The 57,671-nt window shown below is 63.0% G+C and carries 49 protein-coding genes and 2 riboswitches (2 of these 51 cut by a window edge); of the genes, 32 read left to right on the forward strand and 17 right to left on the reverse strand.

Annotation, left to right across the window (positions count from 1 at the left end; translation table 11 throughout):
- Positions 1-1,872 carry the 3' portion of a CocE/NonD family hydrolase gene (locus GCN75_RS15175; protein WP_152283236.1) on the forward strand. Its footprint begins 72 nt before the window's first position, so 1,872 of the gene's 1,944 nt are visible here — the last part of the coding sequence; its start codon lies beyond the left edge, outside the window; the stop codon is at positions 1,870-1,872.
- Here GCN75_RS15175 and GCN75_RS15180 read toward each other — a convergent pair.
- From GCN75_RS15180 to GCN75_RS15195, 4 genes are all read right to left on the reverse strand, one after another.
- Entirely contained in the window at positions 1,869-2,726 is an 858-nt protein-coding gene (locus GCN75_RS15180) for a DMT family transporter (protein ID WP_152283237.1), read from the reverse strand. The two genes, GCN75_RS15175 and GCN75_RS15180, sit on opposite strands and share 4 nt — an antisense overlap.
- A gap of 7 nt (positions 2,727-2,733) precedes the next feature.
- A complete protein-coding gene (locus GCN75_RS15185; RefSeq protein WP_152283238.1) occupies positions 2,734-3,555 on the reverse strand; it encodes a substrate-binding periplasmic protein in 822 nt (273 codons plus the stop codon).
- A 100-nt stretch (positions 3,556-3,655) separates the two neighbouring features.
- Entirely contained in the window at positions 3,656-4,939 is a 1,284-nt protein-coding gene (locus GCN75_RS15190; protein ID WP_152283239.1) for a TCR/Tet family MFS transporter, read from the reverse strand.
- Positions 4,940-5,096: 157 nt separating this feature from the next.
- Positions 5,097-5,747: an HD domain-containing protein gene (locus GCN75_RS15195; RefSeq protein ID WP_152283240.1), complete on the reverse strand. Its 651-nt coding sequence runs from the start codon at positions 5,745-5,747 to the stop codon at positions 5,097-5,099.
- Positions 5,748-5,924: 177 nt separating this feature from the next.
- Between GCN75_RS15195 and GCN75_RS15200 the strand changes: the two genes are divergently transcribed.
- The 4 genes from GCN75_RS15200 (at position 5,925) to GCN75_RS15215 (ending at position 10,785) form a co-directional block, all read left to right on the forward strand.
- The gene (locus GCN75_RS15200) at positions 5,925-6,461 is read left to right on the forward strand and encodes a hypothetical protein (protein WP_152283241.1); all 537 of its coding nucleotides are present in this window, start codon (positions 5,925-5,927) and stop codon (positions 6,459-6,461) included.
- A 216-nt stretch (positions 6,462-6,677) separates the two neighbouring features.
- Positions 6,678-7,169 (forward strand): chemotaxis protein CheW, encoded by a 492-nt coding sequence (locus tag GCN75_RS15205; RefSeq protein ID WP_152283242.1) that lies wholly within the window; start codon positions 6,678-6,680, stop codon positions 7,167-7,169.
- 242 nt (positions 7,170-7,411) lie between these two features.
- Positions 7,412-9,052 (forward strand): methyl-accepting chemotaxis protein, encoded by a 1,641-nt coding sequence (locus GCN75_RS15210; protein ID WP_152283243.1) that lies wholly within the window; start codon positions 7,412-7,414, stop codon positions 9,050-9,052.
- 86 nt (positions 9,053-9,138) lie between these two features.
- Entirely contained in the window at positions 9,139-10,785 is a 1,647-nt protein-coding gene (locus tag GCN75_RS15215) for a methyl-accepting chemotaxis protein (protein ID WP_152283244.1), read from the forward strand.
- Here GCN75_RS15215 and GCN75_RS15220 read toward each other — a convergent pair.
- Positions 10,782-11,474, reverse strand: coding sequence for a ribonuclease HI family protein (locus GCN75_RS15220; protein ID WP_226941410.1), 693 nt, complete (start codon positions 11,472-11,474; stop codon positions 10,782-10,784). The genes GCN75_RS15215 and GCN75_RS15220 overlap by 4 nt on opposite strands.
- A gap of 142 nt (positions 11,475-11,616) precedes the next feature.
- Between GCN75_RS15220 and GCN75_RS15225 the strand changes: the two genes are divergently transcribed.
- Positions 11,617-12,825, forward strand: a complete 1,209-nt coding sequence (locus tag GCN75_RS15225) for an NAD(P)/FAD-dependent oxidoreductase (RefSeq protein ID WP_152283246.1) — start codon at positions 11,617-11,619, stop codon at positions 12,823-12,825.
- Between the two features lie 59 nt (positions 12,826-12,884).
- The gene (locus GCN75_RS15230; protein WP_152283247.1) at positions 12,885-13,451 is read left to right on the forward strand and encodes an RrF2 family transcriptional regulator; all 567 of its coding nucleotides are present in this window, start codon (positions 12,885-12,887) and stop codon (positions 13,449-13,451) included.
- Between the two features lie 33 nt (positions 13,452-13,484).
- On the opposite strand, the gene GCN75_RS15235 is transcribed toward GCN75_RS15230, so the two are convergent.
- The 4 genes from GCN75_RS15235 to GCN75_RS15250 form a co-directional block, all read right to left on the reverse strand.
- Entirely contained in the window at positions 13,485-13,826 is a 342-nt protein-coding gene (locus GCN75_RS15235; RefSeq protein ID WP_152283248.1) for a DUF6677 family protein, read from the reverse strand.
- A 36-nt stretch (positions 13,827-13,862) separates the two neighbouring features.
- Positions 13,863-16,547 carry a magnesium-translocating P-type ATPase gene (gene mgtA / locus GCN75_RS15240; protein ID WP_152283249.1) on the reverse strand — a complete coding sequence of 895 codons (2,685 nt, stop codon included), beginning with the start codon at positions 16,545-16,547 and terminating at the stop codon, positions 13,863-13,865.
- A 394-nt stretch (positions 16,548-16,941) separates the two neighbouring features.
- Positions 16,942-17,550: a TetR/AcrR family transcriptional regulator gene (locus GCN75_RS15245; protein ID WP_226941411.1), complete on the reverse strand. Its 609-nt coding sequence runs from the start codon at positions 17,548-17,550 to the stop codon at positions 16,942-16,944.
- A gap of 25 nt (positions 17,551-17,575) precedes the next feature.
- Entirely contained in the window at positions 17,576-18,793 is a 1,218-nt protein-coding gene (locus GCN75_RS15250) for a Bcr/CflA family efflux MFS transporter (protein ID WP_152283251.1), read from the reverse strand.
- Between the two features lie 174 nt (positions 18,794-18,967).
- Here GCN75_RS15250 and GCN75_RS29195 point away from each other — a divergent pair, with 174 nt between their 5' ends.
- Positions 18,968-19,126 carry a hypothetical protein gene (locus tag GCN75_RS29195; RefSeq protein WP_171985004.1) on the forward strand — a complete coding sequence of 53 codons (159 nt, stop codon included), beginning with the start codon at positions 18,968-18,970 and terminating at the stop codon, positions 19,124-19,126.
- Between the two features lie 232 nt (positions 19,127-19,358).
- Here GCN75_RS29195 and gcvP read toward each other — a convergent pair whose 3' ends face one another.
- The 3 genes from gcvP to gcvT all read right to left on the reverse strand — a co-directional run bounded on the left by gcvP (position 19,359) and on the right by gcvT (position 23,933).
- Complete coding sequence (gene gcvP, locus GCN75_RS15255) at positions 19,359-22,259, reverse strand: aminomethyl-transferring glycine dehydrogenase (RefSeq protein WP_152283252.1); 2,901 nt, start codon at positions 22,257-22,259, stop codon at positions 19,359-19,361.
- Positions 22,260-22,360: 101 nt separating this feature from the next.
- On the reverse strand, positions 22,361-22,741 hold the full coding sequence (gene gcvH / locus GCN75_RS15260; RefSeq protein WP_035818129.1) for a glycine cleavage system protein GcvH: 381 nt from the start codon (positions 22,739-22,741) through the stop codon (positions 22,361-22,363).
- Between the two features lie 70 nt (positions 22,742-22,811).
- A complete protein-coding gene (gene gcvT / locus GCN75_RS15265) occupies positions 22,812-23,933 on the reverse strand; it encodes a glycine cleavage system aminomethyltransferase GcvT (protein ID WP_152283253.1) in 1,122 nt (373 codons plus the stop codon).
- Positions 23,934-24,007: 74 nt separating this feature from the next.
- Positions 24,008-24,113: riboswitch (glycine riboswitch) on the reverse strand.
- 28 nt (positions 24,114-24,141) lie between these two features.
- Positions 24,142-24,228: riboswitch (glycine riboswitch) on the reverse strand.
- 169 nt (positions 24,229-24,397) lie between these two features.
- Here gcvT and GCN75_RS15270 point away from each other — a divergent pair.
- The 7 genes from GCN75_RS15270 (at position 24,398) to def (ending at position 34,476) form a co-directional block, all read left to right on the forward strand.
- Positions 24,398-24,970 (forward strand): ATP-dependent Clp protease proteolytic subunit, encoded by a 573-nt coding sequence (locus GCN75_RS15270; protein ID WP_226941412.1) that lies wholly within the window; start codon positions 24,398-24,400, stop codon positions 24,968-24,970.
- 155 nt (positions 24,971-25,125) lie between these two features.
- On the forward strand, positions 25,126-25,761 hold the full coding sequence (locus GCN75_RS15275; protein ID WP_226941413.1) for a phosphatase PAP2 family protein: 636 nt from the start codon (positions 25,126-25,128) through the stop codon (positions 25,759-25,761).
- A gap of 200 nt (positions 25,762-25,961) precedes the next feature.
- Positions 25,962-29,489, forward strand: coding sequence for a chromosome segregation protein SMC (gene smc, locus GCN75_RS15280; RefSeq protein WP_152283255.1), 3,528 nt, complete (start codon positions 25,962-25,964; stop codon positions 29,487-29,489).
- The gene (locus tag GCN75_RS15285) at positions 29,486-30,658 is read left to right on the forward strand and encodes a cell division protein ZipA C-terminal FtsZ-binding domain-containing protein (RefSeq protein ID WP_152283256.1); all 1,173 of its coding nucleotides are present in this window, start codon (positions 29,486-29,488) and stop codon (positions 30,656-30,658) included. The genes smc and GCN75_RS15285 overlap by 4 nt, the downstream gene beginning before the upstream one ends.
- Positions 30,659-30,672: 14 nt before the next feature.
- Complete coding sequence (gene ligA / locus GCN75_RS15290) at positions 30,673-33,024, forward strand: NAD-dependent DNA ligase LigA (RefSeq protein WP_152283257.1); 2,352 nt, start codon at positions 30,673-30,675, stop codon at positions 33,022-33,024.
- A gap of 25 nt (positions 33,025-33,049) precedes the next feature.
- Positions 33,050-33,943 carry a UTP--glucose-1-phosphate uridylyltransferase GalU gene (gene galU, locus GCN75_RS15295; protein WP_152283258.1) on the forward strand — a complete coding sequence of 298 codons (894 nt, stop codon included), beginning with the start codon at positions 33,050-33,052 and terminating at the stop codon, positions 33,941-33,943.
- Positions 33,940-34,476 (forward strand): peptide deformylase, encoded by a 537-nt coding sequence (def, locus tag GCN75_RS15300; protein WP_152255325.1) that lies wholly within the window; start codon positions 33,940-33,942, stop codon positions 34,474-34,476. The genes galU and def overlap by 4 nt, the downstream gene beginning before the upstream one ends.
- Positions 34,477-34,605: 129 nt before the next feature.
- On the opposite strand, the gene GCN75_RS15305 is transcribed toward def, so the two are convergent.
- The 4 genes from GCN75_RS15305 to map all read right to left on the reverse strand — a co-directional run bounded on the left by GCN75_RS15305 (position 34,606) and on the right by map (position 39,728).
- A complete protein-coding gene (locus tag GCN75_RS15305) occupies positions 34,606-35,370 on the reverse strand; it encodes a flagellar brake protein (RefSeq protein ID WP_152283259.1) in 765 nt (254 codons plus the stop codon).
- Positions 35,371-35,522: 152 nt separating this feature from the next.
- Positions 35,523-36,272: a pseudouridine synthase gene (locus GCN75_RS15310; RefSeq protein ID WP_034752263.1), complete on the reverse strand. Its 750-nt coding sequence runs from the start codon at positions 36,270-36,272 to the stop codon at positions 35,523-35,525.
- 41 nt (positions 36,273-36,313) lie between these two features.
- A complete protein-coding gene (locus GCN75_RS15315; protein WP_152283260.1) occupies positions 36,314-38,881 on the reverse strand; it encodes a [protein-PII] uridylyltransferase in 2,568 nt (855 codons plus the stop codon).
- A gap of 34 nt (positions 38,882-38,915) precedes the next feature.
- Complete coding sequence (gene map, locus GCN75_RS15320; RefSeq protein WP_152283261.1) at positions 38,916-39,728, reverse strand: type I methionyl aminopeptidase; 813 nt, start codon at positions 39,726-39,728, stop codon at positions 38,916-38,918.
- A 402-nt stretch (positions 39,729-40,130) separates the two neighbouring features.
- Here map and rpsB point away from each other — a divergent pair, with 402 nt between their 5' ends.
- The 17 genes from rpsB (at position 40,131) to GCN75_RS15405 (ending at position 57,072) form a co-directional block, all read left to right on the forward strand.
- On the forward strand, positions 40,131-40,883 hold the full coding sequence (gene rpsB / locus GCN75_RS15325) for a 30S ribosomal protein S2 (RefSeq protein ID WP_152283262.1): 753 nt from the start codon (positions 40,131-40,133) through the stop codon (positions 40,881-40,883).
- A 158-nt stretch (positions 40,884-41,041) separates the two neighbouring features.
- Complete coding sequence (tsf, locus tag GCN75_RS15330; RefSeq protein WP_086145235.1) at positions 41,042-41,953, forward strand: translation elongation factor Ts; 912 nt, start codon at positions 41,042-41,044, stop codon at positions 41,951-41,953.
- 147 nt (positions 41,954-42,100) lie between these two features.
- Entirely contained in the window at positions 42,101-42,817 is a 717-nt protein-coding gene (gene pyrH, locus GCN75_RS15335) for a UMP kinase (RefSeq protein ID WP_092715775.1), read from the forward strand.
- Positions 42,818-43,001: 184 nt separating this feature from the next.
- A complete protein-coding gene (frr, locus tag GCN75_RS15340; RefSeq protein WP_092802600.1) occupies positions 43,002-43,562 on the forward strand; it encodes a ribosome recycling factor in 561 nt (186 codons plus the stop codon).
- A gap of 99 nt (positions 43,563-43,661) precedes the next feature.
- Positions 43,662-44,429 carry a polyprenyl diphosphate synthase gene (uppS, locus tag GCN75_RS15345; RefSeq protein ID WP_152255329.1) on the forward strand — a complete coding sequence of 256 codons (768 nt, stop codon included), beginning with the start codon at positions 43,662-43,664 and terminating at the stop codon, positions 44,427-44,429.
- Positions 44,429-45,262, forward strand: coding sequence for a phosphatidate cytidylyltransferase (locus GCN75_RS15350; RefSeq protein ID WP_152252664.1), 834 nt, complete (start codon positions 44,429-44,431; stop codon positions 45,260-45,262). The genes uppS and GCN75_RS15350 overlap by 1 nt, the downstream gene beginning before the upstream one ends.
- An 8-nt stretch (positions 45,263-45,270) precedes the next feature.
- The gene (gene ispC / locus GCN75_RS15355; RefSeq protein WP_152283263.1) at positions 45,271-46,455 is read left to right on the forward strand and encodes a 1-deoxy-D-xylulose-5-phosphate reductoisomerase; all 1,185 of its coding nucleotides are present in this window, start codon (positions 45,271-45,273) and stop codon (positions 46,453-46,455) included.
- Positions 46,452-47,813 carry an RIP metalloprotease RseP gene (gene rseP, locus GCN75_RS15360; protein WP_152283264.1) on the forward strand — a complete coding sequence of 454 codons (1,362 nt, stop codon included), beginning with the start codon at positions 46,452-46,454 and terminating at the stop codon, positions 47,811-47,813. Before ispC ends, rseP begins: the two co-directional genes overlap by 4 nt.
- An 83-nt stretch (positions 47,814-47,896) precedes the next feature.
- A complete protein-coding gene (bamA, locus tag GCN75_RS15365) occupies positions 47,897-50,233 on the forward strand; it encodes an outer membrane protein assembly factor BamA (RefSeq protein ID WP_152283265.1) in 2,337 nt (778 codons plus the stop codon).
- Positions 50,234-50,284: 51 nt separating this feature from the next.
- Positions 50,285-50,803, forward strand: a complete 519-nt coding sequence (locus tag GCN75_RS15370; protein ID WP_071324020.1) for an OmpH family outer membrane protein — start codon at positions 50,285-50,287, stop codon at positions 50,801-50,803.
- 70 nt (positions 50,804-50,873) lie between these two features.
- Entirely contained in the window at positions 50,874-51,929 is a 1,056-nt protein-coding gene (gene lpxD, locus GCN75_RS15375) for a UDP-3-O-(3-hydroxymyristoyl)glucosamine N-acyltransferase (RefSeq protein ID WP_152283266.1), read from the forward strand.
- Entirely contained in the window at positions 51,926-52,420 is a 495-nt protein-coding gene (gene fabZ, locus GCN75_RS15380; protein WP_071077748.1) for a 3-hydroxyacyl-ACP dehydratase FabZ, read from the forward strand. Before lpxD ends, fabZ begins: the two co-directional genes overlap by 4 nt.
- Positions 52,420-53,211, forward strand: a complete 792-nt coding sequence (gene lpxA, locus GCN75_RS15385; protein WP_152283267.1) for an acyl-ACP--UDP-N-acetylglucosamine O-acyltransferase — start codon at positions 52,420-52,422, stop codon at positions 53,209-53,211. The genes fabZ and lpxA overlap by 1 nt, the downstream gene beginning before the upstream one ends.
- Positions 53,195-54,370, forward strand: a complete 1,176-nt coding sequence (gene lpxB / locus GCN75_RS15390; RefSeq protein WP_152283268.1) for a lipid-A-disaccharide synthase — start codon at positions 53,195-53,197, stop codon at positions 54,368-54,370. The genes lpxA and lpxB overlap by 17 nt, the downstream gene beginning before the upstream one ends.
- A 44-nt stretch (positions 54,371-54,414) precedes the next feature.
- Positions 54,415-55,053: a ribonuclease HII gene (gene rnhB, locus GCN75_RS15395; RefSeq protein ID WP_152283269.1), complete on the forward strand. Its 639-nt coding sequence runs from the start codon at positions 54,415-54,417 to the stop codon at positions 55,051-55,053.
- A complete protein-coding gene (locus GCN75_RS15400; RefSeq protein ID WP_152283270.1) occupies positions 55,050-55,835 on the forward strand; it encodes a TrmH family RNA methyltransferase in 786 nt (261 codons plus the stop codon). Before rnhB ends, GCN75_RS15400 begins: the two co-directional genes overlap by 4 nt.
- 22 nt (positions 55,836-55,857) lie before the next feature.
- A complete protein-coding gene (locus GCN75_RS15405; RefSeq protein ID WP_152283271.1) occupies positions 55,858-57,072 on the forward strand; it encodes an aminotransferase class V-fold PLP-dependent enzyme in 1,215 nt (404 codons plus the stop codon).
- Between the two features lie 112 nt (positions 57,073-57,184).
- Here GCN75_RS15405 and ppsR read toward each other — a convergent pair whose 3' ends face one another.
- Positions 57,185-57,671, reverse strand: the 3' portion of a protein-coding gene (gene ppsR / locus GCN75_RS15410; RefSeq protein ID WP_010397654.1) for a posphoenolpyruvate synthetase regulatory kinase/phosphorylase PpsR. The gene runs 362 nt beyond the window's last position; only the last 487 of its 849 coding nucleotides appear in the window; its start codon lies off the right edge, out of view — the gene reads right to left on this strand; its stop codon occupies positions 57,185-57,187.

Genomic DNA, 57,671 nt, shown 5'->3' on the forward strand with positions numbered 1-57,671 from the left:
CTGGCGCAAACACCGCCCATGACGCCCGATATCGGCGCCAAGCTGGTGATGCCCGACTTGAACGATTACGTCAAGCGCGTGGTGATGATCCCCATGCGCGACGGTGTCAAGCTGTACACGGTGATCGTCGTGCCGAAAGGCGCCCAGAAAGCGCCCATCATGCTCACGCGCACGCCGTACAATGCGGCCCGCCGCGCCCAGCGCGCAGCCAGCCCCAGCATGCTGGCGACCCTGCCGCAGGGCGACGACACCCTGGTCGAGAACGGCTACATCCGCGTATTCCAGGACGTGCGGGGCAAGCATGGCTCGGAAGGCGATTATGTGATGACGCGCCCCGTGCGCGGCCCCTTGAACCATACCAAGGTGGACAACGTCACCGATGCGTGGGACACGATCGACTGGCTGGTGAAAAACGTGCCGGAAACGAATGGCAAGGTGGGCATGCTGGGTTCCTCGTATGAAGGCCATACGGTGCTGATGGCCCTGGTCGACCCGCATCCGGCCCTGAAGGTGGCCATCCCCATGAGCGCCATGGTCGATGGCTGGCGCGGCGACGACTGGTTCCACAACGGCGCCTTCCGCATGCCCAGCCTGTCCTACCTGGCCTGGCAGACGAGCGCCCGCGGCAGCGCCGAGGCGCCCGCGCTGGGCGTGTATGACGAGTACGACGCGTACCTGCGCATCGGCTCGGCCGGCGATTTCGCGAAGAAATTCGGCATCGACAAGCTGACCTACACGAAAAAACTGTTCGAGCACCCGGCCTACGACAGTTACTGGCAAGAACAGGCACTCGACAAGATCCTGGCCAAGCGCCCGCTGATCGTGCCCACCATGCATGTGGTGGGGCAGTGGGACCAGGAAGACATCTATGGCCCCTACGCCACCTACGCGGCGATGGAAGGGCGCGACAAGCGCAATAACCTCAATTACCTGGCCATCGGCCCGTGGCGCCATAGTGGCGTCAACTATGACGGTTCCAGCCTGGGCGCCCTGAAGTTTGACGGCGACACGGCGCGCCAGTTCCGCGAAAAGGTCATGCAGCCATTCCTCAATCAATACCTGAAGGATGGCGCGCCGGATGCGAACACGGCCCCCGTGGTGTCGTACCAGAGCGGCACCAACCAGTGGCAGCGCCTGCAGCAGTGGCCGCTGGCCTGCGAGACGTGCGACACGAAGCTGACGCCGATCTACCTGCAGGACGGTTCCAGGCTGGGCTTTGCGGCGCCATCGGGCGCTGCGGATGCGGCTGAAGGGGCGTTCGATGAGTACGTGGCCGATCCGGCGAAACCCGTGCCTTTCGTGGCCCGTCCCGTGCGCCTCACCGACGCCGACGTGTGGAAGCCATGGCTGGTCAGCGACCAGCGCGGCTATGCGGACCGCACGGACGTGCTCAGCTACGTTTCCGAACCGTTGAAGACGGCCGTGCGCATCGCCGGCGCGCCGATGGTCAACCTGTTTGCCGCCACCAGCGGCACGGACGCCGACTGGGTCGTGAAACTGATCGACGTGTATCCGGACGAAGTGCCGTCGCAGCCGGCCATGGGCGGCTACCAGTTGGGCGTGGCGATGGATATCTTCCGCGGCCGCTACCGCGACAGCTTCGAACACCCGACGCCGATACCGGCGGGCAAGGTGGAGCGCTACCGCTTCGCTTTGCCGAACGCAAATCACGTCTTCCTGCCCGGCCACCGCATTGCCGTGCAAGTGCAGTCGAGCTGGTTCCCCCTGTACGACCGCAATCCGCAAATTTACGTGCCGAACATCTTCCTGGCCGACCCCGGCCATTATAGAAAGGCGACGCAGCGCGTGTACCACGCGGCAGGGGCTGCCAGCGCGATCGAGTTGCCGATAGCGCCGCTCGACGCGCGCTAAGCGATTCGCATCAGGATGGCTCCCGCCGCGATCAGGCCGATGGCCAGGTAGCGGCGGGGGCTGATTTTTTCGCGCAGGAACAGGGCCGCGATGGCGATGGCGAACAGGATCGAGGTCTCGCGCAGGGCCGCGATGGCGGCCACGGGCGCCTGTGTCATGGCCCACAGGGCCAGGCCATACGAAGCCAGGGTGCCGAAGCCGCCAACGGCGGCCAGGCGCCATTGCGTTTGCGCATAGGCAAGCAAGTCGGCGGGGCGGCGCAATGCCGTCCACAGCAGCAGTCCCGCGCCGTTCAAGACAAAAATCCACATCGTGTAGGCGGCCGGCGCGCCGGACAGGCGCACGCCGATGCCGTCGATCAGGGTATAGCTGGCAATGACGCAGGCGTTGCCCAGTGCAAAGGCGGTGGCGCGTCCCGTGTTTCTCGGCATGCTGCCGATGGCGGGCGTACGCGCGGCAACATACAGGCCGAAGATGCCCCCGCAGATGCAGGCGACGGCGCCCATCTGCATGGAAGACAGCCGTTCGCCGATCAGCGGCCAGCTGGCCAGCGCCACGAGCAGCGGCGCGCTGCCGCGCATCAGGGGATAGGCGTGGCTCATGTCGCCCGCCTTGTAGGCGGCCGCCAGCAGCGAGTAATAGGCCAGCTGCGCCACGGCCGAGGCGGCCAGGTAGGGCCAGCTGGCGGGCGCCGGCGCAGGCACGAAGGGCAGCACGGCCAGCGAGATCAGGGCGGCGCCCACGGACACCAGCACCGTGCTGAGAAAGGTATCCTTGCCCGACTTGACGATGGCATTCCAGCTGGCGTGCAGGAGGGCGGCAAACAGGACGACGGCGACGACAAGACCGGACATGCTAGCCTTAGCGGGGGCGTATGCTGAGCGACAGCAGTTCCTGGCGGTGATGGCGCTGGAAGGCGTCCATCAGGGAGCCCGAGCGGCCCGTCTTTTCCAGCAGGTCGCGCAAGGTCGCCTGGTCTTCCGCCGTCAGCGACTTGCGCGACAGGTAGATGCCGCTCATGCCCCACGGTAATTCCGGCAGCGCTTCCAGGCGCAGGCGGTCGGCCAGGCCATACACGCGCGCATCGTTTTGCGCCACGCCGGCCAGGATGGTGGGTGCCATGATGGTGGCGTCGATGAAGCCGCTTTGCATCAGGCGCGCCACGGACAGCGCGTCGACTTCGTAGAACAGGCGTCCCTGGCTGCTCAGCTCTTTTGCCAGCGCCTGGTACGGTGCGCCATAGTCGTAGCCGCGCACCAGCGCCACGCGCAGTTCGCGCCGCTCGATCAGTTCCTGCATGGTGTTGATGGGCGCGCGCGCGCCCTGCAGCGAGATCAGCAGGGGGCGGCTGCCCAGCATGGGGATGAACAGGCCATGCTGGTCGCGCCGCAAGGTGCTGCTGGCCGGCATCAGCAAGTCGGCCTTGCCCGCCTCGAACATCGCTTCCAGGCGGGCGCGCGGCACGGCCGTGAAGATGAAATTGCAGCCCAGGCGCGTGCCCATGCTGCGCAGCAGGTCGGGATAGATGCCGCCGATGCTGGCGCCATTGACCACCACGCTGGCGCCGATGGCCGAGACGGGCACCTGGATGTCGCGCGAGCATTGCGCACCGGCCAGCGACGGCAGCGCCAGCGCCAGCACGGCCACGGTTCGGCGCCAGGCGCTGAAATAAAAGTCAGTCATACCCATCCTTGCTCACCATCGAATGCCGGGCGTCGGTAACGCGCGGTTGATTATCCCATTCTCGCCTATTTATTTCCCAAATGCAATATTATCCTGCTGACTACTTTGTGGTGGAAACCACAAGTCTTGCCTGACGTTGTGCCTTGAAGTAGCGCCAGGCCACCACGATGCCCAGGGTTTGCATGATGGCGCACAGATAGAAGGTGCTGCCGATGCGCCAGTCCTGGGGCGGCAAATGGCTCACTTCACCGAGGATCATGCTGCCCAGCAAGGGCATGATGATGATGCCCAGGCTGCTGATCGATTGCAGCGAGCCCATCAGCTCCCCCTGTTCGCCGGCGCCGGACGCCTTCGAGATGATGCCTTGCAGGGCCGGGCCCGCGGCAAAGGCCAGCAGGTTGCACAGGATCAGCGCATACATCATCCAGCCCTGCGTGGCCAGGCCGTACAGCAGGTAGGTGAGGGCGCCCGAGGCCATGCCCAGCAGCGACAGGCGCACTTCGCCAAAGCGCTTGATGAGGATGCCCAGCAAGCCCGCCTGCACCACGGCCGCGCACAGGCCCACGCAGAACAGGGCGATGCCGTTCTGGCGCGGCGTCCAGTCGAAGCGGAAATGCGTGTACAGCACCCAGGTGGTGTTGAGCATCATTTGCGCAAACGTCATCAGGCCGAAGGCCAGTACGAGGCCGCGGATGTCCACGCGGCGCACCAGCTTGAGCAGGGCGGCAAACGGATTGATGCGGGCCAGGGTGAACGGCGCGCGCGGACCCGGCTGCAGCGACTCGGGCACGAAGAAATAGCCATAGATGAAATTGGCCGCCGACAGGCCCGCCGCCACGTAAAACGGCAGGTGCAGATTGACCTCGCCCAGCAGGCCGCCCAGCATGGGGCCGCAAATGAAGCCCAGGCCGAAGGCGGCGCCGATCTTGCCGAAACTCTTGGCGCGGTTGTCGGGCGTGGAAATGTCGGAAGCATAGGCGGACGCCACCGACATGCTGGCCGACGAGACGCCGCCGATGATGCGGCCGATGAACAGGCAGGCCAGGTTGGGCGCCCAGCCCGTGGCGAGAAAGTTGATGCCCATGCCGGCCATCGAGTACAGCAGTACGGGACGGCGTCCCACGCGGTCGCTGATGGCGCCCAGCATGGGCATGAAAATGAATTGCAGCAAGCCGAAGACGGCCGCCATGATGCCGTACCAGAACGCTTGCTGATCCTTGCCGCTGACAAAGTCGCCGATCAGGATGGGCAGCACGGGCACCACGAGGCCGATGCCCAGCATGTCGATGAAGACGCAGACGAGGATGAAATTGAGGTTGCCGGCACGCGCGGGCGCGGCGGCGGAAGACGGTGATTGGCTGTCGGGGCTGGTTTTATCGGACATGCATGCTTTCGGCGCGCACTCCGCGCCGCCGTGCGGCGTGCGGAGTTCAATTGTTGGCGTTGCGCCGGCGCGTTGCAGGTTCCTGCCGACGCCACGGCGTGATAGCTGAGCCTTGTATTATAGACAGCATGGGCGGTGCTGGCTATCGCCACCCATGCTAGTCGGCAATTCCCCATTCCTGGGCAAAGGCGGCGCGGAAATCCGTCAGTACGGCCAGCCGCTGTTCGGCCAGCCTGCGGCCCGCCGCCGTCTGCATCTTGCCGGGCAGTTTGTCCAGCTTGGTAACGATATGGTCGAGCGCGTACGCCTTGTCATTCAGTTCGCGATGCCGGGCCAGCGGGTCCGTGCCATGGGCCAGCGCGCTGTCCATGCGCGCCGCCGTATAGAACAGCCGCGCCAGTCCCACGGCGCCCAGCGCGTCGATGCGGTCGGCATCCTGCACGATCTGCGCTTCGAGCGTATGCGGCGGCAGGTCGGCGGAAAAACTGTGCGTCTCGATGGCGTGGGCCACGCCGGCCAGTTTTTCTGCCGGGAAATCCAGCTCGGCCAGCTGGCGGCACGCCAGCACTGCCGCCTGGCGCGAGGCCAGGTGACGTTCGGGATGGTTTTTCGGCAAGTTCACCAAGTCGTGCAGATAGCAGGCGGCCATCACGGTGAGGGCGTCGGCCTGCGCATGTTCTTGCAGCAGGACACTGGCATTGCGCCAGACGCGCTGCAGGTGGTTGATGTCGTGGGCGCTGTCGTCGCCCAGGCCGGCCGTGGCCAGCGCCAGCAGGCGTGGTTGCCATTGGGAAAGCAAAGAATGCATGTTCACAGTCGTAAAAAGCAGGGGCCGCCAGTGTGGCATAAAACGCCGCCGCGCATGCATCCATTGCTTTAAGCACTTGCTTTTTTATTTACTTCTAAGCAGAATGCGCGCCTTGGTATTTTATTGCCTATCAGATATTTTTGAAAAATAATAATTCCACATTGCAAAGGATAACCAATGTCCCGTTATTGGCTGATAGCCGGTTTGTTTCTTGCCTGCGGCCACGCAGCTTCCTGGGCCCAGGAGGCTCCCCGCTATACCTTGAGCGAGGATATGGCGGAGACCGGCACCATCATCAAGCGCAAGGGTGTCAAGGGCAGCATTCCCGTGAATTACAGCTATGCGCAACTGAGCGAGGAACAGAAGCTGAGCGTGCGAGATCAGTACGAGGGTTTGCCGGCCGCGGACGAGCCTCCCTATCCGATCAAGGGCCCGGAGCCGTTCCTGCGCGAAGTGTATGCGGCACAGCGCATCTTGCAAGTACGGGGCAAGCTGGTGCTGGCGGTGCAGGTCAATAGCAGGGGGGAGGGCAAGGAAGTGGCCATCTTCGAATCACCGGACGACAAGATGGCGAACTTTGCCGCAGCTGCCGCGATCAAGCAGCGCTACAAGCCGGGACTGTGCAGCGGCGTGCCTTGCACCATGGATTTTGTCTATACAGTGTCGTTCAATCTGCCGTCGGAAGAGGATGGCGGGGCGAAGGCGGCACAATAGCGACACAATAACGGCGGGTATCCAGGCGTGATGCTTTTGCGACAAAGTCAGGTAATCGTGATCTCGCGGAAAGAACGATGCTCTTTTTTAGTGCACTGAAAATTTACATGCGGTAACATTGCCGCATTGCAATTTCAGTGCATTATTTAATAAATTCCATCTGGGCGCCCAAAGGCCGGTGAGAGGCGCGTCCTGCGACATTCCTAAAGGATTATCATGAACACCATTTCCAGCGACGCTGGCGCAACCGTTGCCAAGGCTGCCGAATACCTGGCTTTTACCCTGGGCCAGGAAGAGTATGGCATCGACATCCAGAAAGTCAGCGAAATCCGCAGCTATGAAACGCCGACCCGCATCGCCAACGCGCCCGAGTTCGTCAAGGGCGTGGTCAACCTGCGCGGCATCATCGTGCCGATCGTCGACATGCGCATCAAGTTCAACCTGGGCACGCCAAGCTACGACCAGTTTACCGTCGTCATCATCCTCAATATCGGCAACCGCGTGGTGGGCATGGTCGTCGACCGCGTCTCCGACGTCACCACCTTGCTGCCGGAACAGATCAAGCCGGCGCCGGACATGGGCCGCTCGATCAACACGGAATACGTGATCGGCCTGGGCACCATCGACGAGCGCATGCTGATCCTCGTCGATATCGACCAGCTGATGTCCAGCGCCGACATGGGTTTGATTGAAAAACTGGCTGCCTAAATTCTTGCTGAAGGTCAGTTAGGTCATGTTTGTAGGGAACAATTGACCCCAAGCATTGTTTGCTTTTTCTGCAAGGCGCACGCTAGCGCATTTCCTGGCGCACGGTTCAGCCGAACCGTGCGCCAGTTTCACTTGAGTTTCACTTTTTACGCCCGTTTCGCCACGTCAGCCAGCCAGCGCCCGCCCAGAGCGGGAGCGCCGGCCGGCCGCCACGCCGGCATCCGGGTTTTTAGGATAGTCACATGAATGTATTACGCAACGTCAGCATCGGTGTCCGCCTGGGACTCGGTTTTGCCGTGATTTTGCTGTTTTCCATGCTCATTACGGGCATCAGCGTCTGGCGCCTGCACGACGTGGCCAGCGCCACGCGCGTCATGATGGAGCAGCCGCTGGCCAAGGAACGCTATATTTCCGACTGGTATGGCCGCATCGACAGTGCCGTGCGCCGCACCATCGCGATTGCCCGCAGCAGCGATACCTCGCTCAGCGGTTATTTCGCCGAAGAATCGAAAGTCTCGTCGGCCAGCTCGGCCGAGCTGCAAAAGAAGATCGAGGCCTTGATCGACAAGCCCGAGGAAAAAGCCATGTTCGCGGGCTTGCTGGAACAGCGCAAGGTCTACATCGGTTCGCGCGACCAGGTCTACAAGCTGAAGGGCGAATCGCAGGCCGACGCGGCCAACGAGGTGTTTGAAAAGACCTTCGTGCCGGCCGCCGCCAAGTACCAGAAGATGGTCTCGGACTTGCTGGAGCACCAGCGCGCCACGATCGACACGACGGCGCGCGAGATCGACGCCGTCGCCAATACCAGCCGCAACCTGATGCTGGTGCTGGCGGCGCTGGCGCTGGCCTTTGGCGTCGTCTGCGCCTGGGTCTTGACGACGGGCATCGTGCGCCCCCTGCGCACGGCCGTCGATATCGCCCGCAAGGTGGCCGATGGCGACCTGACGGCGCAGATCGACGCCAGCGCCAGGGATGAAACGGGGCAACTGCTGCTGGCCCTGAAGGACATGAACACGAGCCTGCTCAACATCGTCGGCGAAGTGCGCAGCGGCACGGACAGCATCGCCACGTCCTCGACGCAGATTGCCGCCGGCAACCAGGACCTGTCTTCCCGCACGGAAGAGCAGGCCGGTTCGCTGGAAGAGACGGCGTCGTCGATGGAAGAGCTGACCAGCACCGTGAAACAGAATGCGGACAATGCGCGCCAGGCGAACCAGTTGGCAGCTTCGGCGGCGCAAGTGGCCGTCAAGGGCGGCGAAGTGGTGGCGCAGGTGGTGGGTACGATGGAATCGATCAATGCCTCGTCGAACAAGATCGTCGACATCATCAGTGTGATCGACGGCATCGCCTTCCAGACGAATATCCTGGCCCTGAACGCAGCCGTGGAAGCGGCGCGCGCGGGCGAGCAGGGCCGTGGCTTTGCCGTGGTGGCATCGGAAGTGCGCAACCTGGCCCAGCGTTCCGCTTCGGCGGCGAAAGAGATCAAGACCCTGATCGGCGCCTCGGTCGAACAGGTCAACGCGGGCAGCATGCTGGTGGCGCAAGCCGGTTCGACCATGAACGACATCGTCGACAGCGTGCAGCGCGTGAGCGACATCATCACGGAAATTACGGCGGCCAGCAGCGAGCAAAGCGTGGGCATCGACGAGATCAACCGGGCCATCGGCCAGATGGATGCCGTCACGCAGCAAAATGCGGCACTGGTGGAAGAGTCGGCGGCCGCGGCCGAATCGATGCAGCACCAGGCGCACAACCTGGCGCAAGTGGTCAGCGTCTTCAAACTCAATGGCTTACAGGCCGGCGCCGGCGGCGTGCCTGGCATAAAGCCGGCGCAGAAACGCCCGGCAGCGCCGCAGACTGCCTTGCGCATCGGCACCCGCTGATGCCGCCGCGGCTGCCGCGGGCAGCCGCTGTCCCCTTCGCTGTTCCCTTTTTATATAGTCTGGTTCCGCTTTTTTAGGATATTCACATGAATTTGTTAAGAAACGTCAGTATTGGTGTGCGCCTCGGCCTGGGTTTTGCCGTGATTTTGCTGTTTTCCATGCTGATCACGGGCATCAGCGTGTGGCGTCTGCATGACGTGGCCATGGCCACGCGCAGCATGATGGAACTGCCGCTGGCCAAGGAGCGCTATATTTCCGACTGGTATGCGAAGATCGACAGTGGCGTGCGCCGCACCACGGCCATTGCGCGCAGCAGCGACACGACCCTGGGCGCGTATTTCGCGGAAGAGGCGAAACAGTCGTCCGTGGTATCGGGCGAGCTGCAAAAGAAAATCGAAGCGCTGATTTCCAGTCCGGAAGAAAAGGAACTGTTCCGCCTGGTGAGCGAGCAGCGCAAGGTCTACCTCGATTCGCGCGCGCAAGTGTCGAAGCTGAAGGCGGATGGGCAGGAAGCGGAGGCGGAAAAGGCGTTCCAGGGTGTCTTCGTGCTCGGTTCGACCAAATACCTGAAAGTGGTCAACGACATGCTGCAGCACCAGCGCGCCAGCATCGACGCCACGGCGCGCGAAATCGATGAAGTCGCCAAGACCAGCCGCAACCTGCTGCTGACCCTGGCCACCCTGGCGCTGGGCTTTGGCGTCGTCTGCGCCTGGCTGCTGACGACAGGCATCGTGCGTCCCCTGCGCACGGCCGTGGAGATCGCCCGCAAGGTGGCCGATGGCGACTTGACGGCGCAGATCGACGCCAGCGCCAAGGATGAAACGGGGCAACTGCTGCTGGCACTGAAGGACATGAACACGAGCCTGCTCAACATCGTCAGCGAAGTGCGCACGGGTACGGACAGCATCGCCACGTCCTCGACGGAAATTGCAGCCGGTAATCAGGACCTGTCTTCCCGCACGGAAGAGCAGGCCGGTTCCCTGGAAGAGACGGCATCGTCGATGGAAGAGCTGACCAGCACCGTGAAACAGAATGCGGACAATGCGCGCCAGGCGAACCAGTTGGCGGCTTCGGCGGCACAGGTGGCCGTCAAGGGTGGCGAAGTGGTGGCGCAGGTGGTGGGCACGATGGAATCGATCAATGCCTCGTCGAACAAGATCGTCGACATCATCAGCGTCATCGACGGCATCGCCTTCCAGACGAATATCCTGGCCCTGAATGCGGCCGTGGAAGCGGCGCGCGCGGGCGAGCAGGGCCGCGGCTTTGCCGTCGTGGCATCCGAAGTGCGCAACTTGGCCCAGCGCTCCGCTTCGGCGGCGAAAGAGATCAAGACCCTGATCGGCGCCTCGGTCGAGCAAGTCAACGCGGGCAGCATGCTGGTGGCGCAAGCCGGTTCGACCATGAACGACATCGTCGACAGCGTGCAGCGCGTGAGCGACATCATCACGGAAATTACGGCGGCCAGCAGCGAGCAAAGCGTGGGCATCGACGAGATCAACCGGGCCATCGGCCAGATGGATGCCGTCACGCAGCAAAATGCGGCGCTGGTGGAAGAGTCGGCGGCCGCGGCCGAATCGATGCAGCACCAGGCGCACAACCTGGCGCAAGTGGTCAGCGTGTTCAAATTGACTGGCCAGCAGGCCGGTGCCGGCGGCTTGAAGGCGGTGAGCGGCGGCAAGCGCCCGGCGGCCAAGGCGCCGCAAGAGCCATTGCAGATCGGCCGCGCCGCCTAAACGGCAAGGGGTGGAGGATCGTCCTCCACCCAGCCGGCGATCGCCAGCTGCGACAGCCGGTCCGCCTCGCCATTGCGGTGGCGCGGCAGCCAGCACAGCGTTACATCGTGTAATTGTTCCAGCAGGGCCACTACGGTGGCCCTCTGCGTTTCCAGTCCCCTGGCGCCTGCCGCCGTCGTTCCCAATACATCGTTGATTACCACCTGGCTGTCGCCGTACAGCAGCAGCTGCATGGGTGGCGGACGCACGCCGAGTGCCGCCTGCAGCACGGCCGTCAGGGCCGCATATTCCGCTTCGCTGCTGTTGCCATAGCCGACCGCCTCGCTCACTTCAATGCGTTCGCCATTCGGCCCCAGCAGCAGGGCGCCGATGCCCAGCTTGCCCGGATTCGGGTGGGCGGAACCGTCGAACCAGCCGCGCCACGCCGAAGCGGGGCCCGCCGGCTGGCGCCGGGCCGCTTGCGCTTGCTGGCGGTCGCTGATCTTTTGCGCCTTGCGCTGCGCTTCGGCCGCGCGCGCCTGCGCCCGCGACGCCAGCAGGGCGGCAAGGCCTTGCTGGCCGGCCGCCTGTTCCAGTGTGCGCTGCAGCGCCACGTCGTTGCTGATGCCTTCCTGCGCCGCCAGCCGGCGCGCCCGGGTCCGCTCGCTCTTGAACGCGGCTGCCTCCAATGTTGCCGACTCCTCTTGCATGGTGCTTTCCATAATCGTTGTGCCGCGAATCTACGCGAGTGCGGCGCGGACCGCAAGGCGGCCTGTGCCATTTTACGTTGTCCGCTTGCACGATATAACACGGAGTGATATAGTCTGCGTTATTAAATCAAGGAGAAAAAACATGACACAGCGCATATTGATCATTGGTGCCGGCTTTGCCGGATTGTGGAGTGCCCTGGCTGCCGTGCGCCGCCTGAAGCTGGAAAACGTTGCGGCAGGCGATATTGAAGTGGCGCTGGTGGCGCCCGAGGCGGTACTGACGATGCGCCCGCGCCTGTACGAGCCGGCGCCGGCCAGCATGGTGGCGCCGCTGCAGCAACTGTTCGACGACACGGGCGTGCGCTTCATCGCGGGCAAGGTCGAAGCCATCCGCAGTGCCAGCGACGAGGTCGACATCGTGGCCGCCGACGGCAGCCGTTCCACCCTGGCCTATGACCGCCTGGTGCTGGCGGCAGGCAGCAGCCTGTTCCGCCCGGAGATTCCGGGCCTGCAAGAATTTGCCTTCAGCGCCGACCAGCGCGACGACGCGGTGGCGCTCGATGCGCACCTGCACGGGCTGGCCGCGCGTCCCGCATCAGCCGCGCGCAATACGGTCATCGTGGCTGGTGGCGGCTTCACGGGCATCGAGCTGGCGGCCGAGCTGCCGGCCCGCCTGCGCGCCATCCTGGGGCAGGATGCCGAGATCAAGGTGATCATCGTCGAGCGGGCGCCCGACATCGGTCCCGACCTGGGGCCGGGACCGCGTCCCGTGATCGAACAGGCGCTGGCGGAGCTGGGCGTGGAATGCCGGCTCGGTTCAGCCGTGGCCGCCATCGACGCGGAAGGCTTGACGACGGCCAATGGCGAGCGCATCGAGGCGGCCACCGTGGTGTGGACGGCGGGCGTGCGGGCCAGCGCGCTGACGGCGCAGATTCCCGGCGACAAGGATGCGGCGGGCCGGCTGCGGGTGGCGAACGACTTGCGCGTGCCAGCTGCAGGCAAGGTCTTTGCCACGGGCGACGCGGCCGTCGCGGCCACGGACGACGATGGCAATCACACGCTGATGAGCTGCCAGCACGCCATGTTCCTCGGACGTTCCTCGGGCGACAATGCCGTGGCCGATCTGCTGGGGCTGGCCACGCGGCCCTACCGCCAGCCGTATTATGTGACGTGCCTGGACCTGGGCGCGTGGGGAGCCGTCGTCACGCAGGGCTGGGGGCGCAAGGTGTGGATGACGGGCAGCGAAGGCAAGGCCTTGAAGGTGGCCATCAATGGCCGCGTGATCTATCCGCCAGCCGACAGCGCGGCGGCGCTGGCCGCGGCCGATCCCGCGTTCGAGCTGTCGCTGTAGCCTTGCGGCTGCAAACGGGGAGTGCTAAAGTCCCCGTTTTGCAACGGAGGAATGGCATCATGGCACATTATGGAAGCGGCACCGAGTATGGCTTGCATTGCCTGCTGTATCTGGCGCAGCCGCTTGCCGAGCCTGCCAGCAGCCGCGATCTGGCGGAATTGCAGGGCATTTCCGTCTCGTTCCTGGCAAAAATCTTCCCCAAGCTGGAGAAGGCGGGCATCGTGACGGCGTCGGAAGGCATACGCGGCGGCTACCAGCTGGCGCGCCCGGCGGGCGACATCAGCGTGCTTGACGTGGTGGATGCCATCGAAGGTCCGAAACCGCTGTTCGATTGCCAGCAGATCCGCAGCCGCTGCACCCTGTACGAAGGCGAGCCGCCCGGCTGGATGACCAGCGGCGTGTGCGGCATCCACGCCTTGATGCTGCGCGCCGAGAAAAGCATGCGCGCCGAGCTGGCCAAGACCACCCTGGCGGACCTGGCGCAAGGCGTGGGCAGCATGGCGCCGGCCGGCTTTGGCGAGGATTTGCAGGGCTGGTTCAGCGGCCGCGTGCAGGTGCGCAGCGAGGCGCGCATTGCCGCTGTGCGCGGACCAAAGCCGCGCCGCGTCAAGGACGATGCGGGCTGAGACGCCTTTGCCAGGCGCCAAGTCAACATAATCTCAGGGTTTCAGCAGCACGGTATCGACCAGGCTGCCGATCCAGCACGCCACCAGCACGCAAACGGCCACCGTCATGGCGGGGCCGTCATGGGCGGACAGGGCGTCGACTTTTTCCACGATCAGCTGCACATCGAGGGGCAGGGCGCCGCTGTCGATCTGTGCCATGATTTGATCCAATCGTGCCATGATCTGGCGCAACACCAGCACCAATGCGATCAGCGCAGGCACGGCAAACAGGCAGCCGCGCGCCTTGCGTTTCAATAGGAAATGCCCGCTGCCGGGAAAGACCAACGCGGACAGCAGCAGGGCCTGCGTGCGTTTGGAAAGGGGGGAGCCGCTCATGCGTGCCTTTGTGAGAAGGAAGAGCGGCCCATCATACTATTGCCAGCCGAATTTGCGCAGGTACACGCGTTTCATGAACGTCGTCAGCAGGGTGTAGCACACGAGGATGCCCAGCAGCCAGGGGAAGTAGCCCAACGGCAAGGCTTGCAGCTTGAAGTAGGTCGCCAGCGGTCCCATGGGCAGGAATACGCCCACGGCCATGATGGCGGTGGTGGCCACCAGCAGGGGCACGGAAGCGATGCTGTCGATGAAGGGCAGCTTGGGCGTGCGGATCAGGTGCACGATCAGGGTTTGCGTCAGCAAGCCCACGACAAACCAGCCGGACTGGAACAGGGTTTGCTGTTCTGGCGTATTCGCGCCGAACACATGCCACATCAGGATGAACGTGCTGATGTCGAAGATCGAGCTGATGGGGCCGAAGAACACCATGAAGCGGCCGATGTCGCGCGGGTTCCAGCTCAGCGGCTTCTGGATCAGTTCAGCGTCGACATTGTCGAACGGAATGGCGATCTGCGACACGTCATACAGCAGGTTTTGCACCAGCAAGTGCAGCGGCAGCATGGGCAGGAACGGCAGGAAGGCGCTGGCCACCAGCACGGAAAACACATTGCCGAAGTTCGAGCTGGCCGTCATGCGGATGTATTTGAGCATGTTGCTGAAGGTCCGGCGGCCTTCCAGCACGCCTTCTTCCAGCACCATCAGGCTCTTTTCCAGCAGGATGATGTCGGCCGCTTCCTTGGCGATATCGACGGCCGAATCGACGGAAATGCCGATGTCGGCCGCGCGCAGGGCGGGCGCGTCGTTGATGCCGTCGCCCATGAAGCCGACGATATGGCCGTTGCCGCGCAGGGCGCGCACGAGGCGCTCCTTGTGCAGCGGGCTGAGCTTGGCAAACACGGTGTTGTCCTCGGCCGCCTTGGCCAGGGTGGCGTCATCCATGTCGTCCAGCTGCGGACCTTGCAGCACGCCATGCACGGCCAGGCCCACTTCGCGGCAAATCTTCGCCGTCACCAGGTGATTATCTCCCGTCAATACTTTCACGGTCACGCCATGTTCGGCCAGCGCGCGCAGGGCGGGCGCCGTCGATTCCTTCGGCGGATCGAGGAAGGCGACATAGCCGATCAGGGTCAGCGCCGTTTCATCGGCCACGCCGTACACGGTCTTGTGCGGCGGCACTTCCTTGACGGCCACGGCCACCACGCGCAAACCTTCCGCATTCAGGCCGTGCGTGGTTTCCAGCACCTTGGCCAGCAGGGCGGCATCGAGCGGAATGCTCACGCCGCCGAGGCGCAGGTGGCTGCAGGCGGCGAGGATTTCCTCGACGGCGCCCTTGCAGATCAGTTCATGGTGGTCGTCGCGTTCGGAGACGACGACGGACATGCGGCGGCGCACGAAGTCGAACGGGATTTCATCGACTTTCACGTAGTCGCGCGCCAGCTGCATTTCCGTCTGCAGTTCTACATGGTCGAGCACGGCGCGGTCCAGCAGGTTTTTCAAGCCCGTCTGGTAGTGGCTGTTCAGGTAGGCGAATTGCAGCACTTCATCGGATTGCTGGCCGAACACGTCGGTATGGCGCTCCAGCACGATCTTGTCTTGCGTCAAGGTACCCGTCTTGTCCGTGCACAGCACGTCCATGGCGCCGAAGTTCTGGATGGCATCCAGGCGTTTCACGACGACTTTCTTTTTCGACAGTTTCACGGCGCCCTTGGCCAGGGTGCTGGTGACGATCATGGGCAGCATTTCCGGCGTCAGGCCCACGGCCACGGACAGGGCGAACAGGAACGCTTCCATCCAGTCGCCCTTGGTCCAGCCATTGATCAGGAAGACGAGCGGCGCCATCACGAGGGCAAAGCGGATCAAGAGCCAGCTGACGCTGTTCACGCCCGCCTCGAAGGCCGTGGGCGTGCGCTCGGTGGCCGTCACGCGCGTGGCGATGGTGCCGAAATAGGTGCGGTTGCCCGTGGCCAGGACCAGCGCCGTGGCGGCGCCCGAGATCACGTTTGTGCCCATGAACAGCAAATTGGCCAGTTCCATCGGGTCCTTGCCATGGGCGTCGGCCAGTTCGGCCATCTTTTCCACCGGCAAGGATTCGCCCGTCATGGCGGCCTGGCTGACGAACAGGTCTTTTGCGGACAGCAAGCGGCAATCGGCGGGGATCATGTCGCCGGCGGACAGCACGATGATGTCGCCCTGCACCAGCTGGCGGATGGGCAGCTCGATGCGCTGGCCATTGCGCAGCACGGTGGCCGTATTGCTGACCATGGCTTTCAGGCGCTCGGCGGCGCGGTTCGAGCGGCCTTCCTGCACGAAGCGCAGCAGGGTCGACAAGATCACCATGGTGCCGATGACGATGGTTGCCTTCGGGTCTTCTGTCAGGTAGGAAACAATCGCCAGTACGGTGAGCAGCAGGTTGAACGGATTCTTGTAGCACAGCCACAGGTGCTGGTACCAGGCCAGCGGTTTTTCGTGCTCGACTTCGTTCGGACCCGTCTGTGCGCCGATGACTTGCGCCTCGGCATCGCGCAAGCCTTCGATGCGCGTGTGCAGGCGGTTCAGGGCGCTTTCCAGGTCTTCATGGGCGGCCGTTAGCAGCTGGCGCGCCAGGTGGTCGGGCACGGGGCGCGCCGTGCTGTTTTCCAGCGGCATGGCACGGCGGCGGAAATGGCTGGCCGTATGGCGCTTGCGCAGGAACGATTCGAACAAACGGGTGAAGAGATTCATGCTCTTCCTTTCACGACGAGGTGTTGACGGGCGGCGCAGCCGCAGGCAAGACTTGCGTGCCGCAAGCGTACCATGGGCGACCATGGTGCTTGAGGGCAATCCGGGTCAGTAGCCGGTCGCGGTCGGAAAGAGGGGGAGAGGCACGCAGCCAGACTGGCCGCGCGAGACACCGCACCTTGCTTGGCAAGGCACGGAGGAAACGGAGTTCCGTGTTGCTTGCTGTTTAGCTGCCGAGGCAATCACCGATACAAGATCGGCTACTGTCACTAGAACAAGTACCCACGTGGGACTCCGTAAATGAATAATGGGGGCATCTTATGCACGTGCTGCAAGAGTGTCAACTGAAGAAATCTTAGGTTTCCAAAGTGTAATGTGGCTGTGGCAGACCGCATGCTCAGCCATGTTGCGTGGCCATCGCCAGCGAATCGGACAATATCTGCCACAGCGCCGCATGGCGCTGCTGCAGGGCGGCGCCGCCCGCGTAGATCAGCTCCACGTGCAGGCTGTCGACGATGCCCAGGTAGGCTTGCGCATACAGTGCGATGCGCTGCAGCGGCAGGGCGGGCGCCAGTCGGCCCAGGCTGTCCACGTAATGGCGCTGCAATTGCGCCAGCAAGGCTTCGTAGCCCGTGCCCACTTCCACGCGCAGGGGGGCGGGCGGCAAATAGGCCGTGCGCAGCAAGAAGCGCAGATGGGCCGAATCCGCATAGCGCTGCGCCATGCGGTCGCAATACAGGGCGCCGGCCAGCTGGCCGCCGGGCGCGGGCAGCGCCGCCTCGTCGGCAAAGCAGCCATCCATGAATGCTTGCTCTTCGGCGAGGGCGTCGGCAAACACGTCGAGGAACAGGGCGTCCTTACCGGCAAAGTGCGAATACAGCGACGCCTTGCGCATGCCGGCCTGTTCGGCGATGTCGCTGAGGGACGAGGCATCGTAGCCATGTTCCGAAAAGTGCACGACGGCGACGGCACAGATGTTATCGGCCGAAGCCGAGCGTTTTTTCATCATTGGGGTGATAGTGAGTGAAGCGTCAGTGCGCCCCCAGGCTGGTGGCGGGTGCCGGATGGACGCGCGCAGTTGCCAGGGTCAGCCATGATACCAGCAGGCCGGCCACGGTCAAGAACAGCAGCCAGGGCAGCGGCCCCCGTTCGGACAGGCTGGCCGCCAGCGGCGTGGCCAGCGACGACAAGGTCATCTGGAAGGCGCCCAGCAGCGCGGCCGTGGAACCGAGTGCGCGTTGTTGCGAGCCCATGGCCATGGCCATCAGCGCCGCTTCCGCGATGCCCAGGCCGAACAGAGCCACGAACATGCCCGGCACGACGGCGGCGATGCCGGCTCCCGCCCATGCGCCCAGCAGGGCCAGCACGGCGCCGCCCAGCATGGCCATGCTGCCCGCCACGCAGAGGCGCGCCACGCCGTACTGCGCCACCAGGCGGCCGCTGGCCATGGCGCCCAGCAGCACGGCCACGCCCGTGGCGCCGAACACGAGGCCGAAGCTGCCTGCCGACAGGCCGAAATCGCGCTGGTACACGAGCGATGCGCCGCCGATGTACGCAAACAGGAAGAAGAAGCTGGCCGACAGGGCCAGCGCGGGCAGCAGGAAGGCGCGGTCCAGCGCGATGCGCGCATACGTGCGGTGCATGCCGCGCGGCGAGACCCGCTTGGCTCTGGGCAAGGTCTCCGGCAGGAACAGCGCGCTGTTGAGCAAGGTCACGGCGCCCAGCGCGGCCAGGGCCAGCATCACGGCGCGCCAGCCGTAATGGGCGTCGAGCAGGCCGCCCACGGCGGGCGCCAGCACGGGCGCCAGGCCCACGATGGTCATCAGGAGGGCAAACAGCTGCGCCGCTTTGACGCCGTCGGCCACGTCGCGCACCATGCTCATCACGACCACCAGGGTCAGCGCCGCGCCCAGGCCCTGCAAGGTCCGCGCCAGCAGCAGCATGCTCAGCTGATCCGCCTGCGACGCCCATGCGGCGGCAAGAATGTAGACGGCGATGCCGGCTAGCAGCGGACGGCGCCGACCCAGCATGTCCGTCAGGGGACCGCACAGCAATTGCCCGCCGCCCAGCGCCAGCAGGAAGACGGTCAGGCTCAGCTGCACGTTCGCATACGAGGTGTGCAGCTCGCGCGCCATGGCCGGCATCGAAGCGAGGTACATGTCGATGCCGGCCGGACCGAGCACGGCCACCAGGGCCAGGGAAGCGGCCAGCCCGAGACTGGCGGCGGGGAGAGGGGGTTGCTGCTGCATTGCGATTCCTTCGTGTCGTCAAAAAACCGGCATGGACACTGCCGTCTTTTTTATTGTACACTGGCTACCTACCGATAGGTAGGTGAGTGGATAAGTTGCTAGCTAACTGAAAAGGATGAGGACGATGAGAAAAGAAATAGTGACGGGTGCGCCGCATCCGCGGGGAGAGCCGGCATGACGGAAGTGGGTATTTCGCTCAGCGGCGTGGCCGTAGCCCTGCTGTTTGCCGCCTGGAGTTCGCACCGCGCCCGTTGCGAGCGGCGCGATGTCGTGTTGCTGACGATGCTGGGCACCGCCCTGGGATTGCCGGGTGCGGCCTTGCTGGCGTTATAGCGCGGCGCATAAAAAAACGGCAGACCTTGCGGCCTGCCGTTCTGTTTTAACTTAATACTCCCGGTTTCTGCCGGAATTTTATTTCTTGATTGCTGAGTTTTGACGCCTGACAAAACCGTAGCGAGCATCAGTGAGGCTCGGCGCCCCCTTGCGGCCGAGAGGCGCAACCGTACTCTAGTACGGTGAGCATCGCCGGCCGCAAAGCGCGACGCGCAGTAGGTTTGGTCTGGCGTTATTCCTCTTCGTATGAACTGATCGGCGCGCAGCCGCAGAACAGGTTGCGGTCGCCGTACACGTTGTCGGCGCGGCCGACCGGCGGCCAGTATTTGCGCTGGCGCAGGGAAGCGACGGGGTAGGCCGCGATTTCACGGCTGTACTTGCGTTCCCAGTTGTCCGACATCAATACCTGTGCCGTGTGCGGCGCGTTCTTCAAAGGGTTGTCGTCGTGGTCGAATTCACCGCTGGCGACCTTGGCGATTTCCGCGCGGATGGCGATCATGGCGTCGATGAAGCGGTCGATCTCCACTTTCGATTCGCTTTCCGTCGGCTCGATCATCAGGGTGCCCGGCACGGGGAAGCTCATGGTCGGCGCATGGAAGCCGAAGTCCATCAAGCGCTTGGCCACGTCTTCGTTGCTGATGCCGGTGGCGTCCGTGATCGGGCGCAGGTCCAGGATGCACTCGTGCGCGACCAGGCCGTCGTGGCCCGAGTACAGCACGGGGTAGTGCGGCGCCAGACGGCGCGCGATGTAGTTCGCCGCCAGGATCGCCGTCTCGGTGGCGGCCGTCAAGCCTTCCGCGCCCATCATGGCGATGTACATCCACGAAATCGGCAGGATGCTGGCCGAGCCGAATGGCGCGGCGCTGACGGCGCCGATGCCGGCGGCGTCGCGCTGGTAGCCCGACGAACGCTGGTTCGGCAGGAATTTCGCCAGGTGGGCGCCCACGCCGATCGGGCCCACGCCTGGTCCGCCGCCGCCGTGCGGGATGCAGAAGGTCTTGTGCAGGTTCAGGTGCGACACGTCGCCCCCAAAACTGCCGGGAGCGGCCACGCCGACCAGCGCGTTCATGTTGGCGCCGTCGATGTAGACCTGGCCGCCGTGCGAGTGGATGATCTCGCACAGTTCCTGGATGCCTTCTTCAAACACGCCGTGGGTGGACGGGTAGGTGACCATCACGCAGGCCAGGTTGGCGCTGTGCTTTTCCGCTTTCGCCTTCAGGTCGGCCAGGTCCACGTTGCCGTTGGCGTCGCAGCTGGTGACGACCACCTGCATGCCGACCATATTGGCCGAGGCAGGGTTGGTGCCGTGCGCCGACGACGGAATCAGGCAGATGTTGCGGTGGCCTTCGCCGCGCGACTCGTGGTACGCCTTGATCACCAGCAGGCCCGCATATTCACCCTGCGAGCCAGCGTTCGGCTGCAGCGAGACGGCCGCGTAGCCCGTCAAGGCGCACAGCATTTCTTCCAGCTGCGCGATCATTTCGCGGTAGCCCACGGTTTGCGCATCGGGCGCGAACGGGTGGATGTTCGAGAATTCCGGCCAGGTGACGGGAATCATTTCGCTCGTCGCGTTCAGCTTCATGGTGCACGAGCCCAGCGGGATCATGGTGCGGTCCAGCGCCAGGTCCTTGTCGGCCAGGCTGCGCAGGTAGCGCAGCATTTCGTGTTCCGAGTGGTAGCTGTTGAAGACGGGGTGGGTCAGGTAGGCGCTTTCGCGCGCCAGCTGCGCCGGCAGGGCGCTGGTGACGCCCGCTTCCACTGCGTCCAGGTCAGGCGCGGCAGGCGCGTTGGCCAGGCCGTGCGCGAACACCTTCCACAGCAGCGCGATATCGTCGCGCGTGGTGGTTTCGTCCAGCGACACGCCCACATGGGTATTGTCGATCTTGCGCAGGTTGACGCCGTGGTGCGTGGCCGTCGCGTGCAGTTGCGCCGCATCGGCCACGTTGATGGTCAGGGTGTCGAAGTAGCTCGCGTTGACGACGCCATAGCCCAGGGTCTTCAGGTTGGCGGCCAGCACGCCCGTAAAGCGGTGCACGCGCTGGGCGATCTGCAGCAGGCCGGCCGGGCCGTGGTAGACGGCGTACATCGAGGCCATCACGGCCAGCAGCACTTGCGCCGTGCAGATGTTCGACGTCGCTTTTTCGCGGCGGATATGCTGTTCGCGCGTTTGCAGGGCCAGGCGATACGCCTTGTTGCCTTGCGCATCGACGGTCACGCCCACCAGGCGGCCCGACATATTGCGCTTGAATTCATCGCGCGTGGACAGATAGCCCGCGTGCGGGCCGCCGAAACCGAGCGGCACGCCGAAGCGCTGGCTGTTGCCGACGACGACGTCGGCGCCCCATTCGCCCGGAGGCGTGAGCATGGTCAGGGCCAGCAGGTCGGCCGCGACGATGACCATGGCGCCATTCGCGTGCAGCTTTTCCACGCCGGCGCGGTAGTCGCGCACGACGCCGTTCACGCCAGGGTATTGCAGCAGCACGCCGAAGCAGGCGTCCAGCGATTCGATTTCAGCCGGGTCGAAGGTGCGTACTTCGATGCCGATCGGCTGGGCGCGCGTCTGCACCACTTCCAGGGTTTGCGGCAGCACGTCGTTGGCGACATACAGCACGCTCGACTTGGACTTGCCCACGCGCTGGATCAGGGTCATCGCTTCGGCGGCGGCCGTGCCTTCGTCCAGCATCGAGGCGTTCGAGATGCCCATGCCGGTGAGGTCCGTGATCACTTGCTGGAAGTTCAGGATCGCTTCCAGGCGGCCTTGCGAAATCTCGGGCTGGTAAGGCGTGTACGCCGTGTACCAGGCCGGGTTTTCAAAGATGTTGCGCAGTACGACGCCTGGCGTGAAGGTGTTGTAATAGCCCTGGCCGATCAGGGACTTGAGCACCTGGTTCTTGCCGGCGATGGCTTTCAGGCGCGACAGGGCTTCCTGTTCCGGCATCGGCTGCGAGTAGGCGCCCAGGGGCAGGGCGCCCTTGTTGCGGATGTTGGCCGGGACCAGGGCGTCGATCAGCGCGGCGCGCGATGGATAGCCGAGGGTCGCCAGCATGGCTTGCTGTTCGGTGGAGGAGGGGCCGATGTGGCGGGCGATGAAGGCATCGCGTGCTTCGAGTTGGGTCAGGCTGGTGCGGGTCATGATATAGAGGCCAAAAAAGACTGAAAAACCGGGAGGCGGCGCGCGGGCGCTGCTGGAAAAAAGCAAACGGGCCGCAAACGCGGCCCGTGAGTCAAACGCGATCAGGCGCTGGTGGTGGCGCCATAGGCGGCAGCGTCGAGCAAGCCGTCCAGGGCCGACACGTCGGCTGGCTTGATCTTGAACAGCCAGTTGGCGTAGGCGTCGGCGTTGATCGACTCTGGCGAGTTGACCACGTCGTCGTTGACGGCCACGACTTCGCCGGCGATCGGCGCGTAGATGTCGCTCGCTGCCTTGACCGATTCCACCACGGCGGCGTCGTCGCCGGCGCCGTAGGTGTTGCCCACGGTTGGCAGTTCGACGAAGACGATGTCGCCCAGGGCGTCCTGCGCGTACTCGGTGATGCCAACGGTGATCGTGCCGTCGCCTTCAAGGCGTACCCATTCGTGGGAAGCGGTGTACTTCAGGTCTGCAGGAATGTTCATGTGTGGCTCCAGATGGTAAGTGTTCGTTATTGATTATGGTTGTACGGTCTTGCGGGCGGCTCTAATACGCTTACGCAGCCAGGATTTTACCGTTACGCACGAAAGGCAGCTTGACGACGGATGCGGCCAGCTGCTTGCCGCGGATTTCCACGTGCACGGTGTCGCCCACGGCGACGCCGTTCGGCACGCGCGCCAGGGCAATCGCTTCCTGCATGGTCGGGCTGAAGGTGCCGCTGGTGATTTCGCCCGTGGCGGCGCTGCCGGCGATGATGACTTTTTGATGGGCGCGCAGCACGCCGCCTTTTTCGCGCAGGATCAGGCCGACGAATTGCGCGTTCTGGCCCTTCGCCAGCAGGGCGGCCTTGCCGATGAAATCGCGTTCGCTGACCAGGTCGATGGTCCACGCCAGGCCCGCGTCGAGCGGATTGACGCTTTCATCCATGTCCTGGCCGTACAGATTCATGCCCGCTTCCAGGCGCAGGGTGTCGCGCGCGCCCAGGCCGGCCGGCTTGACGCCGGCTACTGCCAGCGCATTCCACAGCGCTTCCACCAGGGTGGCGGCCACGCCGATCTCAAAGCCGTCTTCGCCCGTGTAACCGGTGCGTGCCAGCATGACTTCGCCGAAGGGCGTGTCCTTGACGATGACGACGTTGAACGGCTTGATGGCTTCGGACGCCGCTTGCGTCTGCGGCAGCACCTGCCACACCTTGGCGCGCGCGTTCGGGCCTTGCACGGCTACCAGGGCCATCGGATTGTTGGCATTGCGGCGTTCGGTGATCGTCAGGCCGCTGTTGGTGTTGGTGTTTTGCTGCTGCATCCAGGCCACGTCTTTTTCCGCCGTGCCCGCGTTGACGACGAGGCGGAACCAGTTTTCATTGAAGAAGTAGACGATCAGGTCATCGATGACGGTGCCTTCGGCGTTGAGCATGCACGAATACAGTGCCTTGCCCGACACTTGCAGCTTGTCGACGTTATTGGCCAGCAAGCCGCGCAGGAAGGCGCGCACGTTGGGGCCTTCGATATCGACCACGCACATATGGGACACGTCGAACATGCCGGCATCGCGGCGCACGGCATGGTGTTCTTCGATTTGCGAGCCGTAGTTGACGGGCATGTCCCAGCCGCCGAAATCGACCATGCGGGCGCCAAGGGCACGGTGGGCGTTGTTGAGTGGGGTCGCTTTGAGCGTCATGGATTCCTCGGGACGAAGGTAAAGGGGAAGTTAACAGAACACACAATAGCCAAACACGGCTTTCCGGCGTGATCACTGACCCCCCTGTCCTTTGTACCTGAGAGATTACGGGGGCTTGCCCCGTGCGCCCCTTCGGTGGGCCGCCGGCATATGCCGCAGCCGCTCTCCAGAGTTGAGCTGAAACGTGTCGCCAAAGCAACAGCTTCAGTCCGCCTAATCGGTCCTTTTGCCTGAGAGTTTTTGGGTAGTGCCCCTTCGGCGGCAACGCTGGTTTGCCCTCTCCCGATCAAGTGGGAGGAATATATGCCAGCAGGGTGTTTCTGTCAATCTGAAAAGACATTGCCAAATTGCAGTAAAAGCCCCGGTTTACGGGGCTGGGAGGGGCGCTGGCCCGCTGCAAAAGGGCGCCTGGCCGTGCGGGAATGCGCTATGATGAAATCCTGGCTTTCTTGCGGGTGCCTGCCATGAACACTACACAAAGCGAGACGCAAAACAACACCGAGCAGCACGGCTACTTTACCCTCTCGGGCGACGTCAACAGCGATATGGTGCGGCGCGTCTTCAACGCCGTGGCCGACATCACGGACGACAAGCTCACCACCGCGCACATCCTGATCCAGTCCAACGGCGGCTACGTCAGCGACGGCATCTGCCTGTACAACTTCCTCAGTAAGTTGCCGCTCGACATCATTACCTATAACGCAGGCGCCGTCGCGTCCATCGCCGTCACGCTGTTCCTCGCGGGGCGCCACCGCCACGCCAGCGACACGGCCCGCTTCATGGTGCACAAGTCGCATGCGACGGCGTCGCCCGGATCGCGTCCCGACGCTCTCAGCATCATCGTCGAGGGCTTGCGCGCCGACGACATGCGTACCGAGCGCATCCTGCGCGGCCACGTCAGCCTGACGGAAGAGCAGTGGCAGGTGCACGCGTATTCGGACCTGCACCTGACGGCCGACCAGGCGCTGGAGGTGGGCCTGATCGAATCGATCAGCGACTTTGCGCCGCCCAAGGGCAAGCGCCTGACGAATATCTGACCTGTGGCGCGGGCCTGGCGGCGGCCGGGCCGGTGGGTTGGGGCTGGAAAATTTGTAATGGAATGTAATTCTTCGCTGCAGCACAGCAAAAGCCGCGCGGAACAGGGCCGAGTCGTGGCATAGTGCAAGCTGATCATGAAATAAGTACAGGCGCAATGACTTGGTGGAATGGGATTTCTTTTGCGGCCGATATGTCCGTGATGGGGCCGGCTGGCGTGGCGATTGCCCTGTGGCTGCTCGTCTCGCGCCAGTGGCGCCTGGTGCTCAGCTGGAGCCTGTGGTACGGCGGCGGCCTGGCCCTCGTGGTGCTGTCGAAGCTGGCCTTCATGAGCTGGGGCGTGGGCAGCAGCGCGCTCGATTTTACGGGCTTCAGCGGCCACGCCATGCGGGCCGGCGCCGTGTTTCCCGTGCTGATGTACGTGTTGCTGCAGCGGGCCCCGCCGCGCTGGCACCATGCCGGCGTGCTCGTGGGCGTGGCGTTTGCCGTGCTGGTGGCCATTTCGCGCGTGGTCGTGCATGCGCACAGCGTGTCGGAAGCCGTCAGCGGCTGCGTGCTGGGCCTGGCGCTGGCGCTGGGCTTCATGTGGAACGCCCGTGGCGCCGTGAATTTTGCCGTCAGCCATGCGCTGGCCCTGGCCAGCCTGGTGCTGATGGTGGCGCTGAGCTTCAAGGCCGAGCCCATGCCGACCGAGCAGTGGCTGCAAAAACTGGCCATGGTGCTGTCCGGCCATGAACGGGTTTTTTCCCGTGACGACTGGAAACTGGCGCAGGATGGCCGCCCAGCCCGTTAAGATGCTGCTGTCCGGCACTCGATGCTGCTGTTTTTTGGCCAGAAAAGCATCAGGAAATGGTATGATGAACCACTCTCTGCGGTGAGTGGCCAGGCCGCCGCCGCAATGGTGATCATGGCGCCCCTGGCGGCCATGAACTGAATATGAACCGGGTTCACCCATAAAACAACCGCCAGCATAGGCCAGGAACTCTAAAACACGTGCGTCTCTCTTCCATCAAGTTGTCGGGATTTAAGTCTTTCGTCGATCCCACCAATTTCCAGGTGCCAGGCCAGCTCGTGGGCGTGGTCGGGCCGAATGGCTGCGGCAAGTCGAACATCATCGACGCCGTGCGCTGGGTGCTGGGCGAATCGAAAGCGTCGGAATTGCGCGGCGAGTCCATGCAGGACGTCATTTTCAACGGCTCCACGCACCGCAAGCCTGCCGGCCGCGCTTCCGTGGAACTGGTGTTCGACAATAACGATGGCAAGGCGTCCGGCCAGTGGGGCCAGTATGCCGAGATCGCCGTCAAGCGCACGCTGACGCGCGACGGCACCTCCACCTACTACATCAACGGCCAGCCCGTGCGCCGGCGCGACATCCAGGACATCTTCCTCGGCACGGGCCTGGGCCCGCGCGCCTACGCCATCATCGGACAGGGCATGATTTCGCGCATCATCGAATCGCGCCCCGAGGAATTGCGCGTCTTCCTGGAAGAGGCGGCGGGCGTGTCGAAGTACAAGGAACGCCGCCGCGAGACGGAAAACCGCTTGCAGGACACGCGCGAAAACCTGCTGCGCGTGGAAGATATCCTGCGCGAACTCAATGCCAACCTGGAAAAGCTGGAAGCGCAGGCGGCCGTCGCCACCCGTTTCCACGCCTTGCAGGCGGACCAGGAAGAAAAACAGAAACTGTTGTGGCTGCTGCGCAAGAACGAGGCGCAAAACGAGCAGACGCGCTATTTCCGCGAAGTGGAACAGGCGCAGACGGACCTGGAAGAACAGACGGCCAAGCTGCGCAACGTGGAACTGACTCTGGAACAGATGCGCCAGGCGCACTTTGCCGTGGGCGACCGCCTGCATACGGCGCAAGGCCATCTGTACCAGACGAATGCGGAAATCGGCAGCCTGGAAGCGCAGATCAAGTTCGTCATCGAATCGCGCGCGCGCCTGCAGGCGCAGCTGGCCACCCTGACGGCCCAGCGCGACCAGTGGAGCAGCCAGGGCGTCGAGTACCAGGAACAGATCGAAGAGGCGGAATTCCACCTCGAAGAGCTGGCCGCCAAGGTGGAACAGTCGCAAATGATGGCCGAGCAGAAGGGCGAGCAATTGCCCGAGCTGGACGCCGCCTGGCGCGCCGCGCAAAACAAGAGCACGGAATCGCGCGCGCGGATTATGCAGGCCCAGCAGCAGCTGGAACTGGAATCGGCGCACCAGCGCAACGCTTCGAACATCCTGGCCAGCCTGTTGACGCGCCGCGAGCGCCTGCAGCAGGAAAAGAACAGCCTGAGCCTGCCCGACAGCAGCCACCTGGAAAACCTGAAGCTCCAATTGGAAGAAAAGCAGCAAACCCTGGAAGAGCAGGGTTTCTACCTGGAAGAAGCGCTGGAACAGCAGCCCAAGCTGGAGCAGGAGCGGGCCGAGGCGCAGGCGCAAGTCAATGCCGAAACGGCCGTCAATGCCCAGCTGGAAGCACGTCTTTCCGCTTTGAAACAATTGCAGGAACGGGTGCAGACCCAGGGCAAGGTTCAGCCGTGGCTGAAAAAGCACGAGCTCGACACCTTGCCGCGCCTGTGGCAAAAACTGCAGATCGAAGCGGGCTGGGAAGCGGCCATGGAATCGATCCTGCGCGAGCGCACGTCGGCCCTGCAACTGTCGAACATCGACTGGGCCAAGGCTTTCTTTGCCGATGCGCCGCCCGCCAAGCTGGCCCTGTACGCGCCATCGACCGTGGCGCCGCTGCCCCTGCCGGAAGTGGCGGGCCTGAAACCGTTCTTGAACTTGCTGAAACTCAACGATCCGGGCTTGCGCGGCTTGCTGCAGGATTGGCTGTACAACGCCTACGCCGTGGAAGACGCGGCCGAAGCGCTGGCCGAGCGGACGAAATTGCCGCCGGGCGGCTATTTCGTTACGCGGGCCGGTCACGTGGTCACGGCCACCAGCGTGCGCTTCTATGCGGCCGACTCGGAGCAGGAAGGCATGCTGGGCCGCCAGCAGGAAATCGACAACATCGGCAAGCAGTTGCGCGCCCAGCAATTGCTGGCCGAAGAGGCGCGCGCCCGTTCCGTGCGGGCCGACGCGGCCGTGGGTACCTTGACGCGCAACTTGTCCGACTTGCGCCTGCGCATACAGCAGCTGACGTCGTCCGTGCATACCTTGCAGCTGGACGTGGTGAAACTGTCGGAAGTGGAAGCGCGCTTCAACCAGCGCAGCACGCAGATCGGCGCCGACCTGGCGGAAATTGCCGCGCAGGAAGCGGAGCAGATGCAGACCAAGCTGGAATCGGAAGAAAAATTCGAACAGCTGGACATGGAGCTGGGCAACTTGCAGGAAGCGCACGAAGACGGCCATACGGACTTCCTGCAGAAGGAACAGCGCCTGGCCGAAGCGCGCGAAGCCTTGCGCGACCTGGAGCGGGCTGCCAAGGATACGGAATACGCGGAAAAAGCCCACAGGGCGAAGATCGAGGAATTGCGCCGCAACATCGCCACGGCCAGTACGCAGGCCCAGCAGGTGACGGCCAGCCTGCAGGCGGGCGAGCTGGAACTGGCGAACCTGGAAAGCGGCGCGGCCGCCGACGGCTTGCAGGACTTGCTCGAGCGCCGCACCACGCAGGAGCGGGCGCTGGCGGACGCGCGCCATGAACTGGACCAGATCACGCAGCAGCTGCGCCTGTCCGAAGATGCGCGCACGCAGTCGGAACGCAGCCTGCAGCCGCAGCGCGACAAGATCATGGAAATGCAGCTCAAGGAACAGGCCGCGCGCCTGAACCAGGAGCAATTCGCCCAGCAACTGCTGGAATCGGGCGCCGATGAAGCGGCCCTGACGGAAAAGCTGCATCCGGACATGCGTCCATCGTATCTGCAGGGCGAAGTGACGCGGCTGACGAACGCCATCACGTCGCTGGGCGCCGTCAACCTGGCCGCGCTGGACGAACTGGCGCAGGCTTCCGAGCGCAAGAATTTCCTCGACGCGCAGAATGCCGACCTGACGGAAGCGATCAACACCCTGGAAGACGCGATCCACAAGATCGACAAGGAAACGCGCGACTTGCTGCAAGACACGTTCGACAAGGTCAACCACCACTTTTCCGAGCTGTTCCCGATTTTGTTCGGCGGCGGCCAGGCCAGGCTGACCATGACGGGCGACGAGATTCTCGATTCCGGTGTACAAGTCATGGCGCAGCCTCCCGGCAAGAAAAATGCCACCATCCACCTGTTATCGGGTGGAGAGAAGGCGCTGACCGCGACCGCATTGGTGTTTTCCATGTTCCGCCTGAATCCGGCGCCGTTCTGCCTGCTCGACGAAGTCGATGCACCGCTGGACGATTCGAACACGGAACGCTTCTGCCGCATGGTCAAGCGCATGTCCGACCAGACCCAATTCCTTTTCATTTCGCATAACAAGATTGCGATGGAAATGGCCCATCAATTGATCGGTGTGACGATGCAGGAGCAGGGCGTATCGCGCATCGTGGCGGTGGACATGGAGTCCGCCGCAAATTTTGCTACCGAGGCACAAGCAGCATGACAGACTTACAAATTACCTTGTTCGGCGCCGGCGGCGTCTTTATCGTCGGTGTTTTCTCGTACAACAAATGGCAGGAATACAAGGCCAAGAAAAGCGTGGAACGGGCCTTTTCCACGGACCACGACGATGTGCTGATGCGCGAGGGCGACGCCCCCGTGGCCGACATCCAGGAACCCGTCGTGCGCCAGGAACCGCGCTTCGACGCCGCGCCTGCCGTCAAGGCCGAACCGTCGTTCGGCGCGCCGCCAGCGGCGCCCGTGCCCGACGCTCCCGTGCATGCGGAGCCGTCCTTGGATGATGCGGTGGCGCAAGCCGTTCCCGCCGCCGCCCCTGCCGCGCCCGTGCAGGAAGAAGTCAGCGCGGCCAGCGAGCAGGCGACCAGCCTGGTCGACCCGCTGATCGATTGCCTGCTGCCCCTGTCGCTGGAAGCGCCCGTGCGCGGCGACAAGATCCTGCCCGTGCTGCAAACCCTGCGCCTGGTGGGCAACAAGCCCGTGCATTTCATCGGCTTGCATGTGAATGGCGACTGGGAACCGATTACGCATGGCGGTGTCTATACCAAGATGCAGGGCGGCGTGCAGCTGGCCAGCCGCAGCACGGCCTTGAATGAACTGGAATACTCTGAACTGGTCACGCGTTTGCGCGGCGTGGCCGACGAGATCGGCGCCGAGCCGGAAGTGCCCGACATGATGGAAGTGATGGCCGAAGCGCGCAATCTGCACCGCTTTGTGGCCGGCCACGATGCCCAACTGGGCGTCAACCTGCACACGAATGGCGCGCCGTGGGCCATTTCCACCTTGCTGTTCGCGTTGGAGAAACAGGGCTTCGACGTGCGTCCGGATGGCCGTTTCGTCATGCCGGACGGCGACGGCAGCTATCTGTTCTCGCTGTCGACGAATGTCACCCTGGCCGAGGAAACGACGCCCCGCCTGACCTTGCTGCTGGACGTGCCTTGCGTGGCGCCTGCGCGCGACGGCTTCGGCGCCATGGTCGCCTGCGCCAAGGCGCTGGTGGGCCGCCTCGACGCCACCATCGTCGACGATTACAACCAGGCCCTGTCGGACGCGGCGCTGGCCGAGATCGCCGGCCAGGTACAAGAGTTTTACCAGGAAATGGACGCGGCTGACATTCCTGCCGGTTCCACCCGCGCCCTGCGTTTATTTAGCTGAAGAATCCCGCAACAATGACTGATCCGATCAACCAGGACGCCGCCCAGCGCGTCCTGGCACTTACTGCCGAACTCAATCGGCATCTGCACGCCTACCACGTGCTCGACAATCCCACCATTCCCGACGCCGAGTACGACAAGCTGTTCGTCGAACTGCAGGCGCTGGAAGCGGCCCATCCGGACTTGCGTACGCCCGATTCGCCCACCTTGCGCGTGGGCGCGGCGCCCTTGCCGCAATTCGAGCAAGTCGTGCACACGGTGCCGATGTTGTCCCTGAATAATGGTTTCACCGATGACGATATCGTCAATTTCGACCGCCGCGTGCGCGAAGGCCTGGAACTCGATGGGCACGACGTCGCGTATGCGGCCGAAGTGAAATTCGACGGCCTGGCCATCAACCTGCGCTATGAGCACGGCCTGTTCGTGCAGGCCGCCACGCGGGGCGACGGCGCCACGGGCGAAGACGTGACGGCGAATATCCGCACCATCGCCGGCATCCCGCTGCGCCTGCAGGGCGACAGAATTCCGGCCTTGCTCGACGTGCGCGGCGAAGTGATGATGTTCAAGGCGGACTTTGCCCGCCTGAACGAACGCCAGCGCGAAGCGGGGCACAAGGAATTCGCCAACCCCCGCAATGCGGCGGCGGGCAGCCTGCGCCAGCTCGATTCGCGCATCACGGCGCAGCGCAAGCTGCGCTTCTACGCGTATGGCATCGGCGCCCTCGATGGCGCCGCCATGCCCGTGTCCCATTCGGCCTTGCTGGACTGGTACGACACCCTGGGCATCCCCGTGTCGAAAGAGCGCAAGGTGGTGCAGGGCGCGCAGGGCTTGCTCGATTACTACGCGGACATCGGTGCGCGCCGTCCCGCCTTGCCGTATGAAATCGATGGCGTCGTCTACAAGGTGAACGCGACGGAAGACCAGCAGGAGCTGGGCTTTGTCTCGCGCGCGCCCCGCTTTGCGCTGGCGCACAAGTTCCCCGCCGAAGAAGCGCTGACGGTGGTGCTGGGCATCGACATCCAGGTGGGCCGCACGGGCGCCATGACGCCCGTGGCACGCCTGGCGCCCGTGTCCGTGGGCGGCGTGACGGTGACCAACGCCACCTTGCACAATGAAGACGAGGTGCTGCGCAAGGACGTGCGCGTGGGCGATACCGTCGTCGTGCGGCGCGCCGGCGACGTGATCCCCGAGGTGCTGTCCGTGGTGCTGGAAAAGCGCCCGGAACCGGCGCCGCCGCCGTTCAAGATGCTGGAAAGCTGCCCCGTGTGCGGCTCGCACGTGGTGCGCGAAGAGGGCGAGGCGATTGCCCGCTGCTCGGGCGGCCTGTTCTGCTCGGCGCAGCGCAAGGAAGCGTTCCGCCATTTCGCGGGCCGGCGCATGATGGATATCGAAGGCCTGGGCGAACGGTATATCGACACCCTGGTCGAACTGGAATACGTGCATGGCCTGGCGGACCTGTACAGCCTGACCCTGGAAAAATTGCTGGAAATGAAGCTGCGCGCCGACGAGCGCGATGGTTCGACACCTGAGACAGTGCAACAAGGCAAGATTCCCACCAAATGGGCGGAAAACTTGCTGGCCGGCATAGAAGCAAGCAAGCGCCCGCCGCTGGAGCGTTTCCTGTTTGCGCTGGGCATCCGCCACGTGGGCGAATCGACGGCCAAGACCCTGGCCGAATGGCTGGGCAGTTTGGACCATGTGCGCCGGGCACCGGCAGCCTTGCTGCGCGTGCTGCCCGATATCGGCGGCACGGTGGCCGTATCGATCGCCGATTTCTTTGCCGAGGAAAAGAATCAGCAGGCGCTGCAGGCCTTGCTTGACGCGGGTGTCACGCCGCAGGGCGAACACGCGCCCAGCGCCAAGTTGCGCGCGCAGCTGGAACAGACCAAGCTGCTGGCGGCCATCGGCATTCCCAAGCTGACGGAGCCGCGCAGCAAGCAGCTGGTGGAGCGGGGCGTCACCCTGGCCAGCCTGGCCGCGCAGGGCGCCAGCTTCCATGCGGGCTTGCCCGCTGCCGTGGCCGAGTCGCTGGCGCAATGGCTGGCCGATGAGAGCAATGTCAGGCTGCTTGTCCAACTGGACGCCCTGCGCGATGAATTGCTGTCACAATTGCCTGAAATGCCAGCCGCCGGCGGCAAGCTGGACGGCAAAACCTTTGTCCTGACGGGCACCTTGCCCAATATGAGCCGCGACGAGGCGGCAGAGCTGATCGAAGCGGCCGGCGGCAAGGTCAGCGGGTCGGTGTCGAAGAAAACCGGTTACGTCGTGGCCGGCTCGGACGCTGGAAGCAAACTGGCCAAGGCCCAGGAACTGGGCGTGGCCATACTCGACGAGGCTGGTTTGCTGGCCTTGCTCGCGCAGGATTAATCATTCGAAATATTACAGAAGACCCATGAAAAAAATCAGAAAAGCAGTCTTTCCCGTCGCCGGCCTGGGCAGCCGTTTCTTGCCTGCGACCAAGGCGCAACCGAAGGAAATGTTGCCCATCGTCGATAAGCCGCTGATCCAGTATGCCGTGGAAGAAGCGGTGGCAGCCGGTATCACGGAAATGATCTTCATCACGGGGCGCAACAAGCGCGCCATCGAAGACCATTTCGATACGGCGTATGAGCTGGAGTCGGAACTGGAAGCGGCCGGCAAGCGCCAGTTGCTCGACATGGTGCAAAACGTCATTCCCAAGCATATCAATTGCATATACATCCGCCAGTCGGCACCGCTGGGCCTGGGACATGCCGTGCTGTGCGCCCGTCCCGTGATCGGCGACGAGCCGTTTGCCGTCTTGCTGGCCGACGATTTCATGGATGTGGAAGAGGGCGTGCGCCCTGTGCTGGCGCAGATGACCGATGTCTTCCAGTATGAAAATTGCTCGCTGCTGGCCGTGCAGGACGTGCCGCGCGCGGAAACCAAACAGTACGGTATTGTGTCGGCAAAGAATTATCAACCGGACCTGGAACTGGTCTCGGCCATCGTGGAAAAACCGGCACCCGAAGAGGCGCCATCGACCCTGGCCGTGGTGGGACGCTATGTGCTGACCAGCCGCATCTTCGGCCACCTGGAAAACCTGGGCACGGGCGCGGGTGGCGAAATCCAGTTGACGGACGGCATTGCCGCCCTGATGCGCGAAGAGCGCGTGCTGGCCTACCGCTACCAGGGGCAGCGTTATGATTGCGGCTCCAAGCTGGGTTATCTGAAGGCAACCACGGCGATGGGCATGAAGCATGCGGAAACGGGCGCTGCCTTCCGTACTTATCTGCAAGAACTGCAATCGACACTGGACGCAAAATGACGGTACGCGAGATTCTGAAGATGGGCGATCCGCGCCTGCTGCGCATGGCCGAGCCCGTGCGTGACTTCGATACGCCCGAATTGCACGCCTTGATCGCCGACATGTTCGACACCATGCATGCGGCCAATGGCGCGGGCCTGGCGGCGCCGCAGATCGGCGTCAACCTGCAGCTGGTGATCTACGGCTTCAAGCAGAATCTGCGCTACCCCGATGCGCCGCAAGTGCCGGAAACCGTGCTGATCAACCCTGTGCTGACGCCTTTGTCGGAGCGCAAGGAAGAGGGTTTCGAAGGTTGCCTGTCCGTGCCTGGCCTGCGCGGCAGCGTACCGCGCTGGAGCGAGCTGCACTATGAAGGCGTGGACCAGTTCGGCCAGCCCATCAGCCGCGACTGCGACGGCTTCCATGCCCGCGTGGTGCAGCATGAAGTGGACCACCTGCACGGCATTTTGTATCCGATGCGTATCGTTGATTTTACGCAATTCGGTTACACGGAAGTGATGTTCCCTGATTTGGATCCCAACGACGACGATTGATTGCTGCGTCACCTGGGGTCTGACCCGGCGGGTCAGGCCCCAAATGTTGCTGGCGATAGCAGTGAACGAGTACAAAAAAATGGCCGCGCAGCATCAGCTGGGCGGCCATTTTTCATGCGTGAAGGGGCGCTAGCGCACCTTGCGGCTGCTGCCCAGGTTATCGAGCAACATCTTCAACTCGTCCTGCATGGCATCCGTCAGGTTCAGGAAGCGGCAGCCGATCTGCACCTGCTCGCCCAGCAGGAAGGAGCGGAAGGTGCGCGACAGGCGGATTTCCAGGTCGGCGATCATGACCTTGTCCGGGCCCAGCTCCAGGCGCACGCGCGACAGCTTGCGCCCCACGTACAGGCCCACCGTGTCGCGCGGGTGGGCGCGCATGCCGATGCCGCCGGCCGAGAAATCGTACAGCTGCAATTCATACGGCCGGCCCTCGAGCACGAAGGCGGCCAGGTAGTACACGCCCAGCGGTGTTTCCAGGCGCGCCGATTCGCGCCGCTCCAGCACCAGGCAATGACTGGGGAAGTTGGTCAGGTAGACGTTGGGCCGCTCGGGATACGCTTCCCATTCGCCATTGATCGTAAATTGCAACTTGGCGTTTTGCACCCACGACACAAACGTGGCGCCCCCTTCGGGCAGGGTGGCGCCTTCATTGAGTTCCAGCACGAATTGCGGCAAGTCGTCATCGACGGACAGGATGCGCGCCATGATGACGTCTTCGCCGCCCGTGGGGTAGATGGAAATGGCGTCGCCGTTATCAGCCAGGCTGCACAGGGTTTCGCCGATATCCCACGGGTCGCTCATATGGTGCGGCTTGGTGCCGGGTGCCATCGGCTCGGCCACGTCGGCCAGGCTGGGCGCGCCCTTGCGCAGGGGATTGGGGATGGGATCGTTCACGACAGCGTATCTCTTTTGTTCTAATGGGGAATAGTGTATAGGTTTAAGGCAATATTTACTAAGTAAATCACAAGAATTGATTTTATATCACTATATTCCTGTTGCTTATATAGCCTGGCATGCCACGCGGCATGCCACCTTGATGCCGTCGCTTAAAACTGTTCGTCCGCGCTCAGGTAGCGCCACTGGCCCGTCGGCAAGTCGCCCAGCTTGACCTTGCCGATGCGCACGCGTTTGAGCCCCAGCACTTTCAGGCCTACGGCTTCGCACATGCGGCGGATCTGGCGTTTCTTGCCTTCGCGCAGGGTAAAGCTCAGCTGGTCCTCATTTTGCCAGCGCACCTTGGCCGGCAGCAGCGGCTTGCCGTCGAGCCACAGGCCATGGTTGAGCTTTTTCAGCTCGCTGTCGGGCAGGGTGCCGCCCTTGGTGTAGCTGACGCGCACCAGGTATTCCTTGTCGATATCGGTATCGTGGCCGATCAGCTGCTTGGCCACGCGCCCATCCTGCGTCAGGACCAGCAAGCCCACGGAATCGATGTCCAGGCGGCCGGCGGCCACCAGGCTGCGCAGCTGCGTGGGGTGGAACTGTTCCGGGCTGCGGTCTTCCGCCCAGCGGTTTTCCGCCTTGATCAGGGCCACGGCAGGCGTGTAGCCGTCTTCGGCCTGGCCGCTGACGTAGCCGACGGGTTTGTTGATCAGCACGGTGACGCGCTTCGATTGTTCGGCCGCCGCCTGGCGTTCCACGGTGACGCGCTGGCTCGGGTAGACTTTGCTGCCCAGCTCGGACACCACCTTGCCATCTACGCGGACCCAGCCGCGCGCGATCCATTCGTCGGCTTCGCGGCGCGAGCACAGGCCCAGTTCGGACATGCGTTTGGACAAGCGTAATAATTCTTCGGTCATGTTGTTTCAGTTTCAGTAAGGGTAGGCGCTGCGCGGAAAGCTTACACTTTCAGCGCATCGAGTAAATCGGTTTCCAGCAATATCTGGTTGCGGGCATTGTTGAGCGCGGGACCGTCGACGAGGAACACGTCTTCGACCCGCTCGCCCAGGGTCATGATCTTGGCCGTGTGCAGGTTGATGCGGTATTTGGTCAGCACATTGGCGATCGCATACAGCAGGCCCGTGCGGTCGTTGGCGGCCACCGACAGCAGGTAGTACTGGCCTTTTTCGTCGGGCCGCAAGTCCACCGTCGGCTGGAAGGGGAAGGTGCGCGACAGGCGCGACAGCCGCCCCTTGCCCGGCGGCGGCAGCGGCGTTTGCGACTGCAGCAGCTCGCCCAGCTCATGCTCGATCAGGCTGATGATGTCGCGGTAGCTCTTGGCGAAGTTCTGCTCCGTGACGAGGAAGGTGTCGAGCGCATAGCCGTTCTTGGTCGTGTGGATCTTCGCGTCGAGGATGCTGAAGTTCTTGCGGTCGAAATAGCTGCAGATGCGCGCGAACAGGTCGGGCTGGTCGGGAATGTACACGGCCACCTGCAAGCCTTCGCCGATGGGCGCCAGCCGGCATTTTACCACCGGCAACTTGCTGTCGAGCTTGTCATACAGCGAGCGCGTCTGCCAGGCGATGTCGGAGGCGTCGTGGCGCAGGAAATACGCCACGTCCAGCTGCTGCCACAGCTTCAGGTGGGCGTCCGGCGGCAAGCCGTACAGGCGCAGGGTGGCCAGCGCTTCCTGCTGGCGGTTCTTCAGCTCGCGGTCGGCCGTGTGCGGCTCGCCGCCCAGCACGCGCAGGGTGATCTTGTACAGGTCTTCCAGCAGCTTGCCCTTCCAGGCATTCCACACCTTCGGGCTGGTGCCGCGGATGTCGGCCACCGTCAGCAGGTACAGGCCCGTCAGGTGGCGTTCGTCCTTGACCACTTTCGCGAACGCGGCGATGACGTCCGGATCGGACAGGTCCTGCTTTTGCGCCACTTGCGACATGGTCAGGTGATTTTCCACCAGGAAAGCCACCAGTTCCGTGTCCTCGGCAGACAAGCCGTGGTCCTGGCAGAACTGGGTGGCGTCGGCCACGCCCAGCTTGGAATGGTCGCCGCCGCGGCCCTTGGCGATGTCGTGGAACAGGGCTGCCACGTACAGCAGCCACGATTGCGAGAAATCGGCCATCAGCTGGCTGCAGAACGGGTATTCGTGCGCGTGTTCGCTCATGGTGAAGCGGCGCATATTGCGCACCACCATCAAAATATGCTGGTCGACCGTGTACACGTGGAACAGGTCGTGCTGCATCTGGCCCACGATGCGGCGGAAGTTCGGCAGGTAGCGCCCCAGGATGCTCATCTCGTTCATGCGCCGCAGCGCGTGGATGATGCCGACCGGGGCTTGCATGATGCGCAGGAAGAGGGCGCGGTTGACGGGGTCCTGGCGGAAGGCGGCGTCGATCTTGAAGCGCGCGTGCCACAGGGCACGCGTGGCGCGCGAGGTCATGCCCTTCAGGGCGGGGCGTTCCGTCATCAGCACGAAGACTTCCAGCATGGCCGATGGGTATTGCTCGAACGTATCGTCGGCGCTGATATCGATCAGGCTGTTGACTTCATTGAAGCGTGCGTTGATGGGCAGGGCCACGTCGTCCTGCGGAAACAGGCGCGCTTCGATGTTTTGCAGCAGAATGGTGTTGAGCTGGGTTACCGTCTTGGCGGCCCAGTAATAGCGCTGCATGAGGAATTCGCTGGCGCGGCGCATGTGCGGCCCGCTGCCCGTGGCCTGCAAGCCCAGCGATTCGGCGATGGCCGTCTGCACGTCGAACACGAGGCGGTCTTCGCGCCGGCCCGCATGCAGGTGCAGGCGCACGCGGATATCCTTGAAGGCGCGCTCCTTTTCCATCAGCTGGCGCGCTTCCGTCAGGGTGATCAGGCCGCCCGTGGCCAGGGTGCGCCAGGAATTGGCCAGGCCGGCCGCCTTGGCCACCCACAGGATGACCTGCAGGTCGCGCAAGCCGCCCGGGCTTTCCTTGCAATTCGGTTCCAGGCTGAAGGCCGTGTCTTCGTACTTGGCGTGGCGCTGGCGCATTTCCGCCGTTTTTGCCTGGAAGAATGCCTGCGGGTCCATGGCCGCGTCATAGCGCTGCTGCAGTTGCGCGAACAGCTCGGCATTGCCGCACACGAGGCGCGCTTCGAGCAAGCTCGTTTGCACGGTGATGTCGGCCTTCGATTCGACCAGGCACTCGTCCACCGTGCGGATGCTGTGGCCAATTTCCAGGCCCAGGTCCCACAGCAGCTGCACCAGTTCCTCGAGTTTTTCCTGCGTGGCCGCATCGGGCGCCTGCTGCAGCAGGATCAGCAGGTCGACATCGGAATAGGGAAACAGTTCGCCGCGGCCATAGCCGCCCACGCCCACGAGGGCCGTGCCGGGCGGCAAACCTGCCTCCTGCCACGCGCGCGCCAGCACGCCGTCGACGCTGTGGCGCAGGCTGCGCAACAGTTTTTCAGGCTTGCCGTCGGCCTGGAAGGCCCCGATGACGACCTGGCGGTCGGCTTTCAGTTGCTGTTTCAGCTGTTCCCGAACTTGCTTTTTCATCTGGGCCCTGGGTGGCGGTGCGTGCGGTGGAGTATCAGGCTTTGTTCAGGATCAGGGCCGGCGGTGGCGGCATGCCGGGCGAGACGGTCAGCACTTCATAGCCCGTTTCCGTCACCAGCACCGTGTGCTCCCATTGCGCCGACAGGCTGCGGTCCTTGGTTTTGATGGTCCAGCCATCGTTCATTTCGCGGATTTCGCGGCGGCCCGAGTTGATCATCGGTTCCACGGTGAAAATCATGCCCGCTTCCAGGCGTTCCAGGGTGCCAGGTTTGCCGTAATGCAACACTTGCGGTTCTTCATGGAAGACCTTGCCGATGCCGTGGCCGCAGAATTCGCGCACCACGCTGTAGCCGGCTTTTTCCGCATGCTGCTGGATGGCGTGGCCGATATCGCCCAGGTGGGCGCCGGGCTTGATCTGGTCGATGCCCAGCCACATGCATTCATAGGTGATTTCCGACAGGCGCTTGGCCAGGATGGTCGGCGTGCCGACGAGGAACATGCGGCTGTTGTCGCCGTGGTAACCATCCTTGATGACGGTGATGTCGAGGTTGACTGAGTCGCCGCTTTTCAAGACCTTGTCGCCGGGAATGCCGTGGCAGATGACGTCGTTGACGGACGTGCAGATGGCCTTCGGGTACGGTGTGTAGCCGGGCGGGCAATAGTTCAGCGGGGCAGGGATGGTGCCTTGCACGTTGATCATGTATTCATGGCACAGGCGGTCCAGTTCGCCCGTCGTGACACCCACCTTGACGAAGGGGGTGATGTAGTCGAGTACTTCGGCGCCGAGCTTGCCGGCAACGCGCATGCCTTCGATGTCGGCGGCGGTATTGATACGGATGGTGGACATGGTGTAATTCGCAATCTGCAAGAATTCGGGTGAAAAGCACAGACGATTCCCGCGCGAGGGAGGAAAAGTCTGCAAATATGTCGAAATTATAAACGAGGCGCCCTGAATCCGCCGCCTCCTTCCTATGGGCGGGCCGGGTTTTGTGGGGGAAATAGCGATCGGCAAGCCGCGCCGCCGCGCCTTGCACCACGCTGGTGCAAGAGCTGTTTCTGCAGGGCAGGCGATTTGTCGCGCGCACTTGATGCGGCGGGCATTTCGGTGTAGAATCCCGGGTTGCTTGAATTCTCTTTTGAGCAATGCAGTAAAACAGTGTCTTTAATTTTATATAAACACGCGAATCCGGTCGACAAGGGTGCCTGTATGGTGACTGATCGGATTCCAGACCCAACCCTGGAGTTAATAATGTCCGTAACAATGCGCGAAATGCTGGAAGCCGGTGTCCACTTTGGTCACCAAACCCGTTTTTGGAATCCAAAAATGGCACCGTTCATCTTCGGCCATCGCAACAAGATCCACATCATCAACCTGGAAAAAACCATGGCGATGTACCAGGACGCAATGAAGCACGTGCGTCAACTGGCTGCAAACCGTGGCACCATCCTGATGGTTGGCACCAAGCGTCAAGCTCGCGAAATCATCGCTGCTGAAGCACAACGCGCTGGCGTGCCTTTCGTTGATCAACGTTGGTTGGGCGGTATGCTGACCAACTTCAAAACGATCAAAACCTCGATCAAGCGCCTGAAGGACATGGAAGCGATGATCGAAGACGGTTCGATCGAGAAGCTGTCGAAAAAAGAAGCGCTGATGTTCTCCCGCGAAATGATCAAGCTGCAAAAATCGATCGGCGGCATCAAGGACATGGGCGGCATTCCTGACGCAATCTTCGTTGTGGACGTCGGCTACCACAAAGGTGCGATCACCGAAGCAGCTAAACTGGGTATCCCGGTCATCGGCGTTGTCGATACCAACCACTCCCCAGAAGGCGTGAACTTCGTGATCCCAGGTAACGATGACTCCTCGAAAGCCATCATGTTGTACGCTCGCGGTGTTGCTGACGCAATCATCGAAGGCCGTGCAGCTGCCGGTAACGAAGTTGTTGAAATGGTTAAAGCAGCCGCTGGCGACGAATTCGTCGAAGTAAACGAACAGGCTTAATGGCCAGGCTATCGCAAGATAGCTGTTTGTAAGCACAGCAGTAAGGGAAAAGGGGTGGCAGCAGCTCCCCCTTTTTTTTAACAAAAAAACGATAGTGACCGCTGGCGAGGCATGCATGTCCGGCCGCGACTATCGACTCACCGAATCAGGAGAAACACATGGCAGCGATTACAGCAGCGATGGTAGGCGAATTGCGCGGCAAAACCGACGCACCAATGATGGAATGCAAAAAAGCACTGACCGAAGCCGATGGCGACATGGCTCGTGCGGAAGAGATCCTGCGCGTCAAACTGGGCGGCAAGGCATCGAAAGCATCGGCACGCATCACCGCTGAAGGCGTCGTGGCAACCTACATCGCCAATGGCGTAGGCGCCCTGGTCGAAGTGAACTCGGAAACCGACTTCGTTGCGAAAAACGACGATTTCCTGGCACTGGCCAACAACGCTGCCCGTCTGGTAGCAGAACACAACCCGGCTGACGTAGCTGCCCTGCTGGCCCTGCCACTCGATGGCAAGACCCTGGAAGACGTGCGCGCTGCCCTGATCGGCAAAATCGGCGAAAACATGACCATCCGCCGCTTCCAGCGTTTCGAAACCAGCGCCAAGCTGGCTTCGTACCTGCACGGTTCGCGCATTGGCGTGATCGTCGAATTCGACGGCGCCGATGAGCAAGTGGGCAAAGACGTGGCCATGCACATCGCTGCAATGAAGCCAGTGTCGTTGTCGTCGGAGCAAGTTCCTGCGGAACTGATCGAAAAAGAGCGTTCGGTTGCACAACTGAAAGCCGAAGAAGACGCAGCCAAAGCGGCCGCCGAAGGCAAGCCAGCGCAATCGCCGGAAATCCTGGCCAAGCGCCTGGAAGGTTCCGTACAGAAGTACCTGAAAGAAGTGTCCCTGCTGAACCAGGCTTTCGTGAAAAACGACAAGCTGTCGGTTGAGCAAATGCTGAAGGCGGCTAACACCAGCGTCAAAGGTTTCGCCATGTATGTAGTGGGCGAGGGCATCGAGAAGAAGCAAGACGACTTCGCAGCAGAAGTCGCAGCACAGATGGCTGCCTCCCAGGGAGCGTAAGTAAAGCGGGCCGAGAGGCCCGTTTTTTTGGCCCGCCCGCACCTGTCGTGCCGGGCGGCGGCATGGGCAGCCCCGCGCGCCTATCCGGCGCTGCAAGGCGCTGCGCCATGTCATACTCGAATAACCTCATTTATGGAGCCCCAGCTCATGTCAAAACCAGCCTACAAGCGCGTCCTCCTCAAGTTGTCCGGCGAAGCCCTGATGGGCGATGATCCCTACGGCATCAACCGCGCCACGATCGAGCGCATGGTGGCCGATGTGGCCGAGGTGGCGAAGTTGGGTGTGGAACTGGCAATCGTGATTGGCGGCGGCAATATCTTCCGCGGCGTCGCGCCTGGCGCGCAAGGCATGGACCGTGCCACCGCCGACTACATGGGCATGCTTGCCACCGTGATGAACGCACTGGCCCTGGCCGATGCCATGCGCCACGTGGGCATCACCGCGCGCGTCATGTCGGCCATCGGCATCGAACAAGTCGTCGAGCCGTACGTCCGTCCGAAAGCCCTGCAATACCTGGAAGAAGGTAAGGTTGTGGTCTTCGCCGCCGGCACGGGCAACCCGTTCTTCACCACCGACACGGCAGCTGCCCTGCGCGGTTCCGAGATCAGCGCCGAGATCGTCCTGAAGGCCACCAAGGTCGACGGCGTCTACACGGCCGATCCGAAGAAGGATCCGAACGCCACCCTGTTCAACACGATTACGTTCGACGACGCCATCGCCAAGCACCTGCAAGTGATGGATGCCACCGCATTCGCCCTGTGCCGCGACCAGAAACTGCCGATCAAGGTGTTTTCGATCACCAAGCCAGGCGCGCTGATGCGCGTCATCATGGGCGAGGATGAAGGCACGCTGGTCCACGTATAGAAACAAGGAGCACCGAGAACCGTCCATGGCTGCGTTGCGGCGCCTGATCCACGTTATGTGCTATTCGTAGCGTCTTCGGTTCTGCGCCTTGCCCTGAACGGTTTTCGGCACTCCCGACTGTGCGGGTTTGTTTGCTGAATCCGGCAAAGTAGAATATTCATTGTTATCAAGATTGGAGAGCAGCATGTCCTTAGCTGACGTTAAAAAGAACGCCCAGGAACGTATGACGAAATCGCTGGAAACACTGCGGGCCGACCTGGCCAAAGTGCGTACCGGCCGCGCCCATACGGGTATCCTGGACCACGTGATGGTCGACTACTACGGCTCGCCGACGGCGCTGACCCAGGTGGCCAACGTGACCCTGATCGATGCGCGCACCATCGGTGTGCAGCCATATGAAAAGAAAATGGCTTCGACCGTCGAAAAAGCCATCCGCGACGCCGACCTGGGCTTGAACCCATCGGCACAGGGCGACCTGATCCGCGTTCCGACGCCGCCGCTGACGGAAGAGCGCCGCAAGGAAATGGTCAAGCTGGTCAAGAGCGAAGCGGAAGACGCGAAGATTGCCGTGCGTAACATTCGCCGCGATGCAAACGAGTCGCTGAAGAAACTGGTCAAGGAAAAAGCCTGCTCCGAGGACGATGAGCGCCGCTCGTCGGAAGAAGTGCAGAAACTGACGGACAAGTTTATCGCCGACATCGACAAGATGGTGGTCGACAAAGAAAAAGAAGTGCTGACGGTCTAGTTTTCAGTTCTTTTGACGCTGCCCGGGAAAGCATGGCTTTTCCGGGCAGTGCTATTTGGCGCATAATAGTTATCTTTTATTTTTGGTATTCGTGTTTTCATGATCTATTCGAGTTCGACAACGGCAGTACCCGAGGTGGGCACGGTGCCGCGCCATGTGGCAATCATTATGGATGGCAATGGCCGCTGGGCAACCAAACGCTTCCTGCCCCGCGTGGCTGGCCACGTCAAGGGCGCCGACGCCGTGCGCGGCGTCGTCGAGACCTGTCTCGAACGGGGCGTCGAATACCTGACCCTGTTTGCCTTCAGCTCGGAAAACTGGCGCCGCCCGGAAGAAGAGGTGTCGATGCTGATGCGCCTGTTCGTCACCATGCTGGAACGCGAAGTTGTCAAGATGCATGCCAACGACATCCGCTTGAAAGTCGTGGGCGACCTGTCGCGCTTCAATGAGCAGCTGCAAACGCTGATCGCCAATGCGGAACGCAAGACGGCACGCAATACGCGCCTGACGGTGACCATCTGCGCCAACTATGGCGGCCGCTGGGACATCATGCAGGCAGTCAACAAAATGACGGCCGAGGCTGCCGCCAATGGCCAGCCCGCCACACACGCTTACACGGAAGAGCAATTGGCGCCGCACCTGGCCATGGCCTATGCGCCCGAGCCCGACCTGTTCATCCGCACGGGCGGCGAACAGCGCATCTCCAATTTCCTGCTGTGGCAACTGGCGTACACTGAGTTGTTTTTCACCGAAACCTTCTGGCCCGACTTCAATGACGAGTGCCTCGACGCGGCAATCGCGTCTTACCAGCAGCGCGAACGGCGCTTTGGCCGTACCAGCGCGCAACTAACTGAAAAGACAAACTGATGCTGAAAACACGGATAATCACCGCCCTGGTCTTGTTGGCGGTCTTGCTGCCGGTTCTGTATCTGAATTATTTCCCCGCCTTCGCCGTGATCGCCACGGCGTTCTTCGGCGCCGCCGTCTGGGAAAGCTTCCGCATTTTCAAAAATCGCCAGGCGCTGCTGATCGCCGCCGTCTGGACTGCCGCCTTCGCTTATACGTTTTTTGTCGGTAACGGCATGGCGCAGCTCAATTTCTGGTTCGCCCTGTGCGTGGCCATCTGGCTGATCCGCTTCGTGCCCTCACTGGCGACGGGCTTGCCGCCCACCGAAGGCCTGGGCAATACCTTGCTCAGCCTGGTCTATCCGGTCACCATCGTCGGCTGCTTCGTTGCCATCATCGCCTTGTTCCTGCATAGCCCGCTGTACCTGCTGTCCGTGATGGCGCTCGTCTGGATCGCCGATATCGGCGCGTATTTCTCGGGCAAGGCTTTCGGCAAGCGCAAGCTGGCGCCAAGTATTTCCCCAGGGAAATCCTGGGAAGGCGCCATTGGCGGCGGCATCGCCGTGCTCGTCATCGCCGCCATCACCATCGTTGCCGCGCCATCGCTGCCGGTCCTGCAAGACACCTTCGCCGTGCAGCTGCAATTGCGCCGCGGATGGCTGGTGGCCTTGCTGGTGCTGCTGCTGATCGTCGCCGCCAGCATCGTCGGCGACCTGTTCGAATCCCAATTGAAGCGCCGCGCCGGCATCAAGGACAGCAGCAACCTGCTGCCTGGCCATGGCGGCGTACTCGACCGTATCGACGCACTGATCCCGGTCTTGCCATTTGCCGCCCTCGTGGCCAGCTGGCTTTAAGGAAACTCATGCAATACATCACCATCCTTGGCGCCACCGGTTCGATCGGCGTGTCTACCCTGGACGTGCTCGCGCGTCATCCCGAGCAATACAGCGTATATGCGCTGAGCGCGCATACCCGTGTGGCCGAACTGGCCGCCCAGTGTCTGCAGTTCCGTCCCCAGCGCGCCGTCGTCGCCACGGCTGACGCGGCCCTTGAACTGACGCGCTTGCTGCGCGGGCAGGGCGTCGATACGCAAGTCGAGTATGGCGAGGCGGCCCTGTGCGCCATCGCCAGCGCGCCGCAGGTGACGGGCGTGATGGCGGCCATCGTCGGTGCGGCCGGCCTGGCGCCCACCCTGGCGGCGGCACGTGCCGGAAAGAAAGTACTGCTGGCCAATAAGGAAGCACTGGTCATGTCGGGCCAGCTGTTCATCGACGCCGTGCACGACAACGGCGCCGTGCTGCTGCCCATCGACAGCGAGCACAACGCAATCTTCCAATGCATGCCGCACGCCCATGGCCGCGCGCCAGGCGCCGCCGGCGTGGCAAAGATCGTGCTGACGGCGTCCGGCGGCCCCTTCCTCACGCGCGACGTCGAGACGCTGGACAAGGTCACGCCGGACCAGGCCTGCAAGCACCCGACCTGGGCCATGGGGCGCAAGATTTCCGTCGATTCGGCCACCATGATGAACAAGGGTCTGGAAGTGATCGAGGCCCACTGGCTGTTCGGCGCTCCTGCCGAGCAGATCGAGGTGCTGATCCATCCGCAAAGCGTGATCCATTCGATGGTGTCGTACATCGACGGTTCCGTGCTGGCCCAGCTGGGCAATCCCGACATGCGCACGCCCATCGCCCATGCGCTCGCGTATCCGCAGCGCATCGCTTCCGGCGTGGCGCAGCTGGACCTGGCCCAGGTGGCCACCCTGCAGTTCGAACGTCCCGATTTCCGCCGTTTCCCCTGCCTGGCGCTGGCGTTCGACGCCTTGCGCGCGGGCGGCACGGCGCCGGCCCTGCTCAACGCGGCCAATGAAGTGGCCGTGCAAGCCTTCCTCGACGAACAGATCGGCTTCCGCCAGATCGACCGCGTCATCGCGCATGTGATCGAGACGGTGCCGCATGGCGCCGCCTCCAGCATCGAGGCCGTGATGGAGCAGGACCGTCTGGCCCGCGCTGCCGCCCACGCGTATATCGCCCAAAGGCTGGCTGCATGACGCTCATCACTACCTTGCTGGCCTTTATCGTCGCGCTCGGTTCACTGATCACCTTGCACGAGCTGGGCCACTATCTGGTGGCGCGCTGGTGCGGCGTGAAAGTGCTGCGTTTTTCGATCGGCATGGGAAAAGTGGTGTATTCGCGCAAGTTTGGCAAGGACCAGACGGAATGGGCGATTTCCGCGCTGCCGCTGGGCGGCTATGTCAGCATGCTCGACAGCCGCGCACAAGACCTCAGCGACTTGCCGGAAAGCGAATTGCGCCGCGAATTCACGCGCCAGAGCGTGTGGCGCCGCATCGCCATCGTGGCCGCCGGCCCGCTGGCCAATTTCCTCGTCGCCATCGTGCTGTACGCGGGCCTGTTCATGCATGGCATCGAAGAGCCGTCGAGCAAGCTGGGCCCCGTGGCCGAGCAGACGGCCGCCTATACGGCCGGCTTGCGCAGCGGCGATACGGTCGAGTCGGTGAATGGCAAGGCCGTGGCCAGCTGGTCCGAGCTGCGCTGGGAACTGATCCAGGCGGCCCTCGACAAGCAGCCGGCGCGCATCGAAGTGCGCCGTCCCGACCGGGGCCAGCAGGAAGCCACCTTGCCGACGGCCAGCCTGACGGAAACGGACCTGGAAGGCGACGTGCTGGGCAAGCTGGGCCTGACCCTGGCCCGTTCGGCGCCCACCCTGATGGAAATCATGCCCGGCGGCGCTGCCGCGCGCGCCGGCCTGCAGAAGGGCGACGAGCTGCTGGCCATCGACGAGCAGCCCGTGCACGACGTGGCGGCCGTCATCGCCACCCTGAGCCAGGCGCCGGGCCGGACCTTGCAATTGCAGCTCTTGCGCCAGGGCCAGGACCTGACCTTGGCCATCACGCCGGACGCCGTGCCGGGCGCAGGAGCAGAGGGAGCTGTAACAGTTGGTAAGATCCAGGCAAAGCTGGGACAGGTGCCGGATATGATCACCGTGGCCTCCGGACCGTTTTCCGCCGTGGGCAAGGCGTCTGCCAAGGTCTGGGATACCAGTGTCATGAGCCTGAAAATGCTGGGTAAAATGATCACCGGCCAGGTCTCGCTGAAGAATGTGACGGGTCCCATTACCATCGCCGATTACGCGGGCCAGACGGCGCGCATCGGCCTGGTGAGCTACCTGAGCTTCATCGCCTTCATCAGTATCAGTCTGGGCGTGATGAATTTGCTACCCATTCCTGTTCTGGATGGCGGGCATTTGCTGTATTATTCGCTGGAAGTTTTGACCGGACGCCCCTTGCCGGAGCGCGTAGGCGAGATTGCCCAGCGCCTGGGGATCGGTTTGTTGCTGACCTTGATGGTGCTTGCCGTCTTTAATGACGTGTTGCGATTGCTGAATTAGGGCCGTGGTTGATGCCATTGCGTGAGTCGCACAAGCAATCTTTTGTGTATGTTGTCCATTGATTTACCCATTGAATAACCCCAATGAAATTACATTCTGCTCGTTTTGCCTTGCCTTCCTTTCGTCGCAGCCTGATCGGCGCTGCCGTCATGGCCTTCTGTGCCGGCCACGCGCTGGCCGTCCAGCCATTCACTGTCAAGGATATCCGGGTCGAAGGGATCCAGCGTACTGAAGCGGGCACTGTTTTCAGCTACCTGCCGGTGCGCGTGGGCGAGACGTTCTCCGACGAGAAGAGTGTCGCCGCCATCAAAGCCCTGTATGCGACGGGTTTTTTCAAGGATGTGCGCCTGGAAGTCGACGGCGACGTGCTGGTGGTGCTGGTCGAGGAACGCCCGGCCATCGCTTCCGTGGAATTTACCGGCACCAAGGAATTTGAAAAGGACGTGCTGGTCAAGGCACTGAAGGAAATCGGCGTCGGTGAAGCCAAGATTTTCGACAAGGCGTCCGTCGACCGCGCGGAACAAGAGCTCAAGCGCCAGTACCTGTCGCATGGCCTGTACGGCGTGAAGATCACCACCACCGTCACGCCGATCGAGCGCAACCGCGTCAACGTGGTGTTTGCCGTCGACGAGGGCGACGTGGCCCGCATCAAGCAGATCAACATCGTCGGCAACAAGGCCTTCAGCGACAAGGAATTGCGCGAACAGCTGGCCCTGAACACGGGCGGCTGGTTCAGCTGGTACACCAAGGCCGATCAGTATTCGAAGACCAAGCTGACGGGCGACATCGAGTCGCTCAAGTCCTACTACCTGGACCGCGGCTATATCGAGATGCAGGTCGACTCGACGCAAGTGTCGATCACGCCCGATAAAAAAGATATCTACCTGACCATCAATATCACCGAAGGCGAGAAGTACAAGATCGCCGGCACCAAGTTCGAAGGCGAGATGTTCGGCCGCGAAGAGGAGCTGAAAGCCCTGAACCTGATGCGCGAAGGCGAGATCTATTCGGGCGCGCGCCTGACGGCCACGAACAAGCGCATCCAGGACCGCCTGGCCACGTTCGGCTATGCCTTTGCCAACGTCAACGCCAATCCGGAAATCAACCGCGAAAAGCATGAAGTGGGCTTCACCTTCTTCATCGATCCGGGCAAGCGCGTGTATGTGCGCCACATGAATATCGCCGGCAACACCACCACGCGCGATGAAGTCATCCGCCGCGAATTCCGCCAGTTCGAATCGTCCTGGTATGACAGCAACAAGATCAAGCTGTCGCGCGACCGCGTCGACCGCCTGGGCTACTTCAAGGACGTGACCATCGACACGCCGGAAGCGCAGGGCACGACCGACCAGGTCGACGTCAACGTGACGGTGGTGGAAAAGCCGACGGGTAACTTCCTGATCGGCGGCGCGTTCTCGCAGTCCGAGAAGTTCACCTTGTCGGCATCGATTTCGCAGGCCAACTTCGCCGGTAGCGGCAACACGGTGGGCATCGAACTCAATACCAGCCATTACAGCCGTACGATTGCGTTTTCGCAAACCAATCCGTACTATACGGACGATGGTATTTCGCGCAGTTTCGAAGTCTACCTGCGTACGACGGAACCGCCGGCGCTGAACATCGGCAGCTACAAGATCAAGCAAACAGGTGGCCGCGTCAGCTTCGGCGTGCCGTTCTCGGAAGTCGACACCGTCTTCTTCGGCATCGGCGCCGAGCGCTCGCGCATCGAGACGGACATCACCAGCCCGATCCGCTTCAAGCAGTACGTGATCGACAATGGCGGCCCGTCGGACGGTATCGGTTCGGCTACCACGAATTCCATCCCGCTGACGGCGGCATGGCAGCGCGACAGCCGCGACAGCGCCCTGACGCCGTCGATCGGCCGCTACCAGCGCGTCAATCTGGAGGCTGACCTGATCGGCGACCAGAAATACTTCCGTGCCATCTATGAGCACCAGTATTTCCGTCCGCTGTTCAGCAAGGTCACCCTGGCGCTGAAGGGCGAGATCGATTACGGCCACGGTATCGGCAATCACGTGTACCCCGTCTTCAAGAACTTCTACGGCGGCGGTATCGGTTCGGTCCGCGGCTACCTGAGTTCTTCGCTGGGCGCGGTCGAACCGAGCACCAACGATGCACTGGGTGGCGCGTCGCGCCTGATCGGTAACGCGGAACTGCAGATGCCATTCCCCGGTTCGGGCAATGACCGCAGCCTGCGCTGGTTCGGTTTCCTTGACGGCGGCCAGGTCTACCAGGAAGGCGAAAAAATGCGGATCTCGCAATTGCGCTATTCTGCTGGCTTGGGCATCAGCTGGATTTCGCCGGTGGGCCCGCTCAAGCTGAGCTATGCCAAGCCGCTGAACGCCAAGCCGACGGACCGCCTGGAGCGCTTCCAGTTCCAGATGGGTACCGGTTTCTAACCGGCCATCTGAACGGGGGCGACAGCTTTTACTTTTTGACCATGGAGTATCATGAACACCGCATCCGCTACCCTGCCCAAGTCCCTTGCCGTGATCGCATTGTGCTGGAGTTCGCTGTTGCCGGTGCAGGCGCAGGCTCAGGAGTCGAAGATCGCCTGGATCAGCAGCGAACGTATTTATAACGAATCAAGGCTGGCCAAGCTGGCCAGCGCCAAGCTGGCCGAAGAGTTCCGCTCGCGCGAAAAGGCCGTGCAGGAACTGGCGGCCCGCTTCAAGGTCGCCAACGAAGCGCTGGAAAAGGATATGCCGACCCTGAGCGAGGCGGAGCGCGCCAAGCGCCAGCGCGAGTTTTTCGAGCTGGACAAGGAGCTGCAACGCCGCCAGCGCGAGTTCCGCGAAGACCTGAGCCAGCGCACGAACGAAGAGCGCAGCGCCATCGCGGAAAAAGCCAACACCATCATCCAGCAGATGGCGCATATCGAAGGATATGACATCGTGCTGCAGGAAGCCCTGTGGGCCAGCCCGCGCATCGACATTACCGACAAGGTCTTGAAGGCGCTGGACAAGTAATCGACACGGTTTGAAGCCTGCCAGTGCATGCGCTGCGTGCACTGGCAGGCGTATTTATAAAGGTAATCAGATGGGCACTCGACTAGGAGACTTGGTCGAACGCTTCGGTGGGCAATTGGCGGGAGATCCCAACCTGGAAGTGACAGGGATCGCACCGCTGGCCGACGCCGGCGCTTCGCACATCAGCTTTCTCAGCAATAGTAAATTCCGCGCACAGGCCGCCCAGAGCGGCGCCGCCGCGCTGATCCTCACGCCGGCCGACGACGCGCTGATCGGCGCCGAGTACGCGGGCGCGCGCATCGTCACACCGAATCCCTATGTCTATTTCGCGCGCGCGGCGCAGTATTTTGCCGCCCTGCACGAGATGAAGGCCCCGGCCGGCATCCATCCGAGCGCCTTTGTGGACGCCAGCGCGCAAGTCGACGCCAGCGCCTCCATCGGTGTGCACGCGGTGATCGAAGCGGGCGCCGTGATTGGCGCCGGCTGCGTCATCGGCCCTGGCTGCGTGGTGGGCCGCGATGCCGTCATCGGCGCGGGCACGCAACTGCTGGCCAACGTGACGTTCCATGCGCGCTGCGTGATCGGCCAGCGCGGCATCATCCATTCGGGCGCCGTGATCGGCACCGACGGATTCGGCTTCGCCAACGAGGGCGGCGTGTACATCAAGATCCCGCAGACGGGCAGGGTGGTGATCGGTGACGATGTCGATATCGGCGCCAACACCACCATCGACCGCGGCGCACTGGCCGACACCATCATCGAAGACGGCGTCAAGCTCGATAACCAGATCCAGATCGGCCACAACTGCCATATCGGCGCGCACACGGCCATGGCCGGCTGCGTCGGCGTGGCCGGCAGCGCCATCATCGGCAAGTACTGCACCTTTGGCGGCGCCGCCATGGTGCTGGGCCATTTGACGATCGCCGACCGCGTCCACGTGGGCTCGGGCAGCATGGTCTCGCGTTCGATCGCGGAACCGGGCCAGTATACGGGTTTTTATCCGCTGGCCAAGAACGCCGACTGGGAAAAGAGCGCCGCCATCGTGCGCAACCTGTCAAGCATGCGCGAGAAGATACGCACGCTTGAAAAAACAATTAAAACACTGACCACGCAAGACGAAAAATGACTACTGAAAAAAAGACCCTCGACATCCTGGCCATCAAATCGCTGCTGCCGCACCGCTATCCGCTGCTGCTGGTTGACCGCGTACTGGACTGGGAAGCGAACAAGACCATCACCGCCATCAAGAACGTGACGGTGAACGAAGAGTTCTTCCAGGGTCACTTCCCGCACAAGCCGGTCATGCCGGGCGTGCTGATGATCGAAGCGCTGGCGCAGACGGCGGCCTTGCTGTCGTTCCTGTCGATGGGCGTGAAACCGGACGAGAATTCGGTGGTGTACTTCGTCGGCATCGACAATGCGCGCTTCAAGCGTCCTGTCGAACCGGGCGACCAGCTGAAGATGGACGTGGAAATCCTGCGCGTCTCGCGCGGCATCTGGAAATACAAGGCAGTCGGTTCCGTCGACGGCAAAGTGGCGCTGGAAGCGGAATTGATGTGCACCATCCGCAGCGCGCAGGATGCGAGCCAGTCTGCGAGCCAGCCAGCGGGGCAGTAATGGCGGCCATCCACTCCACGGCAGTCATCGATCCGAAGGCCGAGCTCGACAGCTCGGTCGAGGTGGGTCCGTACACCATCATCGGTCCGCACGTGCGCATCGCCGCCGGCACCAGGGTCGGTCCGCATGTGGTCATCGACGGCCATACGACGATCGGCAGCGACAACCACCTGTTCCAGTTTTCCTCCATCGGCGCGCAGCCGCAGGATAAGAAATGGGCGGGCGAGGCGACGCGCCTGGAAATCGGCGACCGCAATACCATCCGCGAATTCTGCACCTTCAACACGGGAACCGTGCAGGGCGGCGGCGTGACGCGCCTGGGCAATGACAACTGGATTTCGGCGTATGTGCACCTGGCGCACGACTGCCTGGTGGGCAACAACACGATTTTCTCGAACAATGCGCAGCTGGCGGGCCACGTGGAAATCGGTGACTGGGTCATCATGAGCGGCTTCGCCAATGTGCACCAGTTCTGCAAGATCGGCGCACACGCCTTTGTCGGCATGAGCACCAGCCTGACGCAGGACGTGCCGCCGTTCGTGCTGTTGAACGGCAACCCGGCGCAAGCGCATGGCGTGAATATCGAAGGCCTGAAGCGCCGCGGCTTTACGCGCGAGCAGATCAACGGCATCCGCGCCGCGTATAAAATCATCTACCGTTCCGGCCTGACCCTGGAAGAATCCAAGGCAGCCCTGTTCGAAGAAGAAGCGGCGTCGTCGCCCGAAGTGGCGGAACACATTCGCGCCATGCGCGAATTCCTTGGCGTGGCGTCGCGTGGCATCGTCCGCTGACCAGGCCAGCGGCCTGTCGGTCGCCATCGTCGCCGGCGAGGTGTCGGGCGACCTGCTGGCCAGCCGGCTGCTGTCCGGCCTCGTGCCGCAGCTGCCCGGCGCGCGCTTCCACGGCATCGGCGGCGAGCACATGGCCAAACAGGGCTTTGTTTCCGACTGGCCGATGGACAAGCTGACGGTACGGGGCCTGTTCGAGATCATTCCCCGCTACCGCGAAATCAAGGGCATCCAGAACGCGCTGCGCGACCAGTTGCTGGCCGAGCGGCCCGCCGTCTTCATCGGCGCCGACTACCCGGGCTTCAACCTGGGGCTGGAGCAGCAGCTGAAGCAAGGCGGCATCCCCACCGTGCATTACATCGGGCCGCAGATCTGGGCCTGGCGCGGCGGACGCATCAAGAAAATCATCAAGGCCGTCTCGCACATGCTGGTGATCTTCCCGTTCGAGGAAGAGATCTACCGCAAGGCGGGCGTGCCCGTCACCTATGTGGGCCATCCGCTGGCCGAAATGATACCCCTGCAGCCCGACGAGGCGGCCGCGCGCCGCACCCTGGGCTTGCCGGAAGACGCCAACGTGGTGACCCTGATGCCGGGCAGCCGCATGGGCGAACTCAAATACAATGCGGTGGCATTCGTGGCTGCCTGCAAGCTGCTGCTGGCGCGCGACCGCTCCCTGCGTTTCGTCGCGCCCATGGCCGGCGAGAAGCAGCGCCAGTACTTTTTGCAACTGATCCGCGAAGCGGGCCTGCAGGACGTCGAGATATTGCTGACCGATGGCGGCTCGCACACGGCCATCTGCGCCGCCGATGCGGTGCTGGTGGCGTCCGGCACGGCGTCGCTGGAAGTGGCGCTGTACAAGAAGCCCATGGTCATCGCCTACAAGATGATGCGCGCCTCGTGGGAAATCATGCGCCACATGGGCTACCAGCCGTGGATAGGCTTGCCGAACATCCTGGCGCGCGACTACCTGGTGCCCGAGCTGCTGCAGAATGCGGCCAGCCCCGAAGCGCTGGCCGAGGCCATGTGGCAGCAGCTGAGCGACGTGCCCGGGCGCCTGCGCCTGGTGCAGCGCTTCACGGACATGCATCACAGCCTGCTGCGCGACAGTGCGCGCGAGAGCGCCAACGCGGTCATGCAGGTCATCGCCGCCAACCGCAAGTAACTCCCGATCACCGCTTCAACCGCCGTACCAACCAAAGATTCAACGTGAAAAATATCTATCCCGGCCTGTTTGACGACTTGCCATTCTCGCCCGACGAAATCGTTTGCGGCGTCGACGAGGCAGGGCGCGGTCCGCTGGCCGGCCCCGTCTTCGCCGCCGCCGTGATCCTCGACCCGAACCAGCCCATCGACGGCTTGCGCGATTCGAAAAAGCTCACCGAAGCCAAACGCGACCTGCTGGCGCCGCAGATCAAGGCCAAGGCCCTGGCCTGGGCCATTGCCGAAGCGTCGGAAGAGGAAATCGACCGCCTGAACATCCTGCAGGCATCGATGCTGGCCATGCGCCGCGCCGTTGAGGCCTTGGCGACCGTGCCGACCCTGGCCCTGATCGATGGCAACCGCTGCCCCGTGATGCCGGTACGCGGCATGGCCATCATCGGCGGCGACGACAAGGTCGATTCGATTTCCGCCGCCTCCATCCTGGCCAAGACGGCGCGCGACGCGGCCCTCGTGCACCTGCATGCGGCCTATCCCGAGTACTGCTTCGACCAGCACAAGGGCTATGGCACCAAGCTGCACCTGGAGCGGCTGCACCTGCACGGCGCCTCGCCCGTGCACCGCCGCTCGTTCGCGCCCGTGCGCAACGTCATTGCGCTGTTCGGCGCGCAGGAGGTGGTGGCATGAAGACGATCACTTCGCGCGACAATGCGCAATACAAGGATTTGCTGAAGCTGGCGGGCAGTTCGCAGGCGCGCCGCAAGTCGGGCCGCACCCTGCTCGATGGCGTGCACCTGTGCCAGTCCTACCTGCAGCTGCGCGGCATGCCGGAACAATGCATCGTCAGCGAAAGCGCCTTGCAGAACCCGGAAGTGGCGGACATCGTCGGCCAGCTGGAAAGCCAGCGCGCGCACGTATTGGGCTTGCCCGACGCGCTGTACAACGCGGTGAGCCAGGTGGAACACGGCGTGGGCGTGATGTTCCTCATCGAGACGCCGGAACGGGCCGTCACAGAGGCGCTGAGCGTGTCGGCCGTGCTGCTCGATAACCTGCAGGACCCGGGCAACGTGGGTTCCATCCTGCGCAGCGCGGCCGCCGCCGGCATCACGCAGGTGTACTGCAGCGCCGGCACGGCTTTCTGCTGGTCGCCGAAGGTGCTGCGCGCGGCGATGGGCGCGCACTTCGTGCTCGACATCTTTGAGAATGTCGACCTGGCCGCGCTGGTTTCCGGCGCGAAGGTGGCGACCCTGGCCACCAGCGGCTATGCCACGCAGCGCTTGTACGACGTCGACCTGCGCCAGCCCGTGGCCTGGCTGTTCGGCCATGAAGGGCAGGGCGTGGCCGACGACCTGCTGTCGATGGCCACGCACCAGGTGGTCATTCCCCACCTGGGCCAGATCGAATCGCTGAACGTGGCCGCCTGCGCCGCCGTGTGCTTCTTCGAACAGCTGCGCCAGGGCCAGTCCTGACACGTTGAAAGCCAAGTCCGCCATGCCTGACCATCCAGTTCTGCCGTTGCTCGCCGACGGTGCCACGCGTGACGAGGCCTGGTGGCGCCAGGCCGCCGCGTTCTATCCCGCGCCGCCGGACGCCCTCGTCAATCTCGAGCACGGCTATTTCGGCGCCATGGCCGCCCCCGTGCAAGCGGCCTTCGAACAGGCCGTGCGCTACACGAATGAGCAGCTGAGTCCTTTCGTGCGCGGCGAATTCACGCGCACGCATGTGGATATTCTGCGCCAGCGTGTCGCTGAACTGATCCGTGCCGAACCGCACGAGATCCTGCTGACGCGCAGCGGCACCGAGTCCATGCAGGTGCTGATCACGCAGTACCATGGCCTGGCGCCCGGCGATACCGTGCTGTGGAGTAATCTCGACTATCCTGCCATGCGCACGGCGATGCGCTGGCTGGCGCAGCGCCGTGGCGTCACCAGCACGCAAGTGGCATTGCGCTTGCCCATCAGCGATGACGAGATCGTCGCCAGCTACGCGCAAGCCATGCGCCAGGCCGTCAAGCCCAGATTGCTGCTGCTGTCGCAGGTGACGCCGGCCAACGGCCAGCAGCTGCCGGTGCAGGAAATCATGGCGCTGGCGCGCGAACACGGCATCGACGTGCTGCTCGACAGCGCCCATGCGCTGGGACAGGTCGATGTGGACGTGCAGGCCATGGGCGTCGATTTCGCCGGGTTCAATCTGCACAAATGGCTGGGGGCGCCGGCGGGACTGGGTGTCGTGTACATCCGCGCATCGCAGCTGCACAAGATCGAACCGTATTTTGGCGACGATGATTATGCGCCAACGGATATCCGCGGCCGCCTGCACATGGGCATGCCGCCGATCGGCGCCATCCTGGCCGCGCCAGCCGCACTGGACTTCCATGCGCGCCTGGGCGGCACGCCGGCCAAGACGGAACGCCTGGCCTGGCTGCGCACGTACTGGGTCAGCCGCGCCGCGCAGCTGCCCGGCGTGCGGCTGCTGTCGCCGCTCGATGCGAAGCGGGGCACGGCGCTGGTGGCCTTTGCCGTCGATGGCCTGGACGCGCGCGCGCTGCAGCAAGCCTTGCTGCGGCGCTTTGGCATCTTCACGGTGGAGCGCAATATCGGCGATACCGACGTCGTGCGCGCCACGGTGGCCATCACGACGCAGACCAGCGAACTCGATCAGCTGGTCGCCGCGCTGATGGTGCTTTCGAGCGAAACGGACGCCTGATAAAACCGTAGCGAGCGGAAGGGAGAGGTGGCCGAGAAGCGCAACCGTACTTCTGGTGCGGTGAGTATCGCAAGCCGCCTATACCGACGCGCAGCAGGTTTGGTCAAGCGTTCTAGTACTCGCGGCGGTTCGGCTTGATCTCCTGCAGGATCGTCGTGGAGATCTCTTCGATCGACTTGGTGGTCGAGGAGAGCCAGCGGATGCCCTCGCGTTTCATCATTTTTTCCGCCTCGTTGACCTCGTAACGGCAATTTTCGATGGCCGCATACTTGCTTCCAGCGCGTCTTTCGTTGCGTATTTCCGACAAACGTTCGGGCGTAATGCTCAATCCAAAAATTTTATTCTTAAATTCCAGCAAGGCCGAAGGCAGCTTGTCGCGCTCGAAATCGTCGGGAATCAGCGGATAATTGGCCGCCTTGATGCCATATTGCATGGCCAGATACAGGCTGGTCGGGGTCTTGCCAGAGCGGGAAACACCGACCAGAATGACATCGGCCGAGGACAGGTTCTTGTGCGACTGGCCGTCGTCGTGCGCCAGCGAATAGTTGATCGCCTCGATGCGGTTCTTGTACTCCTCGCTGTCGACGATATTGTGCGAG

The organism is Janthinobacterium violaceinigrum, assembly GCF_009208555.1.
Taxonomy (GTDB): Bacteria; Pseudomonadota; Gammaproteobacteria; order Burkholderiales; family Burkholderiaceae_D; genus Janthinobacterium; species Janthinobacterium violaceinigrum.

What these genes read in the sequence shown, in the direction of transcription:
- GCN75_RS15180 (WP_152283237.1), bottom strand. Translation starts at nt 2,726, where the DNA reads ATGTCCGGTCTTGTCGTCGCCGTCGTCCTGTTTGCCGCCCTCCTGCAC.
- GCN75_RS15185 (WP_152283238.1), bottom strand. Translation starts at nt 3,555, where the DNA reads ATGACTGACTTTTATTTCAGCGCCTGGCGCCGAACCGTGGCCGTGCTG.
- GCN75_RS15190 (WP_152283239.1), bottom strand. Translation starts at nt 4,939, where the DNA reads ATGTCCGATAAAACCAGCCCCGACAGCCAATCACCGTCTTCCGCCGCC.
- GCN75_RS15195 (WP_152283240.1), bottom strand. Translation starts at nt 5,747, where the DNA reads ATGCATTCTTTGCTTTCCCAATGGCAACCACGCCTGCTGGCGCTGGCC.
- GCN75_RS15200 (WP_152283241.1), top strand. Translation starts at nt 5,925, where the DNA reads ATGTCCCGTTATTGGCTGATAGCCGGTTTGTTTCTTGCCTGCGGCCAC.
- GCN75_RS15205 (WP_152283242.1), top strand. Translation starts at nt 6,678, where the DNA reads ATGAACACCATTTCCAGCGACGCTGGCGCAACCGTTGCCAAGGCTGCC.
- GCN75_RS15210 (WP_152283243.1), top strand. Translation starts at nt 7,412, where the DNA reads ATGAATGTATTACGCAACGTCAGCATCGGTGTCCGCCTGGGACTCGGT.
- GCN75_RS15215 (WP_152283244.1), top strand. Translation starts at nt 9,139, where the DNA reads ATGAATTTGTTAAGAAACGTCAGTATTGGTGTGCGCCTCGGCCTGGGT.
- GCN75_RS15220 (WP_226941410.1), bottom strand. Translation starts at nt 11,474, where the DNA reads ATGCAAGAGGAGTCGGCAACATTGGAGGCAGCCGCGTTCAAGAGCGAG.
- GCN75_RS15225 (WP_152283246.1), top strand. Translation starts at nt 11,617, where the DNA reads ATGACACAGCGCATATTGATCATTGGTGCCGGCTTTGCCGGATTGTGG.
- GCN75_RS15230 (WP_152283247.1), top strand. Translation starts at nt 12,885, where the DNA reads ATGGCACATTATGGAAGCGGCACCGAGTATGGCTTGCATTGCCTGCTG.
- GCN75_RS15235 (WP_152283248.1), bottom strand. Translation starts at nt 13,826, where the DNA reads ATGAGCGGCTCCCCCCTTTCCAAACGCACGCAGGCCCTGCTGCTGTCC.
- mgtA (WP_152283249.1), bottom strand. Translation starts at nt 16,547, where the DNA reads ATGAATCTCTTCACCCGTTTGTTCGAATCGTTCCTGCGCAAGCGCCAT.
- GCN75_RS15245 (WP_226941411.1), bottom strand. Translation starts at nt 17,550, where the DNA reads ATGAAAAAACGCTCGGCTTCGGCCGATAACATCTGTGCCGTCGCCGTC.
- GCN75_RS15250 (WP_152283251.1), bottom strand. Translation starts at nt 18,793, where the DNA reads ATGCAGCAGCAACCCCCTCTCCCCGCCGCCAGTCTCGGGCTGGCCGCT.
- GCN75_RS29195 (WP_171985004.1), top strand. Translation starts at nt 18,968, where the DNA reads ATGACGGAAGTGGGTATTTCGCTCAGCGGCGTGGCCGTAGCCCTGCTG.
- gcvP (WP_152283252.1), bottom strand. Translation starts at nt 22,259, where the DNA reads ATGACCCGCACCAGCCTGACCCAACTCGAAGCACGCGATGCCTTCATC.
- gcvH (WP_035818129.1), bottom strand. Translation starts at nt 22,741, where the DNA reads ATGAACATTCCTGCAGACCTGAAGTACACCGCTTCCCACGAATGGGTA.
- gcvT (WP_152283253.1), bottom strand. Translation starts at nt 23,933, where the DNA reads ATGACGCTCAAAGCGACCCCACTCAACAACGCCCACCGTGCCCTTGGC.
- GCN75_RS15270 (WP_226941412.1), top strand. Translation starts at nt 24,398, where the DNA reads ATGAACACTACACAAAGCGAGACGCAAAACAACACCGAGCAGCACGGC.
- GCN75_RS15275 (WP_226941413.1), top strand. Translation starts at nt 25,126, where the DNA reads ATGACTTGGTGGAATGGGATTTCTTTTGCGGCCGATATGTCCGTGATG.
- GCN75_RS15285 (WP_152283256.1), top strand. Translation starts at nt 29,486, where the DNA reads ATGACAGACTTACAAATTACCTTGTTCGGCGCCGGCGGCGTCTTTATC.
- ligA (WP_152283257.1), top strand. Translation starts at nt 30,673, where the DNA reads ATGACTGATCCGATCAACCAGGACGCCGCCCAGCGCGTCCTGGCACTT.
- galU (WP_152283258.1), top strand. Translation starts at nt 33,050, where the DNA reads ATGAAAAAAATCAGAAAAGCAGTCTTTCCCGTCGCCGGCCTGGGCAGC.
- def (WP_152255325.1), top strand. Translation starts at nt 33,940, where the DNA reads ATGACGGTACGCGAGATTCTGAAGATGGGCGATCCGCGCCTGCTGCGC.
- GCN75_RS15310 (WP_034752263.1), bottom strand. Translation starts at nt 36,272, where the DNA reads ATGACCGAAGAATTATTACGCTTGTCCAAACGCATGTCCGAACTGGGC.
- GCN75_RS15315 (WP_152283260.1), bottom strand. Translation starts at nt 38,881, where the DNA reads ATGAAAAAGCAAGTTCGGGAACAGCTGAAACAGCAACTGAAAGCCGAC.
- map (WP_152283261.1), bottom strand. Translation starts at nt 39,728, where the DNA reads ATGTCCACCATCCGTATCAATACCGCCGCCGACATCGAAGGCATGCGC.
- rpsB (WP_152283262.1), top strand. Translation starts at nt 40,131, where the DNA reads ATGTCCGTAACAATGCGCGAAATGCTGGAAGCCGGTGTCCACTTTGGT.
- tsf (WP_086145235.1), top strand. Translation starts at nt 41,042, where the DNA reads ATGGCAGCGATTACAGCAGCGATGGTAGGCGAATTGCGCGGCAAAACC.
- pyrH (WP_092715775.1), top strand. Translation starts at nt 42,101, where the DNA reads ATGTCAAAACCAGCCTACAAGCGCGTCCTCCTCAAGTTGTCCGGCGAA.
- frr (WP_092802600.1), top strand. Translation starts at nt 43,002, where the DNA reads ATGTCCTTAGCTGACGTTAAAAAGAACGCCCAGGAACGTATGACGAAA.
- uppS (WP_152255329.1), top strand. Translation starts at nt 43,662, where the DNA reads ATGATCTATTCGAGTTCGACAACGGCAGTACCCGAGGTGGGCACGGTG.
- GCN75_RS15350 (WP_152252664.1), top strand. Translation starts at nt 44,429, where the DNA reads ATGCTGAAAACACGGATAATCACCGCCCTGGTCTTGTTGGCGGTCTTG.
- ispC (WP_152283263.1), top strand. Translation starts at nt 45,271, where the DNA reads ATGCAATACATCACCATCCTTGGCGCCACCGGTTCGATCGGCGTGTCT.
- rseP (WP_152283264.1), top strand. Translation starts at nt 46,452, where the DNA reads ATGACGCTCATCACTACCTTGCTGGCCTTTATCGTCGCGCTCGGTTCA.
- bamA (WP_152283265.1), top strand. Translation starts at nt 47,897, where the DNA reads ATGAAATTACATTCTGCTCGTTTTGCCTTGCCTTCCTTTCGTCGCAGC.
- GCN75_RS15370 (WP_071324020.1), top strand. Translation starts at nt 50,285, where the DNA reads ATGAACACCGCATCCGCTACCCTGCCCAAGTCCCTTGCCGTGATCGCA.
- lpxD (WP_152283266.1), top strand. Translation starts at nt 50,874, where the DNA reads ATGGGCACTCGACTAGGAGACTTGGTCGAACGCTTCGGTGGGCAATTG.
- fabZ (WP_071077748.1), top strand. Translation starts at nt 51,926, where the DNA reads ATGACTACTGAAAAAAAGACCCTCGACATCCTGGCCATCAAATCGCTG.
- lpxA (WP_152283267.1), top strand. Translation starts at nt 52,420, where the DNA reads ATGGCGGCCATCCACTCCACGGCAGTCATCGATCCGAAGGCCGAGCTC.
- GCN75_RS15400 (WP_152283270.1), top strand. Translation starts at nt 55,050, where the DNA reads ATGAAGACGATCACTTCGCGCGACAATGCGCAATACAAGGATTTGCTG.
- GCN75_RS15405 (WP_152283271.1), top strand. Translation starts at nt 55,858, where the DNA reads ATGCCTGACCATCCAGTTCTGCCGTTGCTCGCCGACGGTGCCACGCGT.